Genomic DNA, 57,671 nt, shown 5'->3' with positions numbered 1-57,671 from the left:
TGGTGTTGCCCAAGGTCGACAGCAAAACCATGCAATCGGTCAAGGATATTACTCAAATTATCTATCAGATCGCCGTGGCTGCTAATGTAGCAATTAACTAAGCCGCTGATTGCGGCGTAAGACAGACTCGCCTCGGCGAGTCTGTTATACGGTAGAGCGACTTAATGAATAAACCGATTCTTAATCAAACTCCGCGTACATCCCTGCAGGTGTTGCGAGATGTTGTCTTTGGCCTGCTTATTCGTGAGCTTAAAACCCGCTTTGGCAGATACAGGCTGGGTTATGCCTGGGCTCTGCTGGATCCGCTGCTAATGATTGTTTTTTTTAGCCTGATTTTCGGCCTGCGTGGCCATAGTGGATTTGGTGGGGCACCGGCACCGTTATTTATCGCGACTGGATATCTGCCCTTTATTGTTTTTAAAAATGTGGTGAGTAAGTTGCAAACGGCAGTCAGTGGCAACATGGGGCTATTCTGTTATCGCCAGGTAACTCCCTTCACAACGTTTATTGCCAGGTTTATGCTGGAAACTATGGTCGGTATGATGGTTGGAGCAATTTTTATACTTGGGCTGCTTTGGTCTGGTTTTGATGCTATACCCGCCGATCCGCTACAGGTGCTGTTTATCTATATATTGCTGATGATGTTTTCCTTCTCTCTGGGAATCCTTTTCTGTGTCATAGGTCATTCATTTCAAGAAGCTAATAAATTCCTGCGTTTAGTAATGATGCCTTTGATGTTTATTTCTTGTGTTATGCATCCTCTAATTGCAATTCCAAGTCAGTATCAGCATTGGTTTTTATGGAATCCGCTGGTGCATGCCCTCGAGCTTATTCGCAGTGGCTGGATTGCCGGCTATAGCAGCCCATATGTTAGTTGGGAGTATCTGGCTGCGGTCACCCTGATACTGCTCACCTTTGCCATGAGTTGCTATCGGTTAAGCCACCGCCGCTTGATTGCCAGTTAAAGTGATCCACATGATTGTTCTTGATTCAGTTACCAAGTATTACCCGACCAAATTTGGTCGTAACTATGTGCTGCGCGATGTATCGCTCACCCTGCCTCGGGACCGCAATATCGGCATTCTGGGGGTCAACGGGGCGGGAAAGTCGACCCTGTTACGGCTGCTCGGGGGTATGGATATGCCCAACCGAGGCAAGGTGAGCCGGCATTGCCGGGTCTCCTGGCCTCTGGCTTTGAGTGGGGGCTTTCAGGGCAGCATGACGGGTCGTGAAAATACTCGTTTTGTTTGCCGCATTCACGGGGTGCGCGAAACCCAAGCCGTAGAGGAGTGGGTCAAGGAGTTCTCGGAAATAGGGCAACATTTTGAACTGCCGATCAAAACCTATTCCAGCGGAATGAAATCAAGGTTTAATTTTTCTGTTAGCATGGCCTTTGACTTCGATATCTATCTGACCGACGAGATCACCTCGGTGGGGGATGCCCGCTTTAAACAGAAGTGCATCGATGTCTTTAACCAGAAACGTGCAACGGCCAGTCTGATTATGGTGTCGCACGATATGAAAAACCTGCGTCAGCAGTGTGATATGGGGATATTATTGCGCAATGGCCAGCTTGAAGTGTTCGACAATATCGACGATGCGATCTGTATTTATCAAAATCTATAATAAGCACAATTAAACATGACACAACCTATCAGAATAGAAAAGCCATCACGCTTCGTGCGGAAGATTCGCAAGCTTGGCAAAGAGCCGAAGCGTTTCTTCATTGATTCCAGCGGTTATAAGATCGTCCACAGATCTTGGCAACAGAGTCTGAAACTGGGCAGTTTTTTGTGGGTTGTAGCCTGCTTTACCATGGCATCGATCTATTTTGGCGGGATTGCTTCAGACCGTTATGTCAGCCGTAGCGAAATCATTATCAAACAGGCCGACCAGATCAAAATGCTGCCCGATGCCCTGTCTATGCTGGGGCTGGGTGGTAGCAATCATCAGGACATATTACTGGTACAAGAGTACCTGCGCTCCTGGGATCTGCTGGCCAAGCTGGATCGCGAATTGGCGCTTAAAGCGCACTACCAAAGCCATGATGCCGACTTCTTCTCCCGTTTATCGGGGGAGGCGACCCGCGAAGAGTTTCTTGAATATTACCGTGATCACCTGAACTTGCGTCTTGATGAACTCTCCGGGGTATTAACTATCGAACTGCAGGCTTTTGAGCCCATATATGGCCAGCAGGTAGTGAGCATGATGCTGAAAGAGGCGGAAGGCTTTATCAACAAGCTGGGCCATCAGGTTGCCATGGATCAGCTCGCGTTTGTCGAGCAAGAGGTTAACCGTTCCCATCAACGCTTGCAGACAGAGAAAGCCAAGGTACTGGCGTTTCAAAATAGCCATCAGCTAATCAGCCCGGAATCGACTAGCACTGCACGCCTTGGTGTGGTCAGTGAAATTGAAGCCGAGCTGGTGCGCCAGCAGGCAGAACTGAAGCAATTGCGCAGTTATATGAAAGAGAGTGCACCAGGGGTGGTATCGGTGCAAAGTCGTGTTGATGCGTTGCGCAAGCAACTGAAACAGGAAAAGGCGAAATTGACTACCAATCATACCGGTGCTGGCAATCAGGTGGCACCTGAGGCGATGAACGGAATTACCGCCCAGTATATGGATCTGAAAACCCAGGCCACTTTGGCTGCCGATCTCTACAAAACAGGCCTGATCAGCCTAGAGCAAACTAGGGTAGAGGCATATCGTAAGCTCAAGCATCTACTGATCATCAGTCAGCCGACTTTGGCTGAAGATGCGGAATATCCTCGTCGCCTCTACAACTTGGCCACTGTAGGAGTTCTGCTCTGCCTATTTTATGGGCTTATCCTCATGGGGCTAGCAACTCTCCGTGAGCACCAAGACTAACTGAACGATGGCACAGAAAATAAAGCTCTTAGTTCAGATAATAAGAGCATTCCATTATGCATAAACGAGAACAGGTCAACTTTTGGTTCTGGTACGCATCGTCTTGCTAAAGAAAAAATGGGAAACCATGTAATGATATAGAGGGATTACGATATGTTTAGTAAGTATCGTAATAATTAAGTTTGATAGTAATTATCTATTGTTGAAATTTCAAAAACAAAATACACTTTTATATAAGATTTGAACATGAAATTAAAAGACAAAAAATATACACTTAAAAACAATTATTTACCAATAGCAAAATCCCTAATGTATAGGGCTAATCCATTAGCAAAAACGGCATGGGTTTTTAACGTTGCAAAATGGAAGAGACCTATATTAAAAAAGTATTTTCCACAATACAACTTGAGATATTTAGCGGTAAAAGATCATGTATATGATAAACATCATGCAATTAGCTTATCTCCAAGGCCTATTTTTCTTATTTGGGGAATGATACAACCTGATGACTTGAACGACTATGCAGAGGAATTTTCAATTCCTATATATAGAGTTGAGGACGGTTTCATTCGCTCAATCGGGCTTGGTTCCAATCATACACTTCCATATTCTCTATGCATAGATAATGAGTCAATTTATTTTAATTCACACAGCCCATCTAAACTAGAAAAAATACTATCAACCTATGATTTTAATTCTGATAAAGAATTCAATTCTAGAACTAGTTATTGTTTAGAGTTAATAAGAAATCATTCAATTTCAAAGTATAATGAAAAAAGATCTAATGTTGCTCCTATGCTTTACGGTCCTAAGACAACCAAGCGGATATTAGTGCTCGGTCAAGTGGAGGATGACCAATCCTTACTATATGGATGTGAAAGTATAAGAACAAATGCTGAACTTGTTAAAATAGCATACGATGAAAATCCAACATCTCAAATTATATTCAAAACTCATCCTGATGTTTTAAGTGGGAATCGGCATGATATATCTAGCATAAATGAAATAAAAAAATATGCTGAAATAATTCCATTGGATATCTCCCTAAAGGATGCCTTATACAAGGTAGATCATGTGTATACCCAAACATCTTTGGGTGGTTTTGAAGCATTAATATATGGAGTGAAGGTTACTACTGTTGGGGCTCCTTTTTATTCTGGGTGGGGTATAACAGATGATAGGTTTAAGGTAGAAAGGAGGGGTAGGGTTCTCTCTCTAGAGGAAATATTCTATGCTGCATATATTCTTTACCCTAAATACTATGACCCCGAAAATAAAAAACCTTCAACTTTAGAGACGGTTCTCCATCATTTCATAAATGAACTTAATGAATTAGATAGAAATAAATTATCCCCAGATAGGATCGTTACGTCATATAAGTTTATCAACTATAAAACCAGATCAACTATTCAGAGCAGATATATAACGCACACAAGGACAGATAATATATGTATTATTACTGATGATCCTCAAACCCTGCACTTTGCAAAAGAGTTAACTAAATTTAAAAATAAAGTATCTTTAATATATGCGCGAGATAGTCTCGTTAAAGTAGAAAATACACTAATAAATGAAGATGAACAGGAAAAATTAGAGATAACATCTATACATAAAAAATATGGTGTTACCCTGTCAAAAATTGAAGATAGATCGATAAAATTCACTGAGTTGCTATCTGAAAATTTTAAAAAAACAATATCTGTTTTTTGTGATCAAATTTGGTCAGATAAAATAATTGAAACAAACTCAAATGGGTTTGGTGACTTTTTATATTTCGAAGCATTGAGATATAATGCTATGAAGGAGGTATTATTAGAGTTTGATATGGTCTTGGTTGTTCAAAATGATCCTGCAACCATGAGTGATATCGCTCTTTCATTAGCGTATCACGCCAGAAATATAGACCGAGAAAGCTCAATATATTATGGAGCCAGAACTTACCTTGATGCGAAAGCATTTTCTGATATCATAAATGATTCGTTGTCCAAACCATATACGAATGACCTTTCTAGCGAGCTATCGAATGAAGATGCAAAAAAAGTTTTAAACTCAAGTCACTGGGACATACAACGCAATAAAACTTGTTTTAATATGGATGCTGTGGTTGTTTGTGGTAATCTACAAGTGGACAGTTACGCTTATCTACCAATGACTAAGAGAGTCATATCTTGTATAAGTAACAAAACCAATAAAAATATAATTTATTTTGGGGCATCTTTTCTACCTGCGGCAATCCAAGATGAATCCAAAACCGTAACTTATCTCGAAACGACACATCCTCACTTTGAAGTTTATGATGGTAATAGGAGTGTTTATAAGAATAGACACGCATGTTGCTTCCCTATAATCGAAGACATTTTCAAAACTAATATAAAAAATAGCCTGCTTATTAATCTAGGGAAATCATTGCCTAGTGAATTAATTAAAATAATATCGCCCCGTATAGATGTATATTTGAATTCCACCTTGAATAATTTTTTCCTGATATCTGAGCTCCAATCAATATTTAATTCAAATTCTATAGTCTCTTTTGTTACAACGATGGAGAGGAGCGTAATTTCAAGAATAATAGCGGCCCTAGCTTCCCAATATGGTGTTCTAAGTATAGGTCTTCAACCACAAATAATCTCTCATTCAGCAAGATACTCTTCTCACTCAGTAGATAAAATGGGCGTTATTGATAGTAATCAAATTGATATATATCGTCATTTCGGTGCATCCGAGGATAGTTTATTCAAAATTGGTTCTGAAAATATCACATCAAGGTTGAAGTTAATTAGAAAAGCGAAGGAAATTCAGTCCGAGTGTGAGTATGATATTTTTTTTGCAATGCAACATTCATGTTCTGAGACGATGATAGCAATATCTAACTCACTGAGAAGACATTTAAAAACGTATGGTGGAAGTTTGATAGTAAAACCGCATCCACATCAAGAACTGTCTATATTGAATAAGGTTAAATCTATTTTTTCAGATTGTGAAAATGTACTGATTCTTTCAAGGGATGCAGATACATACACGAACCTAGTAAGGGCTAAAATAGTTGTTGGTTATTTCAGTAGTGTTCTACTAGAAGCCTCATTATTTGGTATGAGTGTTATTGTTGCTGCATTCCATGGGATACATGAGTCTATTGATTTTTCAAAGTTAGGGCTAGCCATCAAAGTTGACAATGATAAGTCACTTTCGGATGAAATACTAAGTGATGATATCAGTACGCGGCTTGATTACTTGCGAACATCATATATTTCAAATAACAAACACTTTTTTACAAGTGAAAGTCAGCATGATTTAATTGACGAGTTTTTGATTGGTAATATCAAAAGCTAAATGTAGAGCGTTATAGCTCATCTTTATATTAGGTAAAAAAATGAGAGAAAATATTTTAAATATTATTGGCCGTAATAAAGACTTGTTTGTTGATGATATTGGTAAAAATGAACAAAAGCTGTCGGATGTCGTTAGCCAGTCCCGGTTCCTTGTCCTGGGGGGGGCCGGTTCCATTGGTCAGGCGGTGACCAAAGAGATCTTCAAGAGAAATCCACGCAAGTTGCATGTTGTCGATATCAGCGAGAACAATATGGTCGAGCTGGTGCGCGATATCCGCAGCTCGTTTGGTTATATCGATGGTGATTTCCAGACGTTCGCCCTGGATATTGGCTCCATTGAATATGACGCCTTTATCAAAGCTGACGGCGCCTATGATTACGTGCTCAACCTTTCTGCGCTCAAACATGTGCGCAGTGAGAAAGATCCTTTCACGTTGATGCGCATGATCGATGTCAACGTCTTCAACACGGACAAAACCATCCAGCACTCCATCGACATGGGAGTGAAAAAGTATTTCTGTGTTTCGACGGACAAGGCGGCCAATCCGGTCAACATGATGGGGGCGTCCAAGCGCATTATGGAGATGTTCCTGATGCGCCGCAGCGAACAGATTGCCATTTCAACCGCGCGCTTTGCCAATGTGGCCTTCTCAGATGGCTCCTTACTGCATGGCTTCAACCAGCGTTTGCAAAAACGTCAGCCCATCGTCGCCCCCAACGACATCAAACGCTACTTCGTGACCCCCCAGGAGTCCGGTGAGCTGTGCCTGATGTCCTGCATCTTCGGTGAGAACAGGGATATTTTCTTCCCCAAGCTCAGCGAATCCCTGCACCTGATTACCTTCGCCGAAATCGCGGTGAAGTATCTGGAGCAGCATGGTTACAAGCCGCATCTGTGCAAGGACGAGGATGAAGCCAGAGCCTTGATGGCGAGCTTGCCTGAGCAGGGGATGTGGCCCTGCCTCTTTACCGAGAGTGACACCACGGGTGAAAAAGACTTCGAAGAGTTCTTCACGGACAAGGAAGTGCTGGATATGGCCCGGTTCGAGAACCTGGGCATCATCAAGAATGAACCCTCATATCAGAATGATCAGCTCAACCATTTCGAGCAGACCATTGCAGCCATGAAAACAAAACGCGCCTGGGACAAGAAAGAGATCGTCGAGTTGTTCTTCGCCATGATCCCGGATTTTGGTCACAAAGAAACGGGCAAATATCTCGACGGCAAGATGTAAGGAATCGGTATGCATACTCAATTGATACGTTTTATTCGTGATACCTACAAAACCGATGACTTCATCCCTCTTCACGCCCCGACCTTTGCCGGCAATGAACGTCAATATGTGCTCGATACCCTCGAAAGCACCTTCGTTTCCAGTGTCGGAGCCTATGTTGAGCAGTTCGAGCAACAAATAGCCACCTTTACCGGTTCAGCCCGTGCCGTTGCCACCATGAATGGCACGGCGGCGCTGCATATCGCGCTCTACATGGCAGGTGTGCAGGCAGGCGATCTGGTGATCACCCAGCCCCTGACCTTTGTGGCGACCTGCAATGCCTTGTATCACATGGGCGCAGAACCCGTGTTCGTCGATGTATCACGCCAGAGCCTGGGTCTGTGCCCCGTTGCCCTGGCCAACTGGTTGGAAGAGCATGCGTCTCGCACCGAGACAGGCGCGGTCCACAAGACAAGCGGACGCCGCCTCAAAGCCGTCGTGCCCATGCACACCTTTGGTCATCCGGTTGAACTCGATGAGCTTCAGGCCGTGTGCGAGGCCTGGGGCATCGCCCTGGTGGAAGATGCTGCCGAGAGCCTGGGTTCCTACTACAAAGGCAAACACACGGGGACGCTGAGTGCGTTTTCCGCCCTGAGTTTCAATGGCAACAAGATCATCACCACGGGTGGTGGTGGCATGGTGCTCTGCCAGAATGCCGAACAGGGGGCGCGCACCAAGCACATTACCACCACCGCCAAGGTACCCCATCCGTTCGAGTTCTATCATGATGAACCCGGCTTTAACTACCGGATGCCCAATCTGAATGCGGCCCTCGGATGTGCCCAGATGGAAGCCCTGCCGCAATTCCTGGCGCAAAAGCGGGCGCTTGCCATGCACTATGCCGAGTTCTTCAAGGGACAGGCATGCCAGTTTGTGACCGAGCCTTCTTATGGACGCTCCAACTACTGGCTCAATGCGATTGTCTGTGAAGATAAGACCCAGCGGGATACGTTGCTGACCGAGCTGAACAAGGCTGGTGTCATGACCCGGCCTGTATGGAAGCTGATGCATCGCCTGCCCATGTTCTCTCATGCCTTGCGTGGGGAGCTTAGCAATGCCGAATGGTTGGAAGCCCATCTGATCAACCTGCCCAGCTCGCCTGTCGAGGTCTGAACATGGCCAACACCATTGCCGTCTTTACCGGTACTCGCGCCGAATACGGGTTGCTCTATTGGTTGATGAAAGACATTGCCGCGGATCCCGATCTGGAGCTCAAGCTGATCGTCTCGGGTACGCACTTGTCCCCCGAGTTCGGCCTGACCTATCAGCAGATAGAGCAGGATGGCTTCAAGATCGATGAGCGCATCGAGATGCTGCTCTCCTCCGATACCTCTGTGGGGGTGGTCAAAAGCATGGGCGTGGCCTTGCTCGGGCTGGCAGATGCATTGGCCCGGTTGCAACCGGATGTGCTGGTGATCCTGGGGGATCGCTTTGAAGCGCTGGCTGCTGCCCAGGCGGCCATGTTGCAGCGCATACCGGTAGCACACCTCCATGGTGGCGAGATCACCGAGGGGGCTTATGACGACGCCATTCGCCATGCCATTACCAAGTTGAGCTACCTGCACTTCACGGCCGCCGAGCCCTATCGGCAGCGCGTCATCCAACTGGGTGAAGCGCCGGAACGGGTGTTCAACGTAGGTGCAGTCGGTCTGGACCACATCATCAAGACACCGCTGCTGTCCATGGACGAGCTGCAATCCTCTCTTGGGTTTACGTTGGACTCACCGTTCTTCGTGGTGACCTATCACCCCGTGACTCTGGCCGATGAACCGGCCAGGGAGAGTTTCAGTGCCTTGCTGGCGGCGTTGGATAACTATCCCGACCATCAGGTTATCCTGACGTACCCGAATGCAGATGACGGTGGTCGAGCCATCATTCCACTGCTTGAGCAGTATGCGACAGCCAATCCTGCACGCGTGCTGGCCATCCCGTCTTTGGGTTACAGACGTTACCTGAGCGCGGTGAAACACTGTGCCGCCGTGATCGGCAACTCGTCGAGCGGCATCATTGAAGTGCCTTCTCTGGGTGTCCCGACCATCAATATCGGCCAACGCCAACAAGGGCGTCTGGCAGCGAAGAGTGTGCTCCATTGCGACGCGAAGGCTGAGGCCATTACGCAATGCATTGCCAAGGCCTTGCAGCCTATGGGCCCGGATGTTTATGTCAACCCTTATGGTGCAGGGGACGCCAGCGGCCAAATCGTGGCACGCCTGAAGCATTTTGCCATCCCCACCATCAAACAGTTCCATGATCTCGACAGGAGTCCGTCGCCATGATCCGCATCATCGCCGAAGCCGGCGTCAACCATAATGGCGACGAAGCACTCGCCGTGGCACTGATCGATGCTGCCCACCAGGCAGGCGTCGATGTCGTCAAGTTTCAGACCTTCAAGGCGGCCAATCTGGTGACCCGCCAGGCCAAGCAGGCCGCTTATCAAACCGCCAACACCGGTAAGGAAGAGAGCCAGTTTGCCATGCTCTCCCGCCTTGAGCTTTCGTTCGATGCCCATCTTCGTCTGATCGCCCATTGCGAATCTCTCGGCATCGAGTTTTTGTCTACCGCCTTCGATACCGAGAGCCTGGACTTCTTGGTGAACCGGTTGAAGTTGCAGACACTCAAGATCCCGTCCGGGGAGTTGACCAATGCTCCTTTCGTACTGGCCCATGCCCGCACCGGTTGCGAGTTGATCGTCTCGACCGGCATGGCCACGTTGGCAGAAGTGGAAGCTGCTCTGGGGGTGATAGCCTTCGGATTGACCGCGCCGCAGGATGCGCAGCCCGGTGAGGCCGCCTTCATGGCTGCCTATGCAAGCGAGGCCGGTCAGGCAGCTCTTGCCAACAAGGTGACCCTGTTGCATTGCACGACCGAGTACCCGGCGCCCATGGTGGATATCAACCTCAAAGCCATGGATACGTTGTCTCACGCATTCCGGTTGCCGGTCGGTTATTCGGATCACAGCCAGGGCATCACTATTCCCATTGCAGCGGTGGCCCGAGGGGCCTGCCTTATCGAGAAGCACTTCACTCTGGATCGCAACATGGAAGGGCCTGATCACAAGGCTTCTCTAGAACCCGATGAACTGGCCGCCATGGTGAAAGGGATCCGCGATGTGGAGCTGGCACTGGGGGATGGTATCAAGGGACCGCGCCCAAGCGAGATCAAGAACAAGGAGATCGCACGCAAGAGCCTAGTCGCTGCCTGCGACATTGAGGAGGGGGCCATTCTCTGTGCCGACAACCTCGCCATCAAGCGCCCGGGCGATGGGATGAGTCCCTATGCCTACTGGCAGCTCCTGGGGCAACCTGCGAAGCGTGCCTATCTGGCGGGTGAACCTATCCGTGAATAAACCAGTTATTGTTCTCGGAGCTGGCGGGCATGCCTCCGTGTTGGTCGACATGTTGCGCAGCCAGGGAATTGTTCCTCTTGCCCTGGTTGCGCCCACCGCAAGTGCACCTCGCGCCGTGTTTGCAGACATCTCTCTCTGGCACGACGAAGCAAAAATACTTGCCTATCGCCCACATGAGGTGGAACTGGTCAACGGAATCGGTTCCTTGCCGGGTAACTCGTTGCGTACCGAGCTGTTTGCCCGTTATCAGGGGCTGGGCTATCGGTTTGCCCGTGTTATCTCGCCACAAGCTACGGTGTCTGCCTACGCAGAGCTGGGAGAAGGTGTTCAAGTAATGGCGGGGGCGATCATTCAGGCTGGTGTCCGGATTGGAGCCAATAGCATCATCAATAGCGGTGCCATCGTGGAGCACGATTGCCACTTGGCTGGAGACAATCATGTGGCACCAGGCGCTGTGCTATCCGGCGGGGTGGTGACGGGTGAAAGAGTTCATATCGGTACGAGAGCCGCCGTGATCCAAGGTATATCGATTGGTGCCGATGCTGTGGTCGGTGCTGGAGCAACACTTACACGAGCTCTAGGTGTTAAACAAATCGCATACGTTGCTCGGAGCAGCGTGATGCCTATCAAGTAGTAAAGGATGGATTGGATGAGCAAAAATTGGGAAAAAACGGTGTTGTCGCGCAAACACTCGGTGCGCGATGCTCTGAGCGTGATCAATGAAGAGGCATTACGGGTCTGTCTGGTCGTGGATGAGGATCAGCATCTGCTGGGAGTTGTGACTGATGGTGACGTGCGTCGTGCCATCCTGAATAATGTCTCTTTGACGCAAAGCGTCACGGCCGTGATGAATCCCACCCCCATCACCATCTCAGCCAAACTGCCCCGTGCGCAGTTGCTGGGGATCATGCGTGAGCACAGCATTCTTTCACTGCCGGTGGTCGATAATACTGGCAAGCTGATTGGATTGGAAACTTGGGAGCGCGCGGAGCAAGCGCCGAGCTATGACAACCCCGTCTTCATCATGGCGGGTGGATTTGGTACACGTCTTCGCCCGCTGACCGACAGTTGCCCCAAGCCCATGCTCAAGGTAGGGGATAAGCCCATATTGGAGACCCTGCTGAACCAGTTCCTCAAGAACGGCTTTAAGAACATTTACATCTCGACCCACTATATGCCTGAGAGGATCACCAATTATTTTGGCGATGGCTCAGCCTGGGGGGCCAATATTTGCTACGTGCATGAAGAAACTCCCTTGGGAACAGGTGGTGCTTTGGGACTGCTGCCTGCTGACATCCCTGCTCTGCCACTGATCATGATCAATGGCGACGTGCTCACTACGGTGGATTTCAAGCGCCTGCTTGATTTCCATAACAAAAATCAGCCTGTAGCGACCATGTGTGTTCGTGAATATGACTATCAGGTTCCTTATGGAGTTATTAGTGGAGACGGATATCGCCTCCTCGAGATGCAGGAGAAACCCATTCAACGATATTTTGTCAATGCCGGTATTTATGTAGTCAGTCCAGAATTGTTCATGAATGTGCCAAGGCGAGAACGTATTGATATGCCTACCCTGCTTGAACAGCAAATCGCCAAGCAGGAAGAGGTATTAATGTTCCCAATACACGAATACTGGCTAGATATTGGTCGTATGGATGATTTCCGCAAGGCACAACTCGATATTAAGGAGTTGGTATCATGTCCCTGAGCATTGCAATTATACCTGCACGTGGGGGGAGCAAGCGACTTCCGAATAAGAATGTTTTGCCCTTGTCTGGTAAGCCTCTTATCGTCTGGACAATAGAGGCTGCTTTGGATAGCCAGCTATTCGACATGGTGTTAGTTAGTACCGATTCTCAGGTTATTGCCGATGTGTCAATGAGTGCTGGGGCGGCTATCCCATTTCTTCGGCCTGCCGAGTTAGCCAGTGATACAGCAACAACCAATGATGTGATCTGTCACATGGTTGAATGGGTTGAGACACATTACAGTCCAGTAACCAAAGTAACCCTTTTACAACCAACTTCGCCACTGCGTGATGTGGACAATATAAAAGAAGCCATGGCTCTGTATGATGAGAAAGAAGCATCTGCAGTTATCTCTGTATGTGAAGTTGATCACCCTATTCAATACTGCAATCGTCTTTCGAGCGATCTTAGTATGAATGGGTTTATTCCAGCCATCAAAAATATGCGGAGCCAAGAACTAGAAATCTATTACCGTCTGAATGGTGCTATTTATATTTTTGATCGTAGTTTTGTCGGTTCCTTGTCAGATATTTATTCAGATGGTTCATTTGCCTATATTATGGATAAAGATAAGTCAATAGATATTGATGGTGAGTTGGATTTTTTATTGGCAACCCTGATGTTTGATAAAAGAAATAAAATGTGAAATAGTCAGGAGGGCTGTGATGAACATATGGGCCACTTCTGTTGGATTGAAGAGAAAATCTGGCATTATTAATGTTTTGTTTAAAGGGACTGTATGTAGATATAAATATGATAGTGGTGTGAAACCTGATGATATATATATTGGTTGGGGCCAAAAAGCCAATACCAGGCAGATTAAGCAGAAGGCACAAGCGTTAGGATTGCCCTATTGGCAGCTGGAAGATGGCTTTATCGGTTATATCGGCCACCCCGCCAGGGGGGGCAAGGCGGTCTCATTGATCGCCGATCCGGTGGGGATCTATTACGATGCCCGCCAGCCCAGCCAGCTTGAACAATTGATTGCCACCCCGTGCGAACCACAGATGTTGGCACGGGCCGAGCGATTGATCGATGAGCTGGTACGCCTCGGGGTCACCAAATACAACTGTTATGCCACTGCCCCCGATCAGTCGATTGCCAGCGGCAGCGTGACCGCCCTCTCTGCCGTCGGGGACTATGGCGGCTTGCCATCAGGGCTTGCCACTCGTCTGCAGCAGAGCGCCAAACCCAGGGTCCTGCTGGTCGATCAGGTCTCGGGGGATCTCTCCATTCCGGGGGCGCTGGCCAGTGAAGCTGATTTTGTGGCGATGGTGGAGGCGGCGCGCCGCAATCATCCCGATGCGCGCCTGTTGCTGCGCACCCATCCCGATACTCGCCTTGGCAAGAAGCGCGGGGTTTTGGCCCGTCTGAACCTGGATGATGTGGAGATTGTGGCCGATCACTGCCATCCCCATGCGCTGCTCAATGTGGTGGATGCGGTCTATACGGTGTCATCCCAGCTTGGTTTTGAAGGCCTGTTGCTTGGCAAGCCGGTCTATTGCTTCGGTATGCCGTTTTATGCGGGTTGGGGGCTGACCCATGACAGCAAGCAGTGTGAACGGCGCAACGTAAAAGTGTCGCTCGCCCAGCTGGTCGCGGCAGCCTTGATCCGCTATCCCCGCTATCTCGACCCTGTGCTGGGCCAGCGTTGCGAGGTAGAGGAGGTGGTCGCCATTATTGCCAATCAGCGCCGCCCCGCGCCGCGCTGGCGCCGGCTCTATCTGGTCGGTTTCTCGCTGTGGAAGCGGGCATTTATGCAGGCGTTTTGCCAGCATTTGGCCGATGAGTTGCGCTTTGTGCGCAAGCCACCCAAGCGGTTGACCGGTGACGAGCAGATATTGGTGTGGGGTAGCCGCCACCCTGATCTCGCCTCTGCGATCCGGGTCGAGGATGGTTTTATTCGCTCGAGGGGGCTGGGCTCCAATCTCTGTCGTCCCTCCTCCTTGTCACTGGACCCGGTCGGGATCTATTTCGACAGTCGCACTCCCAGCGGGCTGGAACAGTTGCTCAACTATCAGGAGTTGACAGAGGTGGAGGTCAAACGCGGGGATGCGCTGCTCGCCTTGCTACGGGAACACAGGGTCAGCAAATACAATGTGGGCGAGCCGCAGCACTACACCAGGCCCGATGATGGTCGTGAGCTGGTGCTGGTGGTGGGTCAGGTGGATGGCGATGCCTCCATCCTGACCGGGAGCCCCCATATTCGCAGCAATGAGCAGTTGCTGTGGGCGGTGCGAGCGGCCAAACCCGATGCTCATATTCTCTACAAGCCACACCCTGATGTGGTGGCGGGCAATCGTGGTGGGGCGATTTCTGCGGCCTGTCTGGCGGAGTGTGTCGATAGCCAGGTGCTGGATATTGGGCTCACCAGCCTCTATCCCCATGTGGATGAGCTGCATACCATGACCTCGCTCAGTGGCTTCGAGGCGCTGGTGCAGGGGGTCAAGGTGACGACCTGGGGCCAACCCTTCTACAGTGGCTGGGGGTTGACCACGGATGCCAATCCGCCTGCTCGTCGTCAACGTAGTCTGCCGCTGGCGGCGCTGGTCTATCTGACGCTGGTTGCCTATCCGCTCTATCTCGATTGGCAGACCGGGCTCTGGATAAGTCCGGAGCAGTTGATCCACCAACTGGCGAAGCAGGGACACTCATCGGCCCAAAAAGCGAGCCGCTGGCAACGCTGGCAGCTCAAGCTCGGTTACTTGTTCCAGACGCTCATGCAGCGCCCCTCTCTCTCCCCGTTTTTGAGATAAGTCGTCAATGAAGATGTTGTTACTGCAAGGCCCGCTTGGCCCTTTCTTTCAGACCCTGAGTCGACAGTTGACCGAGGCGGGACATCAGGTAGTGAAGATCCATTTCAATGGCGGGGATGAGTGCTGGCCCTGTGCTGGAAAAAATCTGCGTTTTCGCGGGAAACCGGAAAGCTGGAACGCCTTTTTCCGCCGGGTGCTCAAGCAGCAGGGTATCGATACGGTGATCTGTTACGGGGACTGCCGTTATTACCATCTGGAGGCTGGCCGTATCTGCAAGTTGAAGCGAGTGCCATTCTGGGCGATGGAGGAGGGCTATCTCAGACCCGATTTCGTCACGCTGGAGCAGGGTGGGGTCAATGCCTTCAGCCCCTGGTATGAGCGGCGCGATCAACTTGCCCAACTGGATTGGCCTGTGCCTTATGACAGCTCGCTCAAGGTGGGCAAGACCTTTGCGGTGCGCGCCTGGTATGCCAGTCGCTACCACATCAACAAGTCGCTGTTCCGTTGGCGTTATCCCCACTTTGTGAATCACCGTCCCTGGAGTCTGGTGCAGGAGGCGATGGGGTGGGTCTGTGGCGCCATGGTGAAATACGGCAACTTGCGCCAGGATCGCGCCCTGCTCAAGGCGTTGCCGCAGTACGCAGGGCGGATCTTCTTTGTGCCACTGCAAGTGACCGAGGATTTTCAGATCCGTGAGCACTCTGACCTGAGTGGGGTAGAGGAGATGGTTGCGCAGGTGATCAACTCCTTTGCTGAGCATGCCAAACCCGAAGATGTGTTGCTGTTCAAGCACCACCCCATGGATCGGGGCTATGTCAGTTATCGTGCCCAGATAAACAGGCTCATCGCGGTGCTTGGCCTTGAGGGGAGGGTCTTTTACGGTTATGAACTGCCGCTGCCAACCCTGTATCCCTTGCTCAAAGGGGTGATCACCATCAACAGCACGGTCGGTCTCTCTGCTCTGCTCCATGATGTACCCACCTTCTGCATGGGGCGGGCACTCTATGATATTGACGGTCTGACCACCAAAGGTTCGCTGGCCTCCTTCTGGCACTCGCAGAGCCCTGTATGTGCCGAGACATTCAAACGGGTGCGCCACTCCTTGCTCCATCTGACCCAGCTCAATGCCAGTTTTTACCGTCATCTGAAAATGAGTGCGCTGGCGGTCATGGAAAAAATGAAGCTTTCAGCGCCGAATATGCGTGATGAGCTTGTATCGCCGGAACGCCGTATGAGGGTGAATAATACCATGTGCCTTACATTACCCTGGCTGGCCACTTTCGATGGTATTAGCGACCCGTTTACATCTATCGGTTCAACCGCTCTGATGTTACTCGTTTGATGTCTGCCTATTTTTGATTTAGTGTGTTAGTGAGAGGTAAATAAAACCAGGAAGGTTAACATGAACATTCACGGTTGCTTGTTATCCATTGGACTCTTGGGGTTGCCGACTTTTTCCATGGCAGCTGAACATGATCTTTCACTCATTATTCACGGGGCATCAATACACAGTGATTGTTCGCAGGGACCAGGAAAAAAAAGCAAAACCTGTGACTTTAATGGTTTTAACCCGGGATTGGGATTGGCGTGGGTGTTCTTGGGTGACAACGACACGGGAAAACTTGCGCTGCGCGGCGGGCTTTATCGGGATTCTCTAGAAAATACAGCTGGTTATGCGGGTTTCTCTTATCGGAAAGAGTGGTATCTCACCGAACATTTTTTTGCTGGGGTAGGGGCGCAGGCTGGTTATCTCAACGGTTCGGGTATTGATGGTTTTGCCGCTTTGCCGATAGTGATACTGGGTTACAAGTCAGTTGCATTGGAAGTCGGTTATGCACCCAAGGTTGATTGGGTACCTGGGGGAGACCATGTCGCGGTCACCACCTTCTCATTGCGATGGACGCTGTAATATTAGCGAAATATGATCGCCATTACGCATTGTACTTTGTCATTTTGCCACGTTTTTTAATACACATTTGTGGTGGATATAATCTGGCAAGCTGTGTGAAATATATTTCAGGCCAGATTTTGACTTGTGAGTCATAAAATGGTGCCCCATTTTATCTGAGCAACAATTATTGTGGATTTATTTCAAGATGAGCTAAGTGGCGTATTCATTTATCAATATTGATTGCATCTGGAACATTTAAAAATAAAAAGCCCTTCACCATGGTGAAGGGCTTTTTGCTCTCTGGCGTTATCCGTCCGGGTTGGCGTGCAGGCTTAGTAGCCCTGCTGGTGCACGTCCATCACGGCGCGGCCAGACGGGTCGGCCATCTCCTTGAACTTGGCATCCCACTCCAGCGCGGTGGGGGTGGAGCAGGCGACCGACTTGCCGTAGGGCACGGTGCGAGCGGCGGCCTCCAGCGGGAAGTGCTCGTCGAAGATGGCGCGGTAGAAGTAGGCCTCCTTGGTGAGCGGGGTGTTGATGGGGAAGCGGAAAGCGGCCGCTTCGAACATCTGATCTGTCACTTCGGTCTCGACCATCGCCTTCAGGCTGTCGATCCACGAATAACCTACGCCGTCGGAGAACTGTTCCTTCTGGCGCCATGCCACTTCGTGGGGCAGCAGATCTTCAAACGCTTCGCGCAGGATGTGCTTCTCGATCTTGCCTTTGCCACACATTTTGTCGGCAGGTTGCAGGCGCATCGCCACGTCCATGAACTCCTTGTCGAGGAAGGGCACGCGACCCTCGACACCCCAGGCGGCCATCGATTTGTTGGCGCGCAGGCAGTCATAGAGGTGCAAAGAGGCGAGCTTGCGCACGTTCTCTTCGTGGAACTCGCGGGCGTTGGGCGCCTTGTGGAAATAGAGGTAGCCACCAAACAGCTCGTCGGAACCTTCGCCGGAGAGCACCATCTTGATCCCCATCGCCTTGATGTAACGGGCCATCAGATACATGGGCGTGGAGGCGCGAATGGTGGTGACGTCATAGGTCTCGAGGTGATAGATAACATCGCGCAGGGCATCCAGACCCTCCTGCACGGTGAAGTGGATCTGGTGGTGGATGGTGCCGAGGTGATCAGCCACCTTGCGGGCGGCGGCGAGATCCGGCGACCCTTCCAGCCCCACGGCGAAGGAGTGCAGTTGCGGCCACCAGGCTTCGCTCTTGCCATCGTCCTCGATGCGGCGCGCCGCATAGAGCTTGGTGATGGCGGAGATGACGGAGGAGTCCAGCCCGCCGGAGAGCAGCACGCCATAAGGCACGTCACACATCAGCTGGCGTTTGACCGCAGCTTCCAGCGCGGCTTTCAGCTCGGCTTTGTCGCTGACGTTGTGCTCGACCGCGCTGTATTCCATCCAGTCGCGCTTGTACCACTGTTTGAGCTCGCCATCCTTGCTCCACAGGTAGTGTCCCGGCGGGAAGGTCTCGACGCTCTTGCAGACCGGTACCAGCGCCTTCATCTCGGAGGCGACATAGAAGTTGCCGTGCTCGTCGCGGCCGGTATAGAGGGGGATGATCCCCATGTGGTCGCGACCAATCAGGTAGGCATCTTGTTCAGCGTCATAAAGAATGAAGGCAAAGATGCCGTTGAGATCGTCGAGAAACGCCGGGCCCTTCTCCTTGTAGAGAGCCAGCAGCACTTCACAGTCGGATTTGGTCTGAAACTGGAAGTCGACCTTGAGGCTCTTCTCCAGCTCCTTGTGGTTGTAGATCTCGCCATTGACCGCCAGCACATGGGTGCGCTCGGGGTTGTAGAGCGGCTGGGCGCCATTGCCCGGGTCGACGATGGCCAGACGCTCGTGCACCAGAATGGCTTTGTCGGAGCTGTAGATGCCGGACCAGTCAGGCCCGCGGTGACGAAGTCGCTTGGACATCTCCAGCGCCGATTTGCGCAGGGCGACTGCATCGGACTTGATATCCAGAATGCCGAAAATTGAACACATTGGCGGTAATCCTCTTGATTTTTATATGAGCCCCCCACGTTTGGGCTCGAAATTCCATTTACATTCCTCGTCAGACACAATGCCTAGCGGAAAAACCTTTTGCAAGCGGGAAAACCGCAGAAAATCATGCCGTAAGCGTCAAGTGGATCAACAGGATAAGGGCTGCTGCAACGGGGCAGGGTGACGTGAACGTCAAGCCGAGGCGGGTTCGAAGATGACGTAGACCTTGCGACAGGGGGTAAGGGTCTCCCACTCACCGATAAAGCCGGCTGGAATGACAAATTGATCGCCGGGTTTGAGGACCAGCTGGCCGCCCAGACTGTCGTGGATCACCACATCCCCCTCCAGCAGCTGGCAATACTCGTGCTCGGTGTAGTGGATGGCCCAGCGGCCCGGCTCGCAAGACCAGAAGCCCACGTGAAACTGCTGGCTGGGGTCGGAGTAGTGGTTCCACACCGTCTGACTCGGGTTGCCCGCTTTAATGCGCTCGGGGGCAGGCATCAGCGGGGTGGGGGCCGCCTCGTGGCGGCCCGGCAAAATCCAGTCGTTGAGGGTCTTCATGGTGCCTCCTTGGCTTCGTCAGATAGGAAAGCGGGGCCATCCCGGCCCCGCGTTTGTTCGTTTTATTAAACGAGGTTATGCATAACTTAAACGATGCGTTCCTGCTTGCCAAGAGCCCTTGCCAAGGGCTGCTGGTCGACGACTCAAAGTGGCTGCAAGCGGCGGATCACATGGCGGGCAAAGCCGCTGCCCGCTTCGTTGTAGACGTTGAACACAGCATCCACCCCCTGCTCCTTGAGGGAGGCGATATCATCCTCGAAGCGGACGATGGCGGCGATCTTGCCGGCAAAGCCGTGGCTGCGCAGTTTCTCGATGGCGTAGAGATTCCCCGAGTGGTGGGGCATCGCCAGCAGTACCAGATTGACCTGATTGGAGAGCAGCACTTTGTCCCAGAAGTCGGTATCGGTGGCATCCCCCTCGATGACGTTCATCCCCTGGGCGCGCAGGGTCGGCAGCTTCTCGCTGTCGTTCTCCACCCCGAGGATGACGTTGCCGTACTTGTTCTCCAGCTCGAAGTAGGCCCCCTGACCGATCCGTCCCATACCGAGGATGATCACCTCCGCATCGCCAAGCTCGATGGGCCTGTCTTCCGGATGGAGGTTGCTCGCCTGCAGCCCCTTGAGCCAGTGACCGATACGGTGGTAGATCCGCTCGCTCTGGGCATTGAGCGGGGCGGAGATCATGAAGCTTGCCGCCAGCGCCAGCGAGACCGCCACCAGCCACTCGTAGGAGAGCCAGCCCGCCTTGGCGGCGATGGCCGCGACGATCAGGCCAAACTCCGAGAAGTTGGTGAGCGCCAGGGTGGAGAGCAGCGCGGTACGCACCCGCAGGTGAGCGCCGCTGTAGACCAGATAGTAGAGCGCGCTTTTGAGCGGCAGGGCCAGCACCAGTGCCAGCGCCAGCAACATGGTGTCGTGGGTCGGCAGACCGTTGAGTCCGATGGTGAGGAAGAAGCAGATAAGAAACAGGTCTTTGAGGTTGAAGAGCGCCTTGGCAAGGCCTGCTGCGGCAGGATGGGAGGCGAGCATCATGCCGATGATAAGGGCCCCCAGATCCGGCTTGAGGCCGACCACTTCAAACCCGGCTGCACCCACCACCAGTGCCAGAAAGACCCCGAACAGCACCTGCAACTCGCCGTGACCGGCCCGCTCCAAGAGCTTGAACAGCAGCGGGCGCAGCAGCGGCAGTCCCAGCACCCAGAGCGCCCAGATACTGGGCCACTTGCCGCTGGAGAAGGCCAGAAATGCCACCGCGAACACATCCTGCATCACCAGCACGCCGATGGCGATGCGGGCGTAGAGGGCATTCATGTCACTGCGATCTTCCAGCACCTTGACCGCAAAAACGGTGCTGGAGAAGGAGAGGGCAAAGCCCAGAAGTAGTGCCAGCTTCCAGTCCAGCGACAGGGCCAGTACCAGTCCTAGCCCCTTGCAGACCAGCAGTACCACGGTAAAGAGCAGGGTGGAGAGCAGCAGATGCAGGCTGGTGGTGCCCCACACATCGCGCCGCATCAGGGTCTTGATATTGAGCTTGAGCCCGATGGTGAACAGCAGCAGGGTGACGCCGAGATCGGCGATCTCGTTGAGGGCTGGGGTGTTGTGATAGCCCATGCCATTGAGGATAAAACCGGCGGCCAGAAAGCCGAGCAGAGGGGGCAGGCCAATCAGATTGACCAGCATGCCGCAGCCAAAGGCCACGGCGATCAGAATGGGTTCCATAACAGATCCTGCAAGGGCAGGAGAGACCCGCCCTGTTTAACGCTTGGGTGGTGATTAGACGATATCGATGTCGACCACGGAGTCGAAAATATGGTTCGGTCGAAACGGCATACGGTCGATATCCGCTACCTTGCTCACCCCGGAGAGCACCAGCACCGTCTCGAGACCGGCCTGAAAGCCCGCCAGAATGTCGGTGCGCAGGTTGTCGCCGATGATGATGGTGTCGTCTGAGTGGGCCTCCATCCGGTTGAGCGCCGCACGGATGATCCAGGCGCTTGGCTTGCCGACATAAAACGGCTTCTTGCCGGTCATCCGCTCGATGGGGGCGCACAGGGCGCCGCAGGCCGGGTGCATCATGGGGCCGTGGGTATCGGGGTTGGTGGCGATAAAGCGGGCCCCCTGATCGACGAACTTGGCCCCCTGTTGCATCATGGTCCAGTTGTAGTTGCGGGTCTCTCCCACCACCACGAAGTCGGGGTCTATGTCGGTGATGGTGAAACCGGCCTTGTAGAGCTCGTGGGTCAGCGCCCCTTCACCGATCACATAGGCCTTCTTGCCATCCTGACGCTTGAGGAAGTCGGCGGTGCCCATGGCGGAGGTATAGAAGCACTCCTCCGGCACTTCGATCCCGGCGGAGCGGAAGCGGTTTTGCAGATCTTTCTGGGTCTGGGCCGGGTAGTTGGTGAGGAACAAGAGCTTGCTGCCCTGCTCCAGCAGGCGATGGACGAAACGGTCGGCACCGGGGATGAGATCGTTGTTGTGCAGGATGACACCGTCGATATCGCAGATGACGTTCTTCTTCATGAAAACTCCTTGTCAGGGCGCAGGCGAGCCGCCAATCGTTAAGATGTTCAATCATTTATGATTTTTGTGACGCCATTATAAGTCTGTTTGATGACAAGTCTCCCCTGTCTCGCCACTTCGGTGCACAATAAAGCTGCCGTCGGGTCAGTCTGGTGGAGGGGCTGACGCCGGATCACTTTGCTGATGGAGCCGTTGCCATGGACACCCCGATTCCCAAGCCAGTCACCCCCGAACACCTCACCGCCGCGCAATTTATCGCCGGACTGCCGAAACTGGAGCTGCACCTGCATATCGAGGGCAGCCTCGAACCCGAGCTGATGTTTGAGCTGGGCCGCCGCAATAATGTGCCACTGCCCTGGCCCGATGTGGCCAGCGTGCGCGCCGCCTATGACTTTGACTGCCTGCAATCCTTTCTCGACCTCTACTATCGCGGCGCCAGCGTGTTGGTGACCGAGCAGGACTTCTTCGACCTCACCTGGGCCTATCTTGAGCGTTGCGCCGCCGACAAGGTGGTGCATGTGGAGATCTTCTTCGACCCGCAGACCCACACTGCCCGCGGTGTCCCTTTTGCTACTGTGCTGGGCGGCATCGAGCGGGCGCTGCAGATCGGAGAGCAGGAGTTTGGCATCAGCTGGCGCCTTATCATGAGCTTTTTGCGCCACCTCAGCGAAGAGGATGCCTTTGCGACGTTGGAAGAGGCTATGCCCTTCCTGTCACGCATTCATGGCATCGGCCTCGACTCGGGGGAGAAGGGCAATCCGCCCAGCAAATTTGCCCGTATTTTTGCCAAATGCCGCGAGCTGGGGCTGCCGGTGGTGGCCCACGCCGGTGAAGAGGGGCCTGCCGACTACATCTGGCAGGCGATCAACGAGCTGCAGGTATGCCGTATCGATCACGGGGTGCGCTCGGCCGATGATCCCGAGCTGCTGCGCTATCTGGCGGATACCCGGCTGCCGCTCACCGTCTGCCCTCTCTCCAACACCCGGCTCAAGGTGTTCGGCGATATGGCCCAGCACAATGTGTTGCGGCTGCTGGAGCAGGGGCTCTGCGTCACCATCAACTCGGACGATCCCGCCTACTTTGGCGGCTATATGAATGCCAACTTTGCGGCGCTGGCCGATGGCCTTGGCGCGACCATGAGTCAGCTCTGCCGCTTGTCGCTCAATGCCGTTGAGGCGAGCTGGCTGTCTCTGGCCGACAAGGCGCGGCTGACCCGGGAGATCCGCAGTTATGCCGAGACTCACGGGGTGATCCTGCACTGAGTCAGGCGCCAATGAAGTCGAGATGAGATGCACTAGATATAAAGAGAGGCCCGCCATCACTGGCGGGCCTCTTTCGTTTCAATGGTCGGTGTGGTTATTAGGGAAGGTCAGCGTTATGCCACACGCACCAGAAACTTCTCGCCCTGACCTTCGCGCTTGAAGCGCTCGAGCAGGGTCGGCAGCGCCTCAAAGTTGCCCACCACCAGCGGCGGCAGGGTCAGCTCGCCGCTCGCCATCTGCGCCATCATGGCGACACCTGCGGCCACCAGTCGGCTCCACTGCTTGTCGGTGCCAAAGGCGTGCTGGGCGCCCAGCGCAATCTCGTGCAATGAGTGGCAATGGCTAAAGGCGGGCAGCGGATTGTGCGGGATGCGCCCCAGCACAGTCACCATATGGCCGTAGTAGCCAAGGGCGGGCAGCAGGCTCTCTGCCTGTTGGCTCGAGACCAGATCGATGATCCCCTCGAACGGCTCGTTGCCGTTGGCGGCCTGCAAGGTGGCCAGCCAGTCTGGTTCCCGATAATCGGCCACCCCCTGCACGCCGATCTGTTTGAGCCACTGATGGTGGCGTGGGCTGGCGCTGGCAAAGACCCGCGCTCCTTGCTGGAGGGCAAGTTGCACCGCAAATCGGCCGACACTGCTGCCGGCACCTGTGATGAGCAGTGCTTCCCCGTGCAGGCGCGGCAGTTTGGCCAGTGCCTGCCAGGCGGTGAGACCGGGACAGGGCAGGGCGGCGGCGGCCTCGTCACTCAGGGCATCGGGCACCGGCAGCAGGGCACGGGCCGGTACCCTGGTGTGGCGGGCAAAGCTGCCGTGGTGGCGCAGGTCGGTGTGATAGGCGACCCGGGCACCGAGGCGCAGATGGCTGACGTTGGCGCCGAGGGCCATGATAGTGCCCATGCCATCAACGCCGGGCACCTGACCGTCCTGCCAGTGGGAGTGGCCATATTCGATCAGCTTCCAGTCCACCGGATTGAAGGCGATAACCCGGTTTGCCACCAGCACCTCGTCAGGGGCGAGCGGTGCCAGGGGCAGATCGGCGAGGGTCAGCTGGGTTGGTTCACCGGGGGCATGCCAGCACCAGGCTTGGGTGTGATTCATGGTGACTCCTTGTGAAAGCGAGGGGAGATAACAACGAGATTATTGCAACAGTGATTCGGTCAGTCATATCACTGTTGCTAATGCGCAACAATACGGCAGGCCCCAACCTGTGGGGCCTGCGTTACGTAGCCGGTTGGCCATCGACAATCAGCGGCTGGCGGTTGCGTCATCGGCCTGATAGACGGGGTAATCGGTCAGCCCCTTCTCGCCGCCGCCGAACAGGGTGGCCGGATCGTGGGGGGCCAGCGGGTAGCCGTGGCGCAGACGGTTCGGCAGATCCGGGTTGGCAACGAAGGGGCGACCAAAGCCAATCATGTCGGCCCAGCCCGCTTCGAGGGCGGCGCGAGCCCGCTTGCCATCATATTTGCCGGCATAGATCAGGGTGTTGGGGAAGGCATCCCGCAGACCCTGCTTGAAGTTCTCCGGCATCAGGGGGGCATCGTCCCAGTCCGCTTCGGCGATGTGCAGGTAGACCACGTTGAGCTGGCCCAGCAGGCGGGCGGCGGCCAGATAGGTCTCCTGCGGGTTGGCATCGACTGTGCCGTTGAGGGTGGTGAGTGGCGCAAGACGCACCCCGACCCGATCGGCGCCGATTTCGCTGCTGACTGCCTCGGTCACCTCTTTGAGGAAGCGCAGCCGGTTTTCCAGCGATCCGCCATAACTGTCGGTGCGGGCGTTGGATTCGGAGTCGAGGAACTGGTTGATCAGATAACCGTTGGCAGCGTGCAGCTCGATGCCGTCAAAACCGGCGCTGATGGCGTTGCGAGCCGCCTGACGGAACTGGCCCACCACCGCATCGATATCGGCTTGGGTCATGGCGCGCGGGGTGACGGTCTCGACAAAGCCCGGCACATCGCTGCCGTTATCGACGAACACCTTGACGCCCACTGCGGGCAGGGCTGAAGCGGAGATGGGCTGGGCACCGCCGATGTTGTCCGGATGGGTGACCCGGCCCACGTGCCAGAGCTGGGCGAAGATAGTGCCTCCCTTGGCGTGCACGGCATCGGTTACAAGCTTCCAGCCAGCGATCTGCTCTGCGCTGTAGATGCCCGGCGTCCAGGCATAGCCCTTGCCCATGGGGTCGATTTGGGTGCCTTCGCTGATGATCAGGCCCGCCTCGGCGCGCTGGGCGTAGTAGCTCGCCATCATGGCGTTGGCCACATCACCGGGCTGACTGGCACGGGAGCGGGTCATGGGGGGCATGACGATGCGGTTGGCAAGGTGCAGCTGGCCGAGGCGCAGCGGGCAGAACAGGTGATCGTGGCTCATCTTGAGTTCCTCATGGTGGAAGTGAGGCCACTTTATGCCGCCATCTTGTTGTGAAAAAGAGGGGTAATTGCACAAGAGAATTGTGCTTGATGCAGCAATCAGTGCAACCCGCCAGGAAAGGAGGCGTTGAGGCATAAAGTTGAAGCATAAAAAAGAGGACCGTCTGGCCCTCTTCTGTTTTCTGCCGGTGGCTGGCTCAAGCCGCGGCGGGCATCACTTTCACCCGCTCGATGCGCCGCTCGCTCACCTCGATCACCTCGAAGTTGAGCTGCTGCAGTTGCAACTGCTGACCCGGGGTGGGCAGGGTGCCGAAGTGGGAGAGCAGCATGCCGGCCAGGGTCACGTACTCGTCGCTTTCGCTCACCAGCCCCTCGTGCTCCAGCACCTGTTCCACATGGTGGATGTTGGTGCTGCCGTTGATCAGCCACCCTTCGCCATCGCGCACGATATCCGGGGTTTCGTCCTCGTCCGGCAACTCGCCGACGATGGCCTCCAGCAGATCGTGGGTGGTGACCAGCCCCTGGATCACGCCAAACTCGTCGGAGACCAGAATAAGGCTCCCCTTGGCTTTGCGCAGCTCCGCCAGCAGCTTAATCACGTTGATGGTCTGCGGCACGATAATGGGGTCGTTCTGCTTGGCCAGTTCGCTCAAGGATTGCCCTTCGTTCAAGGCAAACAGCAGGTCGCGCGCCTTGACCACCCCGATCACCTCGTCCAGATCCCCGTCACAGATAGGGAACAGGCTGTGGGGCTCGCGCTGCAGCAGGGCACGGATTTCGTCGCTGGAGTCGTTGATATCGATCCAGGCCATCTCGGAGCGCGGGGTCATGATGGTGCGAATGGAGCGCTCGGCCAGCGACAGCACGCCGGTCACCATATAGCGCTCCTCCTCGCCAAAGCTGAGCGGTTCGGCAGGTGCGGCATCCAGATCGTCATCCGGTCTGTCCTGATACGCCTTGCTCCCCATCAATTTGAAGATGGCGGCGGTGGTGCGCTCACGCAGGGGCAGCTTGGATTCGTGACGCATGGCGCTGCGCTGGGCCAGCTGGTTGAAAAACTCGATCAGCACCGAGAAGCCGATGGCTGCGTAGAGGTAGCCCTTCGGAATATGGAAGCCAAAGCCCTCCGCCACCAGGCTGAAACCGATCATCAGCAGGAAGCTCAGGCAGAGCACCACCACGGTGGGGTGGGCGTTGACGAAGCGGGTCAGCGGCTTGGAGGCGAGCACCATCACCACCATGGCGATGGTCACGGCGGCCATCATGACGCCAAGGTGTTCCACCATGCCGACGGCGGTGATGATGGAGTCGAGCGAGAAGACCGCATCGAGCACCAGAATTTGGGCGATCACCACGCCGAAGCTGGCGTAGGCGCCGACAGGGCCGTCATCCTGGGGTTTGGCTTCCAGCCGCTCATGCAGCTCGGAGGTAGCCTTGAACAGCAGGAACAGGCCGCCTCCCATCAGGATCAGGTCCCGACCGGAGAAGGGGTGATCCCACAGGTGCAAAATCGGGGTGGTCAGGGTGACCAGCCATGACATGACGCTCAAGAGCCCAAGTCGCATCAGCAGGGCCAGCGACAGGCCGATGATGCGTGCCTTGTCCCGTTGGGCGGGGGGCAGTTTTTTCACCAGGATGGCGATAAAGACCAGGTTGTCGATCCCCAGCACGATTTCCAGAATGATCAGGGTAAACAGACCGATCCAGATATGGGGATCCAGCAGCAATTCCATTGTATGACCTCAATAAAAACAGACAGAGCAGAGAGTGATCACGGCGCACGATGGCCGCAGTAACAGCAAGGCAAAGGTGTTATTCAGAGGCGCTGATGAAGCAGAAAAAGATAGGCTTTGACAGAGAGAGACGAAGGGCAACTTCGGGGATTGTCCATGATGGGCAATAAAACCTCGGGTGAAAAATGAGCCCTGATGATAGCGGCTGGCGCCGATTTGGCAAGAGCCGCGTCAGTGGGCGTAATCGGGGGTTGTGATGCGACAGGGGGAGGCGGCGGTGCCGCGCTCCCCCGTGCGGTCGTTACAACCAGCGCTTTTCGCGGGTGAAACAGACCGACAGCCAGGCATCCCCAAGGCTATCGCCGAGGCGGGACCAGAGCTCCTGGCGCAGGGCATCCTGCCGTTCGACCGGCCACTCCTGGCCCGGTGCCACCAGAATGTTCAATTCCAGATCGAAGCGGCGCCCGCTCTTGGCCAGATGGCTGTAGCACTCGACGCCATGGCGCTGGCGCAGCGCCTCGACTTCGCTCTCGACCAGTTGGGAGACATCCCCTCTGGGGGCAATTTTCAGCACTTCCCGCAGGTTGCGACCGAGCACCTTGATGGGAATGAGGGTGGCACAGAGGGCCAGCAGCGAGACCAGCACCGGGTCTATGTAGCGGTTGTATTGGCCGTAGCCGATGGCATCAAGGCCAATGGCGACCACGAAACCGATAAGCAGGGTGGCGCTGAGCAGGGTATCCACCAGCCACTCCTTGGAGTCGACCCGCACCAGCTCGGAGTCTACCTGTTCGGCAACCTGGGCTTCGATGCGATAGATGATGGCGCAGAAGAAGGTGGAGACGGCGGCATAGATAAGGGCGTGGCCGAGATCGATCTCTCGTCCGCCATCCAGCAGGGTGGTGATGCCGCTATAGAGAGCGCCAAGGCAGAGCAGCAGAATAATGGAGCCGTTGATAACGTTGGTGATGGGCTCGAAGTGGGCGTAGCCATACTGGAAGCGCGCATCGGAAGGACGGGTAACGAGATAGGCGGTAACAAGACCGAGGCCTGTCATGCCCATGCTGAACAGGGTGAAGATACCATCGAGCATGATGGCGTTGGAACCGACGAAGAGGCCGTAGCCGATGCCGAAGATGGCAAAGGTGATACAACCGAACAGCGACAGGGTAAGCGCCTGTTTTTCGGTGGTGACCAGCGTACTGATAACATGGCTGTGGTGAGCCATAAAAGTCCTCCTTTCAAATGGTGAATATTGCCAAGCGCAAGCGGTTTTCTAGCTGATATACTGCCCGCTCACATGTGAGCGGACTGGCCTGACTGCCATTGACAGGCGGCTGGCCAGTCGTTGTCGCCGGCGTGCCGGCATCAAGCAAATAAGGGAACAAGGATTCATGATCCCGAGACTCGATTACCAGGACAGTTTGTCACCCACAACCCTGTCGTTCCTAGAGTTGCTAGGGCGCAGCGCCTTTCGTGGTGATATCGAAAAGTCTTATGCAAGCCGATTAGCGATGGCGACGGATAACAGCGTCTATCAGGTAGTACCTCAGGCGGTTCTCTATCCGCGCAGTGCGGATGACATAGCAGTGATGCTCAAGCTGGCGGCTGAGCCGGCGTTCGCCTCCCTGAGTTTTTTCCCTCGCGGTGGCGGTACCGGCACCAATGGCCAGTCATTGGGCGGCGGCATTATCGTCGATCTCTCCCGTTATATGAACCAGATCATGGAAATTAATCTGGAAGAGGGGTGGGTGCGTGCCCAGGCCGGGGTGGTGAAAGACCAGCTCAACGCCTATCTCAAGCCCCATGGCTACTTCTTCTCGCCGGATCTTTCCACCTCCAACCGCGCCACCTTAGGGGGCATGATCAACACCGACGCCTCGGGGCAGGGGTCCCTCGTTTACGGTAAAACCTCGGATCACGTGCTGGGTCTCAAGGCGGTGCTGGAGAACGGTGACATCATGGCCACCGAGCCGCTGACCGGTGAGCGACTGGCCGACAAGCTGGCGCTGGAGAGTCGGGAAGGGGAGATCTATCGCACCCTCTATCGCATCGGCAAGGAGCGTCGCGCCGACATCGAGGCGACCTTCCCCAAGCTCAATCGCTTTCTGACCGGTTACGATCTCAAGCACCTCTATCAACCCGATACCGACACGCTGGATGTGAGTCGGGTGCTGTGCGGCTCGGAAGGATCCTTGGGCTTTATCACCGAGGCCAAACTAAATATCACCCCCATCCCGCGCTACCGTACGCTCGTGAACGTCAAGTACGACAGCTTTCCTTCGGCTCTGCGCAACGCCCCCTTTATGGTGCAGGCGCAAGCGCTGTCGGTGGAGACGGTGGACTCCCGGGTGCTTGGGCTGGCCCGTGCCGACATCATCTGGCATTCGGTGAAAGAACTTATTCAGGATGTGCCCGGCAAGGATCTGCAGGGGCTCAACATCGTCGAGTTTGCCGATACCGACGAGGCAGAACACAAGGCCAAGGTGGCGGAGCTCTGCCGCCGTATCGACGACCTGCTGGCCAAGGGGGAGGCGGGGATCATCGGCTATCAGGTGTGTGACCACCTGCCGAGCATCGAGACCATCTACACCATGCGCAAGAAGTCGGTGGGGCTGCTGGGCAACGCTGAAGGACGCAAGAAGCCGGTCGCCTTCACCGAAGATACCGCCGTGCCGCCAGAGTCACTGGCCGATTTCATCATGGAGTTTCGTGCCCTGCTCGACGCCCACGGCCTCGACTACGGCATGTTTGGCCACGTCGATGCCGGTGTGCTGCACGTGCGCCCGGCGCTCGATTTGTGCGATCCCGAGCAGGAGGTGCTGCTGCGCCGCATCTCCGATCAGGTGGTGGCGCTCACCGCCAAATATGGCGGCCTGATGTGGGGCGAGCACGGCAAGGGCTTTCGCTCCGAATACAGCCCCGCCTTCTTTGGCGAACTGTGGGAAGAGCTGCAGCGGGTCAAGGGGGTATTCGACCCGGGCAACCGCATCAACCCGGGCAAGATCTGTATCCCCTATGGTAGCGGCACCGAGCTGGTGTCGGTGGATGGCCCCAAACGCGGCAAGTATGATCGCCAGATCCCGCTCGCGGTGCGCACCAGCTACACCCGCGCCATGGATTGCAACGGCAACGGTCTCTGCTTCACCTTCGAGACCGACTCCCCCATGTGCCCCTCGGTCAAGATCAGCCGTGATCGTCGCCACTCCCCCAAGGGGCGGGCGGGCCTGATGCGTGAATGGTTGCGTCAGCTGGCAGAGCAGGGCTTCGACCCGTTGGCGGAAGAGGTGGCGCTGCAATCCGGTGGTGTGCGCTTTAAACAGCTGGTGGACAAGGTGCGCAACAGCTGGGCCAAACAGCGCGGCGAGTATGATTTCTCCCACGAGGTGATGGAGGCGATGGCTGGCTGTCTGGCCTGCAAGGCGTGCACCAGCCAGTGCCCGATCAAGGTGGATGTGCCAGATTTTCGCGCCCGCTTTATGCAGCTTTATCATGGCCGCTACCTGCGCGCCCCCAAGGATTACTTCGTCGGCACGGTGGAGAGCTATGCGCCGTTGCTTGCCAAGGCGCCGAAGCTGGTCAACTTTTTCCTCGAAAAAGAGTGGGCCCAGAAGGCGACCGAGAAGAGCATCGGCATGGTGGATGTGCCGCTGCTCTCAGTGCCGACCCTTGCCGAGAGCCTGCACGATAACCGTGCCCGCTATTTTGATCTGCCGGGACTGGAGCGGATGAGCGTCGAGCAGCGCAAGCAGGTGGTGCTCATCGTGCAGGATCCCTTCACCAGTTATTACGACGCCCCTGTGGTGCGCGACCTGGTGAAACTCGCCAGCAAGCTCGGCTTCCAGCCCTACTTGCTGCCCTTTAAACCCAACGGTAAACCCCAGCATATCAAGGGGTTCCTGCGCGCCTTTGCCCGTACAGCGGCCAACAGCGCCCAGTTCCTCAACAAGGTGGCGGCGCTTGGCATTCCCATGGTGGGGGTGGATCCGGCCATGGTGCTCTGCTATCGCGACGAGTATGCCAAGGCGCTGGGGTCGGCCCGCGGTGATTTTCAGGTGTTGTTGCCGCAGGAGTGGCTGCTCTCGCTGCCAGCAGATCAACTGCCTGCTCGCACTGACAAGACCAAGAGCGAGGAGGGGGGCGAGCCCTGGTATCTCTTTGCCCACTGCACCGAGAAGACCGCCAAGTCCTCCACTCACGGCGACTGGAGCACCCTGTTTGGCCGCTTCGGGGCCAGCTTGCAGCCAGTCTCTGTGGGTTGCTGCGGTATGGCGGGCACCTATGGTCACGACGTCAAACAGGTGGAGAACTCCAAGGGCATTTATGGGTTGAGCTGGGCTGACCCGCTAGCCCGTCTACCCAAAGCGCGCTGTCTGGCGACCGGCTATTCGTGCCGCAGTCAGGTCAAGCGGATGGAGGGGGAAAAGCTCAAACATCCATTGCAAGCCCTGCTGGAGCTGCTCTGATGCTGACGTTTCCCAAGCGGTTTCGGGTGCCGAAGGCCTATCGGCACCCGCGTTTCTTGCTATTACCCGCCACCCCCGCTCAGGCGGTGGTGGAGTTTGTCGCCATGTTGCGCGAGCGTGAGCAGCTCCATCAGCTGTTTCGCCCGAACGATATCTGGCCCTCCGCCAACTTCAGCCTGAGCCAGCACGAAGGGGATCTGGAGTGGCAGCAGTCGGAGTTTCTGGCCAAGCGCTCCTTTGCCTATGGCCTCTGGAGCCCGGATCGGGAGCCGCAATTTTGGGGCGGGGTTTATCTCTACCCCTCGGTGTTGCCTGAGGTAGCGGTGGAGCTCTTCTTCTGGAAGGTGGCCGAGGCGCCAATCACGGATGAGGAGCTGGAGATTCAGCTGCGCGACTGGCTCGCCAACGTTTGGCAGTGGCCAGACCCCCGCTTGCCGGGGCGAGAAGTGCCCTGGGCTGAGTGGCCCGGCGTTACCTACCCCTGGTGACATCCCGCTTAAGGGCATGATTGTGTAACACGCAGTTCCGAGTCGGGGCTGCGTTGTTAACATGTCACCCGGTAACCAACAACTCATATAACCGAACCATTTTGTCGATGGAGGGTGTTTCACTCATATCGGTACGCATTCATCGCTTACATAAGGAGTCTGCTCGCAATGAGTCACGATATTGCGCACATCTGGCGTAAACCCATGAGTCTGGAGGGCCTCAACGCCACCTCTCGCAACACCCTGATGGCCCACCTCGATATCATCTACACCGCTTTTGGCCCCGACTGGTTGGAAGCGACCATGCCGGTGGATCACCGCACCCACCAGCCCCTTGGCATGCTGCATGGTGGTGCGTCCGTGGTGCTGGCGGAGACGCTTGGGTCGCTGGCGGCCAATATGGCGGTGGGGCCAGATAGCTACTGTGTGGGGTTGGAGGTGAATGCCAACCATCTGCGAGCCAAGCGGGAAGGGGTGGTGACCGGGCGTTGCACGCCGCTCCATCTGGGAGCAACAACCCAGGTGTGGCAGATTGAAATTCGGGACGAACGTGAGCGTTTATTGTGCACCAGCCGACTGACCATGGCGGTGCTCAAACACAAGCGGGGCAAGGACTCCAGAGAGGAGTGATCTGCAATAACGCACTATGAGTGCAAAATAAGCAAGCCATACTCGCCAGATCCCTCTATAATTGCCAACGTCTTGAGAGGCTTATCACATTTTTCAAGACAGCAGAACAAAGTGGCGCTATAATCGCCGCCTTTTTGCTATTCCGCGGTGTTAGCCGCCTGCCTTAATCTGGAAGAATCTATGTCTGATACCGAACAACTGCCCCTTTTTAGTGAGCTTGGACTGGCCGCGCCTGTATTGAAAGCGCTGCAGGACGTGGGCTATGAGCGCCCGTCACCGATCCAGGCCGCAGCAATTCCCCACCTGATGGCGGGACACGATCTGCTGGGGCAGGCGCAAACCGGTACAGGGAAGACCGCTGCTTTTGCCTTGCCTCTGTTGTCTCGTCTGGAAGCTGGTAACCGCAACACCCAGATCCTGGTGCTGGCGCCTACCCGCGAACTGGCGCTGCAGGTGGCTGAAGCGTGCCAACGCTATGCACACCACATGCCTGATTTCCACGTGCTGCCGATCTACGGTGGTGCCTCCTACGAAACCCAGACCCGCGCCCTGCGTCGTGGTGCCCAGGTTGTCGTCGGTACTCCGGGCCGCGTGATGGATCTGATCCGTCGCAAGAACTTGGATCTCTCCGGCCTGAAAGCTCTGGTACTGGACGAAGCTGATGAAATGCTGCGTATGGGCTTCATCGACGACGTGGACTGGATCATGGAGCAGTGCCCGAGCTCTCGTCAGGTTGCTCTGTTCTCTGCCACCATGCCGGAGCAGATCCGTCGCGTGGCCCAGAAGCACCTGAAGCAGCCCAAAGAGATCAAGATCGCCTCCAAGACTGCTACCGCTACCACTATTCGCCAGCGTTACTGGCAGGTAACCGGTCTGCACAAGCTGGACGCCATGACCCGCCTGCTGGAAGTGGAATCCTACGAAGCCCTGCTGGTATTCGTACGTACCAAGAACGCTGCCGAAGAGCTGGCTGGCAAGCTGGCCGCACGTGGCCACGCCTGTGAAGCGCTGCACGGTGACATCCCGCAGAAGCTGCGTGAGCGTACCGTTGACAAGCTGCGTCAGGGCCAGCTGGACATCCTGATCGCCACCGACGTGGTTGCCCGTGGTCTGGACGTTGAGCGTATCACCCACGTAGTGAACTACGACATTCCGTACGACACCGAATCCTACGTTCACCGTATCGGCCGTACCGGTCGTGCCGGTCGCAAGGGCGAGGCCATCCTGTTCGTGGCTCCGCGCGAGCGCCGCATGCTGCGCGCCATCGAGCACGCAACCCGTCAGGCCATCGAGCCGATGAAGATGCCGAGCACCGAGGACATCAACCAGCACCGGCTGGCCAAGTTCAAGGAGCGCATCCGCGAAACCATGATGGGCGAAGAGCTCGAGATCTACCACAACCTGGTAAACGAGCTGATCGAAGAAGATTCTGCCGATCCGCTGGAGCTGGCTGCCGCACTGGCCAAGCTGGTACAGGGCGACCAACCGCTGCTGCTGGATGACTCCATCCCGGATCCGCTGTTCAACAACAGCAACGATCGTGGTGGCTTCGAGCGTCGTGACTTCAACGATCGCGGCGGTCGTGACTTCGGTGACCGTGGCGATCGTCCGGCCCGTCGCATGCCGTCCCTGGAGCCGCGTCCGCTGAAAGACAACCCGGACGTGGAGATGGAGCGCTACCGTGTCGACGTGGGTGCCCATCACGGCGTCAAGCCGGGCCAGATCGTGGGCGCCATCGCCAACGAAGCGAATATCGAGAGCCGCTTCATCGGCAACATCGACATCGCTGACGACTTCTCCACCGTTGACCTGCCCAAGGGCATTAGCGCCGATGTGCTGGAAGTGATCAAGAAAGCCCGTGTTTGCCAGCGTCCGCTGCAGATCACTCGCTACACCGAGGTGCCGGCCGGTGGCAACACCAGCAGCCGTCCGCCGCGCGGTGATCGTCCGTTCCGTGGCGACCGTCCTTTCAACAAGGATCGCCGTCCGCAGGGTGACCGTCCGTTCAACAAGGATCGCCGCGAAGGTGGTTTCAACAAAGATCGCAAATTCGGTGGCAAGCGCCGCGAAAGCTGATTGCTGATCCCGTTATGAAGAAGGCCGCTCATTGAGCGGCCTTTTTTTGTGCCAGCCTCTCGCGAGGCGGTAAGGTGCTGGTGCGCCGAGGATAACAGGAAAACTGTGCTCAGAGCCTTGTGGTGAGCGCTCAGGCTGCCATAAAGCTGTCATGCTGAGGAGATAGATGACGCCGACGTGGCATGCCTCACCATCGCCCTGAGGGTGGTTTGCTGGGTACCCGTCGCTGAGCGTTAGAAAAGGGGGGCATGCCGGCTAATGACACAACGGCGATGAGCAAGCCCATGCCCAACCAGCTGCTCCATGGGAAGTGCCGGGGAGGTGTTGCTCATACAGGCGATGGTCTGGCGAGAGTGCTCACCTGTTTTTGTCGTTGTTGCCGTTGTCGGCACCGATGTTTGTGTTTTCCGGAAAGCAAAAAACCGACCCTGAGGTCGGTTTTTTTAATTTGGCGGTGAGGGAGGGATTCGAACCCTCGATACGTTGCCGTATACACACTTTCCAGGCGTGCTCCTTCAGCCACTCGGACACCTCACCAATTTTTCGTTCGCTGCGCTGTTGCGCTGGAACGGGGCGTAATTTAGGGGAAAGGGCTGTGTGGGTCAACCTCTTTTCCCCTTATTTTTCATAATCTTTTCCGAATGCCTAACCCTTGTGCAGAATGCTGGTTTTTTAAACCGGATCAGGGCTTGTCGAGGATGATCAGGCTGTCCGGCAGCTCGTTTTGATCCCGGGTGGCCGGGAAGGCATCGGTCAGAATGGCGCTAACGCGCTCAACGCACTCCAGAAAACCTTGTTCGATCTCCTTGTTGCGCACTCGCGCCACGAAGTCGTCGATGATCTCCTGCCACTGGCCGTTGTCGATATGCTGGGCGATGCCGTCATCCACCAGTATTTCTACATAGTGCTCGGCGGCCGAGACGAAGATCAGCACCCCGAGCCGGTCGCGGGTGCGGTGCAGCCCCTGCTCGACAAATTGCAGGCGAGCCATCAGGGCCGCCCGGTGCTGGCGAACCTTCTTCGGGATGAGCCGCATTTTTATTGGGGTCCAGTGGAACAGCAGGCTCAGCAGCAGCCAGACCGACCACTGCACCAGCAGGATTTCGTACCAGCCGAGCCAGAAGCCGAGCTGGAACACCAGCAGCGGGGTGAGCATCGCCAGTAGCGCCGCCCAGAGGGTGGGAATGTAGCGATAGCCATCGCTGGCCGGGGCCAGCACGGTGACCAGTTCAGCATCAGTCTCTAGCTCCGCTTCGCGCACCTTGGCCTGAAGCGTGTGGAAGAACTGTTTAGAAATCATGATTTGTCTCTTTACTCCTGTTACCAGCCACCGGAGGCTCCGCCGCCGCCAAAGCTGCCGCCGCCACCGCTGAATCCGCCGCCGGAGCGACCACCAAAGGAGCCGGCACCCAATCCACCAGCCATGTAGGCCGACCGACGTCGTCCTCCTGGCCCACCGCCACCACCGCCGCGCAGGTTGTGGAGCACGATCATCGCAATCACCACCAGAATAAACAGCCAGGGGCCGCCACCGTTGTCACTCTTCGGCTGCTCGACCGGCTGATATTCCCCGGCGAGTGCCTTCATGATGCTCTGGCTGCCCGCCATGATCCCGGCCACCATATCGCCGCGCTTGAAGGCGGGCAGGATGCGGCCATGGATGATGTTGGCTGCGATGGCGTCGGGCAGGGCGCCTTCCAATCCATAGCCTACCTCGATCCGCACCTTGCGCTCATCCTGGGCGATCAGCAACAGCACGCCATTGTTTTTACCTTTCTGGCCGATCCCCCAGTGGCGACCGAGCTGGTAGCCGTACTCCTCGATAGTCTCCCCATCGAGGCTGTCGACGGAGACCACCACCAGCTGGATACCACTGCGCTTTTCAAAGGCGGCCAGCTGTTGGGTCAGTTGATGGGCCTGTTTGCGGGACATCAGACTGGCTTCATCCACCACCCGTCCGCTCAGCGTCGGGAAGTCCGGTGCCGCTTGCAGGGCAGTGGCCCAGAGCAGCAGACAGGGAAGAAACCAGCGCAGCATCATCTTCATTGGAAGCTGACCTTGGGCGCCTCATCGGCACCGGGTTTGGCACTGAAACTGGGTTTGGCCTCCAGATCCGAGTAGAGCAACTTGGACCAGATAACGCCGGGGAAAGTGCGGATCTCGGTATTGAACTGGCGCACCGCCTCGATATAGTCGCGGCGAGCCACCGAGATGCGGTTCTCGGTTCCTTCCAGTTGGGCCTGCAGGGCAAGGAACTGCTGATCCGCTTTCAGCTCGGGGTAGCGTTCTACCACCACCATCAGGCGGGAGAGGGCGCTGGAGAGCTGGTTCTGCGCCGCTTCAAACTCCTTGAGCTGGGCAGGATCGCTCACCTGCACGCTGCCGACCCGGGCACGGGCATCGGTGACCGCCTTTAGGGTCTCCTGCTCATGGCTGGCGTAGCCCTTGACGGTGGCGACCAGATTGGGAATGAGGTCGGCGCGGCGCTGATACTGGTTCTCCACCTGCCCCCAGCTTGCTTTAACCTGCTCATCCAGGGTCGGAATGTTGTTCATGCCGCAGCCGGTCAGGCCGAGCAGCAGGGTCAGGGTCAACAGGCTCTGCGTGGTTCTGCGCCAGAGTGATGTGGCCATCTTGTTGTTCTCCTTTGATATTTCAAGTCGATAGTGCGCCATGGATGGTGTACGACCAAGCGTGCATCACCATACCAGCTTGGGGTCAGTTGCCACAACGCGCAGGTAGTTCGGGTCGCTTGTTGATGCCGGAGACCTTGGGCAGCTGGGGCTTGTCTTTTAGCCAGGATGCCAGCTCTTCCCCGCAGCCATTGCCGGGCGGAATGGGAGCCTGGGGTTCACAATCGGGGCTGCCCACCGGGCAGCGCAGCCGCACGTGGAAGTGGCTGAAGTGGCCCACCCAGGGGCGTAGCTTGGCGACCCAGGGTTCGTTACCAGCTTGTTGGCAGACCGCGGATTTGATCACCGGATTGACGAAGATGCGGGCCACCTCGGGTTTGCTGGCCGCCAGCCGCAGCAGGGTGAGCTGCTGTGGGCCAAAGCGGCCCGGTAACATTTTGTAGCTGGGTTCGTCGATCAGTGCCCACTCCTTGGGGGCATCCTGCTCCCATTTGCTGATGGGGCGGTTGGCCATGCGAAACCAGATATCGGCATCAAGGCCAGTCTGGTGGCTGCGATGACCGGAGGTAAAGGGGCCGCCACGGGCCATCGCCAGATCGGCGATATAGAGATCCGGCAGCCCGGCCATGCGGGTCTGGTTGGCCAGCGCTTGCAGATAGTGGATGAGGTCGGGGTGGCCGTAGTAGCGCAGCCGTTTGGTGCGGATCACCTGATAACCCGGCCCTTCGAGGGGCAGGGATACGCCGTTTTTCAGGCAACCGGCGGCATAACCACCGATGGCTTCCGCTTGCAATACAGTCGCCAGCAACAGGGACGTCAGCATGTGCGTGCTCCTTGTCTTGCTTCGAGTCGGCTCAGCAATACGAACAGACTCAAACATATAAATAAATAGGCCGCGGCTACCAGCAGCCAGATCTCGTAGACCAGTCCGCTGGAGTTGGCCATCTCGGTACCGACGAAGGTGAGCTCCTGCACCGAGATAAGGGAAACAATGGCGGTATCCTTCACCAGCGCGATGAGCTGACCGGTGAGGGGGGGCAACATCAGCAGCATGCCCTGCGGCAGGATCACATGGCGCAGCCGCACCCAGGGGGAGAGTCCGAGGCTCTGCGCCGCCTCCCACTGGCCACGGGGGATGGCGGCAAGCCCGGCACGGACGATCTCGGCGACGAAGGCTGCGCTGATCATGCCAACGCAGAGGGTGCCTGAGATGAGGTTTTCCCAGCGGGCTGGTGGGCCAAACAGCGCCTCTTGCCACGGGGAGAGTGATACGGTGCCGAGCCAGCGGGAGAGGCCGCTCGCAGGCAGCAGCTGGTTGGCGATAAAGAAGTAGAAGATGAAGATAAAGACCAGCGGCGGCAGATTGCGGATCAGCTGGATAAACAGGGTCGCGGGCATCACCAGCCAGGGGCGGCGGCTGAAGGCGGCTACCCCCAGCGCAGTGCCGAGCAGTAGCGCCAGCACCATGCCGAGCAGGGCGATGCGCCAGGTGGTGAGCAGACCGCTGAAAAAGTAGGGCAACTCGCCGTGAGGGCCAGGGGTGAACAGCAGATCGAAGGCCTCATGCCAGCGCCACTGATAGGCTACCCCGATGTGCAAGCGGCTGGCCAGCCAGAGGCCAGCCAGCAGCAGGATCAGGGCGATCGCCCCATCCAGCCAGTTGATGTTCCGACATGCCCCACGGACGATGCGCCGGATGGTCTCTTTTAGAGCAATCAGCATCAGGGGTTGGCGACCTGCGCTTCCCAGGCCAGGGACTTGAACCAGTAGTCATGGCGCGCCTTGAGCCAGCCATCGGCCTGACGGGCGGCGATCCACTCGTTGAACTGCTCAGCCAGGGCATCATCCCCCTTGCGCAGGGCAAAGCCTTCACTCCCTTCTGCCAGCGGTTTGGCAAACGGCATAAAGAGGGCATCCGGGTGGCGCAGCGCCTCTTGCTCGGGTTTCGGGGAAGAGGAGAGGGCGCCGTGGGCGCGGCCGTTCAGCACCTCCTGAAATACCTGTGACTCGTCATCAAACTGGCGCAGGGTGGCCTTGGGGAAGTGTTCTTTTGCCACCTGTACCGGTGAGGCGCCACGACGTACCGCCAGGATCACCCCGCGCTGGTTGAAGTCCGCCACGGTTTTCTTCTCTTTGGCCATGGCGCTGGAGGCGGCCAGCTGCACCCCCGAGTGGGAGTAGGCCTGGGTGAAACGCACGCTCTTCTCCCGCTCGGGGGTGATGGTGAGGCCGCCGATGATGACGTCATACTTTTTCGCCAACAGGGAGGGGATGATGCCATCCCAGGCGGTAGGCACGAACTCTACCTGCCAGCCGTTATCTGTGGCGAGGCGACGGGCCACGTCAATCTCGAAACCGATCAGGGCCCCCTGCTTGTCGCGCATAGCCCATGGGGCGAAGGTGGACATGCCGACCCGCAGGGTACCGCTCTGCTCGATCTGCGCCTGGGTGTCGGAGGGGGCAGTTTGTGCCAGTGCCGGAGTGAGCAGGCTTGCCAGCAGCAGGGCTGCGCCCGACAGGGTGGTCTTGAATGACAGATTCATGGTTAGCGTCCTTGTTGATCCGGATTCAGGTTACGGGCCAGTGCCCGCGAACAGGCTGACAGCGTCAGGGTTAACAGCAAATAGAGGGCAGCTACGGTAAACCACACCTCAAAGGTCAGAAACGTATCGGCAACCAGAGTACGCCCTTCGTTGGTCAGATCGAAGATGGCGATCACACTCACCAGAGCCGAATGTTTGATAAGGGAGACCAGCTCGTTGGTCAGCGGCGGCAAGGTGATGCGCACCAGCTGGGGCAGGATCACCTTGCGCAGGGTGATGGCCCGTGACAAGCCAAGCGACTGGGCTGCCTCCCACTGTCCTTTGGGAATGGCCTGTACACCTGCACGCAGCACTTCGGCGGTGAAGGCCCCCTGATAGAGGGAGAGGCTCAACACGGCGCAGGCAAGGGGGGCCAATCCCAGCATGGGGCCCAGCAAGAAATAGAGAATATAGAGCTGCACCAACTGGGGCGTGGTGCGCACCAGCGCCAGATAGGTGATAGCGAGCCAGGGGCCGAGCCGGGAGGGAAGCAGCCGCAGGCTGACCACGCACACCCCGACCGCCATCGTGCCCAACAGACTGAGCAGCGCCACCTGCAAAGTGACCAGCAGGCCGTTTAGTAAGGGGCCGGCATAAAAGGTTCCCTCATCCCACTCGCCGAGAAAGGGCAACACTCGCGGCCACTGCCACTCATAGCCCATCTGGCGAGCGCCGCTATAGAGCGCCCAGCCGAGCAACACAGAGAGCATCACAGTGCCCGACAACCAGCCGAGCAGGCGGGGAAGATTGAGCCTAGCCATGATAGCTGAGCACCTGTTCGAGGAAGGCCCGGGTGCGCGGGTGCCGGGGGGCGTTGAACAGCTGGGCGGGCGGGGCCGACTCGATGATCTTGCCCTCGTCCATAAAGAGCACCCGATCCGCCACCTGACGGGCAAAGCCCATCTCGTGAGTGACGCAGATCAGGGTCATCCCCTCGTCAGCCAGCTCGCGGATCACATCGAGCACTTCGCGGATCATCTCGGGGTCGAGGGCGGAGGTGGGCTCGTCAAACAGCATTAGCTCGGGTTGCATGCAGAGGGAGCGGGCGATGGCGACCCGCTGCTGCTGGCCGCCGGAGAGCTGGTGGGGGTACTTGTCGGCCTGCGCCTGAATGCGCACCCGCTCGAGCAGCCCGAGCGCCCGGGCTTTGGCCTCCTGAGGGCGCAACCCCAGGGTATGCACCGGCGCCACCATCAGGTTTTCCAGCACCGTCATATGGGGGAAGAGGTTGAACTGCTGAAACACCATGCCAACCCGACCTTGCAGGCGGCGCAGGTAGGAAGGGGTCACCGGCTCGCCAAACAGGAACAGCTGGCCGTCGTCGATCCCCTCCAGCCCGTTGATGGTGCGGATCAGGGTCGATTTTCCCGAGCCTGACGGGCCACAGATGACCCACTTCTCTCCCCGTTCAATGGTGAGATCGATGTGATGAAGCGCCTGAAAATCGCCATAGAATTTGTCGACGCCACAAAAGCGCACACAGGATTGCGAGCTGGTCAAGAAGCGGGTTCCACTGAGAATCATTTACGCCATGGTATTGATTTTATAGGGGGATGACAAAGAAAACCCCCTTGTCAGCATCCTGATGGCTATTCACAATGGCGCCATTTCGTGATGACAGGAGCTTTTCATGCGTATTACATCCTTGCTTGCCGGTTCGCAGGTGCAGCTGTTGATGCCGCCAGCGGTTCGCTATCGCTGCGTCATTTTTCTGCTGTTGCTGGTGAGTTGGAGCGTGGTGGTGGCCTCCTTGTGGGATGGCTGGGGCGCCATGGCGCTGCTCAACTGGGTGGGTGTGGTCTTTGGTGGCATCACCGGGATCATGGTGTCGCTGCCCCGCAGCTGGCAGCCCTGGCGCCTGGCGGAGCTGGGGTGGGATGAACAGCATATCTATCTGCTCAATGGCAACAAGGATGAGGCGCTGGCACTGCCCCGCAGCACGCTGGTGGCGCTTGAACGGGAGCGGCGAGTGGGCCACGACGGCCAGTGGCTCGACTTCAGCCTCGATCTGCAACTGAGTGAAGAGGAGCTGGCGGCGGCCATGGCCTTACTGGATCTCAAGGCGGGGGAGCTCCATCTGGTGAGCCCGTCTGTCTATCGCTTCGGCTTTAAACGGGCCTGGCACGGTCGCCGGAGGCTGGCGCAACGGTTGTCAGATCTGCAATCGGCCTGAGTCGACTATTTTCTCGACAATTCCCGGCAAAGCTCAGATACTGCCAGTGACTCGAATTGATCTTGTCTGCACTGTTAACCCAAGAGATCAATCACTTGACGACAGTGTGGAGAAGGCCACGGCATGAAGCCATGGCAGGTCCGGCATAGGGGTTGTGCCCTTACCGTTATGCTGGGAATTGCATAGAGAAGGCACCTTGAATCGAGAGTGGATGGCATGAAGATTTACGTAGGAAATCTGTCGTACCGGATGACGGCCGACGAACTGAAAACCCTGTTCAGCCAGTTTGGACAGGTCGACAAGGTTGATATCATCATCGACCGCGATACCGGCCAGTCAAAGGGGTTTGGTTTTATTGAAATGCCGGTCAATGGTGATGCCGAAAAGGCCATCGCTGGTCTGCATGGCACAGAAGTCGGTGGCCGTACCATCACCGTCAACCAGGCCAAACCGAAGACAGATGCTCCCCGTGGTCGCCCGCAACAGCGCCACCGCTAAGGTACCTCGGCAATAAAAAAACGGCATGGGTTTCCCCCATGCCGTTTTTGTTTCTGAATGTTTTGCTGTGATCAGGGGACGTCGTAACCGAGTGCCGCCTTGCGGATGCGGAACCACTGCTGGCGGTTAAGCTCGATGGATTCGGCGGCCACGGCGGCGGCAATCCGCTCCCGCTTGCCGGAGCCAATCAATGGCAGCGGCTGGCTTGGCAGCATCATTACCCAAGCGTAGACCACCTGCTCGATAGTCTGGGCGCCCACTTCCTGACGGATCTGCTCCAGTTCGGCACGCAGCGGGGCATAGGCCTCATCGCTGAACAGTCGGCCGCCGCCGAGACATGACCAGGCCATCGGCTTGATGCCAAGCTGCTGGCACTGATCCAGGGTACCATCGAGGGTCCCTTCCTGATGAAGCGGCGAGATCTCCAGCTGGTTGGTGACTAGCGGGAAGGGGAGGCGCGATTGCAGTAGCTCGAACTGACGGGCGGTGAAGTTGGATACCCCGGCGTGCTTGATCTTACCCGCCTGTTTCAGGGTGATAAAGGCGTCGGCCACATCATCGGCGTTCATCAGGGGATCCGGGCGGTGGATCAGCAGCAGGTCCAGATGGTCGGTGCCGAGCTTGCGCAGCGAGGCCTCGGCGCTGGCGATGATATGGTCCTTGCCGGTGTTGTAGTGGTTGAGAGCATGCTCCGGCTTGGCGGTGAGGGCGATACAGCACTTGGTGACGATCTCCATCCGGCTGCGCAGGGAAGGCTCGAGGCGTAGGGCGTGACCAAAGGCCTCTTCGCACTGGTAGCCACCATAGATATCGGCGTGATCGATGGTGGTGACCCCCAGATCCAGATGATATTTCATCAGATCGAGCAGAGCGGCCGGAGAGAGCTGCCACTCCATCAGGCGCCAGTAACCCATGATGAGGCGAGAGAAGGTGGGGCCTTGCGGATGCAGGGCGACACGGGATACGGACATGGTTGACTCCTTTAAAAACGCGATGCGAAAACGATGTGCAACATGGATGACTGCGGGCATCTTGGCCCCATGTGGCTGGCAAAGCAATAATGGACAGTGGCATGATTCGAACTTTGGTTCTGACCGAAGAGAGTTGGGGAGATAATTGGATGGAAGGATTTGCCGAGCGCTTGCAGAGCCTGATCGGGGAGATGAGCGTGAGCGCCTTTGCCCGCAAGGTGGGGCTCAGTGAAGCGCTGATCCGCAAATATTTGAAGGGGGCCGAGCCTGGCCTGGCGCGGGCCAACCAGATCGCCATGGGGGCCAACTGCTCGCTGGAGTGGCTGGCGACCGGATGCGGTTATCTCTACCGTCAGGCGGAAGTGGTGGACAGGGAGGCGCTGGCTGCGGCGCAGCAACTGCTGGGCGAGCAGCAACCCGGGGTGGGGCTGCCCGATGAGGAGGCGCTGGTCACCCTGCTCGCCTACTACCAGTTTTTGCGCACCCACAAGAAAGCGGACGGTTTTCTCGACTTGGCGCTGGCGCGGGAGTTTGGCCGCCATCTGGGGGAAGCGTGATGAGGAGCATATTACCCTTTGGTCGTGTCACGGCCGGTTGATTATTCTGATACGCTCTAAGCAAGATAAGTCTCCATGGAATGGGCGATGAGCTACTTGATCCTCGGAAGTGGTGCGCTGGGCTCGGCGCTGGCAAGAGAGCTGATGGCAAGGGGGGAGTCATTCCTGCTGGCCGGGCGCAACTATCCCAAAGGGATCGAGATGGAGGACTTCTTCCCGCTGCCAGATGTCGATGCCATCTCGTTCGATGCCTTGTTTACCCTCTACGATTGCGATCCGCTTCCCACCGTGGTGATCAATACCATCGGCGTGTTGCACGATGTCAGCTTTATGCCGGAGCGGCGGGTCGAAGAGGTGCACCCCAAGTGGCTGTGCGACAGCCTGCTGGCCAATGCCTGGCCAACACTGGCGCTGGCTGCCCGTTTCAGCCGGTTGATGGGCAATGACCATCCGCTGTGGCTCTGCGCCATCTCCGATCTGGCGGGCTCCATCACCGCCAATCTGGAGGGGGGACGTTACAGCTACCGGATGAGCAAGGCGGCCCTCGACATGGGGGTGAAAACCCTGGCCCTTGAGTGGACGCAGCGTTTCCCGCAAGCAGGGGTGGTGGCCGTTGCGCCCGGCTTGATGGACTCCCCGATGAATACCCCCTTTCTGAGCGAGTTGCCCGCGGATCAATTGCTGGATCCTGCCGAGGTAGCGGTGAAACTGCTCAATCTCATCAAGGGGTTATCATTGGCCCAATCGGGCCAGCTACTGGATCTGAACGGTCAGCCGCTGCCCTGGTAAATCCCGCCTGCGGGTTCTACGGACGTCTATTGGCTTCACATTCTGCTCATGCGCCCCTTGCCAAGCGAGGGGCGCATGGCTAACGTCACTCTCCTGTTTCAGGAGGGATCTCATGCGCTATATCGATTTACGAAGTGACACCGTCACCCAGCCTACTGACGCCATGCGTCAAGCCATGCTCCACGCCGAAGTGGGTGACGATGTCTATGGTGAAGATCCGGGCGTCAACGCGCTGGAGGCCCATGGGGCCAGATTGCTGGGCAAACAGGCGGCGCTATTTGTGCCATCGGGCACCATGTCCAACCTGCTGGCGGTGATGAGCCACTGTCAGCGCGGTGAGGGGGCCATCCTCGGCAACGCCGCTCACATCTATCGCTATGAAGCGCAGGGGAGTGCCGTGCTGGGCTCCGTAGCCCTGCAACCCTTGCCGATGCAGCGCGATGGCACGCTGGCATTCGATGATATCAAGGCCGCGCTGGCCCCTGATGATGCCCACTTCGTCCAGACTCGCCTCATCTGTCTTGAGAACACCCACAATGGCAAGGTGCTGCCGCTCCCCTATCTGCAAGAGATGGGGGCATTTGTTGCTGAACGTGGCTTGAAGCTCCATCTCGATGGCGCACGGCTTTTTAACGCCGCCGTGGCCAGCGAGACCCCGGTCGAGGTGATCGCCGCGCCATTTGACAGCATCTCGATTTGTCTCTCCAAGGGGTTGGGCGCACCGGTGGGCTCGCTGCTGGTGGGCAGTCACGACTTCATCGCCCGTGCGCGCCGACTGCGCAAGATGCTGGGGGGCGGCATGCGCCAGGCGGGCATTCTGGCGCAAGCCGGTCTGTTTGCCCTCGAGCAGCATGTGACACGCCTGGCGGATGATCACCGCCGTGCCAAACGGCTGGCCGAAGGGTTGGCTGCACTGCCGGGCATCGAGCTCGACCTCTCGCTGGTGCAGAGCAACATGGTGTTCCTGCGGCTGCGTGAGGGGGAATCGGCCCCTCTGCTCGCTTTTATGAAGGAGCGGGGGATCCTCTTCTCCGGTTACGGCGAGCTGCGGCTGGTGACTCATCTGCAGATCAACGATGACGATATTGAAGAGGTGATCGACGCCTTCACCGAGTATCTCGGGGCGCGTTGAGACGGCTGGTCAGGTAGAGGTTATACCAAGACCTATTCATACCGAAATAACAGAGGGCGCCGCGGCGCCCTCTGTTATTTGCTGCAAGCTCAAGCCTGCCGCTGGCCGCTCATCAGCATGGCCTCATCGGTGGCATCGTAGATCATCACCGCGATGTGGGTCACCTGACCGCCGAAATCGGCCAGTGGTACCAGCGTCAGGTTCTGGAACATGTGGGGGGCCGAGCCGGTAATGGGGCGGTAGTTGGAGAAACGTAGCAGATAGGGCTTCTGCTCCCAGGTACTGAAGGCGCGGTTGTTGAGCTTGAAGACCATGTTGGCCTTGCGCTCGAACCAGGCTCTGTCCACATCGGGGAAGAGCTCGAACAGTACGCCATCGCGCACGTCACTGGCCAGTCGGCCGCTGTGGCTCTCCATAAAGCCGTTCCACACTTGTACCTTGTACTCCTTGTCGAGCACTACCAGGCCTACGTCCAGGTTCTGGACTATGTTCATCAGCCAATGAAATTCACGGATTTCCATAGTCACTCCTAGAGCATGTGCATGATTTTGTTGTTCATGGTGGCGATGGAATCTTCGGTAAACAGCAGCAGCAGATCACACTGCACCGCGTAATCCTGGATCCGGTAGTTGATCTCGATGGCGAGCGTGCGGCGCCAGCGACTCTTGTTGGTGTTGATCAGCTCGTTGATGGGTCTGTGCTGGCCGAGCACCACCGGGTGCCCCTGACTAAAGGGAGTGTCGAGCTGGTTGGCGTAGCCGCGCAGGAAGGCGCCGATCAGCACGTTGGCGGTATCCATCAACAGCTCCAGTTCGGCGGTGCGATCCAGCGTCCCCTGATGGTTCATCAGCTTGGCCAAATCTTTGAAGCTGGAGTCATGGAACAGGATCAGCGCTTCACCGGCGATCCCAGCTCCGATAAACCCCTGACAGACGGCGGAGAGGGTATCTGAATCCGCAGCGGCCGAGAGGGCCATATGCAACTCTGATACTTCCAGCACGTTGACGTTGGGGATGGGCAGTACCACGAAGGCGTTGAGCAGACGAGCCAGCAAGTCGGCGGCCTGACCCATGGAGACGTTGGCCAGCTCCTGATAGACATCGCGGATTTCGGGGGTGATCTTGGCGCCTGCATCGGCTACCACGCCGCTTGGCAAGGGCTCGGCTGCACTCGGCTGATTACCCGATGAAGCACTCCAGAAGCCATGTTGTTTGAGCAGGGCTAGCAGGGTATCTGGGGCGGCGGGCTTCTTGATGAAATCGAGCGCCCCCAGCCCCATGACCCGCTGATAGGCCTCAGGCTGGATATCTCCGGAGACCACGAAAACCTTGCTGCGTAGTCCTTCCCGTTTCAGGGTCTCCAGCACACCGTAACCGTCCATCTCAGGCATAGTGAGATCGAGAAAGATGAGATCCCCATGGCCCATCAGCACCTGTTCGATCCCTTCAAGGCCATTCGCCGCATAGTGCAAATCGACTTTCCAGTCAGCCGGTAGCGCTCGTGCCAGCTGTTTGCGGGCGAACCCGGAGTCATCACATATCAATACATTCATGGCGTTAGGCAGGCTCTGTTGGCAAGGATTGCTATAAGTGTGGCCCGCTAACAGTCAGATGCAATGTGGGAGGTTGTCACCCTGTGAAAATTGGTTATCCCATTGCCGGTTACGATAGCGTGCGGAGTATTTCTCAACAAATTCAGCGAACATCTTAACACGCAACGGGGCGAACTGGTGCTGGCAACACAACATGTAGAAGGGGCGATTGCCGGTCTGCCAGTCGGTCAGTACCGGTACCAGCTGCTCGTCATGGAGGAAGCTGCTCAGATAGTGCAGCGGGGCGTTGACTATCCCCAGATGACGCCGGGCTGCGCGCACGGCGGCCTGAGTCTGGTTGACGGTCAGTTTGGCGCTGCGTTTGATGCAGATGTTCTGGCCATCCTTGTCGGTCAGTTGCCAGTGCTGGTGTGGCCAGCAGTAGATGAGATCATGTTCTTCCAGCTGGCTGGGGTGGGAGGGGGTTCCCTTCTTGGTCAGATAGAGTGGCGAGGCAAACAGGCCGTACTCGATATGACCGAGACAGATCGCATTGGGCAGCGACTGGGGCAGCTCACCGTTGAAGAACACTAGATCCCGATCATTGTCGAACAGGTGCTGGTGATCATTGGTCTGGGTGATATCGAACTGTACCTCGGGATAGTGCAGCCCGAATTCGGCCAGCATATCGATGAGGATGGTGTTGGAGAGCGCGATCGGCGCGGCTATCCGGATAAGCCCGGTGATGTCTGCTTCTTTACCCCGGATCTCGCTGGTGGCCTGCTCGATTTGTGCAAGCGGTGTGCAGAGACGCTCGTAGTATCTGAGCCCTTCATCGGTAAGACGGAGTTTACGGGTAGAGCGATGTAGCAGGGAGCAACCCAGTTGCTCTTCCAGCTGGGAAATGCGTCGACTGATGGTGCCTGTTGGCATGCCCAGTGCGGCTGCAGCATGGGAGAATCCTCCCTCTTGCACCACCTTGACGAACAGGTAGAACTCTTCGATGTGCTTCATAAACGCTGTTCTGGGTGTAACAAGGGGGCAACCATAAAAAGAGCCTTATCGCTTGGCAAGGGTAATTCAGCGTTTAATTGATCTGGATTCGATTTCTACTGATACCAGTTTAAATTTTCAATTGTTCTCGAATGAGGATTATTTTCTGCGCCACAGTCATTGTTGCGAGATGTCACCCGTTAGCTCAAGAGAGAGAGGCGACATGGTATGACTACAATACGACCCATCCTCAGGAAAAAAGAGGATCGCGCTGGTCAAGAGCAGTTCTTTTTTTCGGCGATGTGAATGTGATGACAGTCGCATATTCATCATGCCGGTCTGGTGAAGGTAGATATTCGGTTTTGAGGTATTTAAGTTCCTTGTTAAGTCGCTATTTGGGGCCGGTTTTGCTCTTTTTTGTCTGTTTATTCAACGCGCTGGTTAATAAATGAAAGTTTTACGAGGGAAATGCCGGCACTTTTTTTAGTTGACTTTTTTGTCAGTAAATAAGTGTTTGTTGTGAATCGTAAAAATGTTTTTTGAAGTATCCAGAGTGCAATTCTTAGTGCTTGTTTTTGCTGGGAAAAAAAGTTAAAAACGAACGAGGGATTTGTTCTGATTGACAGGAGTATTGGCTGAGTCCTTTTTTCTGTGGCTGGATTGGCTCTCCTGTTGTTGATTTCTGAAATCAGTTATCTGCTTTTGGCCATCGCGAGAAATAGTGGCCGAGAGGTGTTTTCACCTTGCATTCTGCATACGGCGGTTTGCCCATTTGTTTTCCGGTTCACCAGTGACCATCCAGCATGAATGACTTTGACCAGATGAATACGCTTGACGAACGGTTACTGAAGACAATGGATGTTCTGCATACCCCTATCTGGGTGTATGACATCGAACATCACCATATTTTCTGGGCAAACCGCGCAGCACTTCCTCTCTGGGAGGCCACCTCCCTTGACGAGCTCTGTTCCAGGGATTTTTCGGCTGATATGGCCACAGCCATAGCGCTGTTGTTGCAACGCTACCTCGGTGATTTTCAGCAGGGGCGAAGTTACAACGAGTGGTGGACTATCTCCCCAAAGGGGGTCAAGAAGCAGATCTATCTACGCCTCTCCGGCATTCAGCTGGCTGGCCGTCTGATGATGATGACCGAGGCGGTGCTCGACTCCGATACCCTCTATCAGGAGTCCTCGCTGGCAACCGGTGATACCCTGGCCTGCCTGTTCGATAGCAATGGCGCGTTCGAAAGCGGCAACTATCACTTCGAGATGTGTTTCGGTCATCGGATCGCCATGCTCTCCCAGGTTTTTTCCGGTAGTGATGACAGTTTTTACCAGAAGCTCTCCCGACTCGATGAAGTAGTGACCGAAGGGGAGTGCCGAACCCTCAAGGGGATGCGTTGGTTCCAGTATCAGTTCCGCTATATCCAGCAAGGAGCACGGATCCTGCTCACCATGCGCGATATTACCGATCGCAAACTCGAGGAGCTGGAGCATCGCCACCTCGCCTGGCATGACTCCCTGACCGGCCTGCTCAACCGTTATGGCTTGATGAAATCCCTTGAGGCCTATTGCGGGCTGGGGGAGCGTTTCGCGCTGGTATTCATGGATCTGGACAACTTCAAGCTGGTCAACGACAACTACGGCCATAAGGCGGGAGACCGCCTGCTGGAGCGGGTTGCCGGTCGCCTCAAACAGATTTGCCCCCGCGATGTTGAGCTGGCCCGTCTTGGCGGGGACGAGTTTACCGCGTTGGTTCCCTTGGGAAACCAGAGTGAACGAGCCCAGGATGTGGCCGATCAGATGCTCTCCCAGATGACCAAGCCGCTGCAACTGAGCGGTCTGCCGGAGGTAACCATCGGCGGCAGTATCGGCATTGCCATCTATCCCGATGATGCGGACGATGGTGATAACCTCATCACCCGCGCCGATATGGCCATGTATCAGGCCAAGCAGATGGGGCGGCTGCGCTGGCAGCGTTTTACCCCCAGCATGCAGCAGACCCTGCAGCGCAAGCTCAATCTCAAGCAGTTTCTGGCCAAGGCTATCGGTCGTCAGGAGCTGAGCCTCTGTTACCAGCCACAGGTCGATGTCGCCAAACGGCGTCTGATCGGTTATGAGGCGCTGCTGCGCTGGTATAACCCGGTGCTTGGCCATGTCTCGCCAGTGGAGTTTATCCCCCTTGCCGAAGAGATGGGGCTGATCCGCGAGATCGGCAGCTGGGTGCTCTCTACCGCGCTTGCCCAAATGGCCAGTTGGAAGAAGCGCCTCCATCACCGGGTGCCAGTCTCCGTCAACCTCTCTGGTTTCCAGCTCTCGTCGGCACTGCCCGGGCAAGTGCGCCAGCAGCTGGAGCTGCACGGGGTGGATGCCTCCCTGTTGACGCTGGAACTGACCGAAACTGTGCTTATGCTGGATATGAAGGGGTGCCTCGATATTCTCGATGACTTGAGTGAACTGGGGATCAAGATTGCCATCGACGATTTTGGTACCGGCTACTCATCCCTTGCCTATCTCAATCGCCTGCCCATCGATACGATCAAGCTGGATCGCTCTTTCGTGGTCGGCCTCAACCTGCCGGTGATCCGGGCGACCGCCGCCATGGCCACCAATCTGGGTTTGGGGATCATGGCAGAAGGGGTGGAGGAGCCTCACGAGCTGGCCGCACTGCAGACCCAGGGGTGCCATGTGTTCCAGGGATATCTGTTCAGCAAGCCGCTGACGGTGGCACAAGTCGAGGCGAGCGGTTTCGTGGTGGAGTGTCAGGTTGGGCGTTATCCACTGTTAGATGCCGTAATGGCAGAGTAACAAGTGTGCGTTAGACCACAACTTGGGATTTTATTCCGTAATATTTAATCAAAATTAATCATTATTTTGCGATCGGTCATGAGACGGATTGGCTGGAGTTGCTAGCATGCGACCTCATTTCTAGGGAAAGGAGTATTGCAATAATGAGTCATGCTGCTGTCAATGACCGTCCGGCCAGCCCTCCCAAGGGTTGGCTGAACCGTTTCCTCAATGGCGTCGAGAAAGCCGGGAACAAATTACCCGACCCCGCCATGCTGTTCCTCTATGCCTTGCTGATCGTCTGGGTCGGCTCCTGGGTGTTGTCACAATTCCAGTTTGATCTGGTCAACCCCCGTACCGGGGAGGCGGTAGTGGTCAACAACCTGCTGACCGGTGCCGGTCTGGCCGAGTTTCTCTCCACTATGGTGACCACTTTCACCGGCTTTGCCCCGCTGGGCATCGTGCTGGTGGCTATGCTCGGGGTTGGGGTGGCCGAGCAGTCCGGTTTTATCAATACCGGTCTGAAAAAGTTGCTCAAAGTGACGCCTGCCCGTTTCCTCACCCCCATGCTGATCATGGTAGCGATCGTCAGCCACACCGCCGCAGATGCGGGTTATGTGCTGGTGATCCCCATCGGTGGCATCATCTTCCACGCTGCCGGACGCCATCCGCTGGCGGGGATCGCCGCTGCCTTTGCCGGTGTCTCCGGCGGTTTTGCCGCCAACTTCCTGCCCTCCGGCGGGGATGCGTTGCTGCAGGGCTTTACCCAGTCCGCCGCTCAGTTGCTCGATCCTGACTACATGGTCAACACCCTTTGCAACATCATCTTTACCGGAGCCTCTTCGCTGCTGATCATCTGCGTCGGCTGGTTCATTACCGAAAAGGTGGTTGAGCCGCGCCTCAAGCATGTGGCGCTCAACGAGGATCTGGAGAGTGCCGACGAGATGGGGCGCTACAGCGCGCAAGAGAGCCGAGCCTTCAACTGGGCCGGGTTTGCCATGCTGGCGGCTATCGTGCTGCTGGCGCTGGCGCTCTCCCCGAACGATTCCCCGCTGCGTGCTGCCGATGGCTCCCTGACTACCTTCGCTGCCCCCGTGATGAAGTCCATTGTACCGCTCATCTTCCTGCTCTTTATCCTGCCCGGGATTGTCTACGGCTTTGTCGCAGGCAGCTTCAAGAGCGGCAAGGATGTGATCGACGCCATGTCGGCCACCATGAACAAGATGGGCTCCTACATGGTGATGGCTTTCTTCTGCGCGCTCTTTATCAAGGCGTTTGGTGACTCCAATCTGGGCACCCTGCTGGCCCTCTCCGGTGCCGAAGTGCTCCATGCGCTGGCGCTGCCCGGTGAGGTGACTATCGTCGGGATGATCCTGCTCACCGCCACCGTCAATCTGGTAGTCGGCTCGGCCTCCGCCAAGTGGGCGCTGATCAGCCCGATCCTGGTACCCATGTTGATGGCGGTGGGGATCTCCCCCGAGCTTACCCAGGCGGCCTATCGGGTCGGGGATTCTGCTTCCAATATCATCACCCCGCTGATGGTCTTCTTCCCGCTGGTGGTTGTCTATTGCCAGCAGTATGTGAAAAGCACCGGGATCGGTACCCTAGTCTCCATGATGCTGCCCTACTCGCTGGCCTTCCTGGTGAGCTGGACGATTTTCCTGCTTCTCTACTGGGCGCTCGGCTTCCCGCTCGGGTTGCAAGCCCCTTACGTCTATCCGGCCCCTTAAGCTGGGTGTGCGAGGGAGCCTTGGGCTCCCTCGTTTTTTTCGCTATGGTGTTACCTCATTTTGGAGGTGCCATGAATCAGACCATCGATCTTATCCTTTCCCATCGCTCCATTCGTCAGTTCACTGCCGAGCCGATCGCCCCGCAGCAGCTGGATGCCATCCTCGCCGCCGCCCAGTCCGCCTCAACCTCGAGCTTTTTGCAGGTGACCAGTATTGTGCGAGTCTGCGAGCCCGAGGCGCGTCAGCAGTTGGCCATGCTGGCGGGCAATCAACCCTATGTGGTGCAGGCGGCCGAGTTTCTGGTGTTCTGCGTCGATTACCACCGCCACACCCAGATCGTGCCCGAGGCCCAGACCGGCTATGCGGAGCAGTTGTTGATCGGTGCCATTGACGGCGCCCTGATGGCGCAAAATGCTCTGCTGGCGGCGCAGTCGCTGGGGCTGGGCGGGGTCTATATCGGCGGCATTCGCAACCATCCTGCCGAGGTGAGCGAGCTACTGGGCTTGCCCCATCAGGTGATCCCGCTGTTTGGCCTCTGCCTTGGCCACCCTGCCCAGCAGCCGGAGCAGAAACCTCGCCTGCCCAGGGGATTGGTGGTGCATCAGGAGCGCTACCAGCACGAGCTGGATCGCGACCTGCTGGCCCGGTACGATCAGCAGATCGCGGACTACTATCAGGCCCGCAGCAGCAACAACAAACAGCAGACCTGGAGTAGCCAGATCCGCGCCATTCTGGGCAAGGAGTCCCGCCCTTTCATGCTGGGATTCCTGCAATCGCGGGGCTTTAACCTCAAGTAATGGCGCTGATGGGCGATACTATGGGAGTGATGACCACCATGGTCATTTTCCCGTGATCCTGAAATCTTTCCCTGAGACCGGGTATACAGCTTGGCGACAAATCGTGGGCAAGGGGGGATCTACAGGCTACCTTAAGTAGATAAGCTGTTGTAGGATCACGCAATTGGATTGGGACAGGGGTTTGGACATCCTATGATTTTAACTTTGGTATTGCTGTCTATCGGCGCGCTCCTGTTTTTGGTTATCGCCTATAACGTGGTACAGCAATATAAGCAGAAGGCGGAGGCTGAAAAGCGTCACGCCGTTGCCAGACACAAGACGGTAGCCGACGAGACCGAAGAGGTACTGCTGAACGTCAATCTGGTGCCTTTCTCCAAAAACATGGTGTTGCTGTTGCAGCACCGGATCCTTGATGCCTATCGCGCCATCGCCCAGGTGATGCCCAACAACCAGATCAAGCAGCGCATCGCCGATGTGCAGATCCAGATCAAGAACGTGCAGGAAAATTACAGTGCGCAGGATGAGGGGCACTTCAAAACCCCCGAGTCTGATCGTCAGGCGATCCAGATGTTGCAGCTGGTAAAAAAGCTACGTGCCGTACTGCGTGTCGAGCACAACAAGGGCAAAATTGATCCGCAGGGGTTTGCTCAGGAAGATCGTCGTCTCGAGCTGATGCAGCTCAAAATCAACATCTCGAATCTGGTCAAGCGGGCGATGGATGCCCGCATTCAGGGCCAATATGGTACTTGCCGCCAGCTCTATACCAAGGGGTTGTCGGCAATGGCCAGCATTGGCGACAAGGATCCCTATCTGTTGGCTCGTGAAGAGGATATGCGTCAGGGGCTCAAGGAGCTTGAAGAGCTGCAGCAGCAAAACAGCGCGCAGGATCTGCAAAACATCAAGGACAAGGAAGCCGACGAGCTCGATGTCCTGTTTCAACCCAAGAAGAAATGGTAAGCATGTCCCACCCACTCGATTCCACACTGGGGCCAATGGCCCCATTTGTTTCTCAGCTGTTGACCGAACTGGCCGCTGCTGGCGTCACATTTTCCCAGCCAACGGTCGATCACCTCTGTTATCGGGCGGCGACCTTGCAGGAGTACCGCGCGCTGTGTGCTGTATTGGCTGAAGCGGGCTCCTTGCTGGTGGAGGGGATGATCGGCGGTCGCCCGATTGCCACTTATCAGTTGCATCAGCCACTGCTGGCTGGTGAGGTGCAGGTACCCTGTATCGAGCTGGCGGCGCCGAAACCGGGGCGCATCCATCAGGCAGGACTGGAACATATCGAGCTGGTGGTTACTTCACTGCAGGATCTGGTAGCGCGCTATCCCGAGCAGCCATTCAAAACCGGCAATATGCAGGATACCCGCAACCCCGATATCGGCCTGATGTTGCCCTCCGGTCAGATCAAGTTTCACTTACGCTCGCTGGCTGAGGTGATCGCCGAAGAGGTGGCGACCGGTGCTGTGGTCGCGGTGCCTGCGGATTATTTCGATCAGGAGTGATCCTGCGCTCAATGCGGTGCGAGCCTGACAGGCTCTTGAATAACGCAGCAAAAGGGGTCACCGGTGTGACCCCTTTTGCTATCTGGCGGTGCTGGGTTGCGAGAGCGCTATCTGCTCGTGGGTGACCCTGTTTGCGCTGAGCCTGTTACCCGTGTCGGTGGGGTTGCTGGGCGGGCAGTGGCGATTGGCTTCGCTGCTTGAGACGGCCGAGCCAGAGGCTCAAGCCGGCCGTCAAGATGAGGACCAGTTCAATACCCATGACCAGACCGCCCAGCTCGCCCTGCTCCCAGAAGGGGTGTAGGTAAAGTCCCCCCAGACTGGCTCCCAGATAGTAGGCTACCAGATAGAGAGAGGAGGCGAGGGCGCGGTTGTGTTCGACATGATGACCAACCCAGGCACTAGCGCAGGCGTGTGCCAGGAAAAAGCCGAAGCTGGAGATCAGCAAGCCACTCAGGATCCCGAGCAGGCTAGCTTGCAGTAGCCATAGACTGCCGAGGGCCATCAGGGCGATCCCGACCAGCAGCATGCGTTGTGCCCCCCAGCGGTTGGCAAAGCGGCCGCTCAGTGAGGAGGCCACCGTCCCCGAGAGATAGGTGAGAAACAGCATGCCGAGCCACTGGGTGGGCAAGGAGAATGGGGGCTTTGCCAGCAGGAAGGTGAGATAACTGAACTGGTTCAGAAACACCATAAAGTTGAGTCCCCCGATAAGGTAAGCCCCTACCAGCAAGGGATTGGTCAGGTGCTGCTGCAAGGCGCGAGCAAATTGGCCGCGAACGGGGGCGCTCGCCACAAAGCGGGTCTGATGGGGCAGCAGCCAGAAGACCAGCGGCAGCAGTGACAGGCTGATCACACCGATCCCCAGAAAGGTATGTTGCCAGTCGCCAAACCAGCCCGCCAGCAGGCCGCCGACCACCCGACCGGCAATGCCACCGAGGGAGTTGGCGGCAATATAGACCCCCACCGCCGAGAGCAGCGCCCGTTTACTGAACTCTTCCCCCATATAGGCAATCGCAGTGGCTGGTAACCCGGCCAGCAGCGCGCCCTGCAGGATGCGTAGCAACAGCAGTGAACCAAACTGCTCAACCAGGGGGATCAACAGTGAGAGCAGGATCGCCAGGGTGAGTGTACCCAGCATGACCTGCCGACGGCCATGGCGATCCGCCAGTCTGGCGCAGATCAGCAAGGAGGCGGCAAGGCCTGCTGTGCATCCTGCCAGGGTCCAGCTGGCCGAGAGGGAGTTGACCGAGAAGACCTCGGCAATCAGGGGTAACAGGGGGTGGGTCTGGTAGAGGTTCAGAAACACCAGAAAAGAGCCCAGGCTGAGGGCCAGGGTTGCACGTATCCACTCGCGACTTCCGACTTCAATCATTGCGTATTGTCCTGACTACTTTTGGTCAGGGTAGAGTCCTTGCAGTTATAAATATAATATATTTAAGTTATCCATCTCATAAGATGAATTGATACATGGATCTGAAACAGCTCACCTATCTGCTGGCGGTCAGGGATGCCAGCTCATTTACCAAGGCAGCCAACAGTCTGCATGTGGCACAGCCGGCCATCAGCATGGCCATCGCCAAGCTGGAGCAGCAGCTCGAATTGCGGCTGTTTGATCGACAGGACCGGGCGGTACGGCTCACCCCGGAGGGAGAGGTGCTCTGTCGCCATGCCGAGCGCTT

52 protein-coding genes and 1 tRNA gene (2 of these 53 cut by a window edge) are annotated in these 57,671 nt (G+C 56.4%); 31 read left to right on the top strand and 22 right to left on the bottom strand.

The features are described from left to right. The 15 genes from G5253_RS09660 to G5253_RS09590 all read left to right on the top strand — a co-directional run. Window positions 1-101: the 3' portion of a polysaccharide biosynthesis/export family protein gene (locus tag G5253_RS09660; protein WP_421203219.1), read on the top strand. It extends 1,708 nt beyond the left edge of the window; 101 of the gene's 1,809 nt are visible here — the last part of the coding sequence; its start codon lies off the left edge, out of view; it ends in the stop codon at window positions 99-101. Window positions 102-164: 63 nt separating this feature from the next. Continuing rightward, window positions 165-965, top strand: coding sequence for an ABC transporter permease (locus G5253_RS09655; protein WP_421203218.1), 801 nt, complete (start codon window positions 165-167; stop codon window positions 963-965). A 10-nt stretch (window positions 966-975) separates the two neighbouring features. Then, window positions 976-1,626, top strand: coding sequence for an ABC transporter ATP-binding protein (locus G5253_RS09650; RefSeq protein WP_421203216.1), 651 nt, complete (start codon window positions 976-978; stop codon window positions 1,624-1,626). A gap of 15 nt (window positions 1,627-1,641) precedes the next feature. Then, a complete protein-coding gene (locus G5253_RS09645) occupies window positions 1,642-2,868 on the top strand; it encodes a sugar transporter (RefSeq protein ID WP_421203215.1) in 1,227 nt (408 codons plus the stop codon). A gap of 246 nt (window positions 2,869-3,114) precedes the next feature. Beyond that, window positions 3,115-6,198: a hypothetical protein gene (locus tag G5253_RS09640; protein WP_421203213.1), complete on the top strand. Its 3,084-nt coding sequence runs from the start codon at window positions 3,115-3,117 to the stop codon at window positions 6,196-6,198. A gap of 40 nt (window positions 6,199-6,238) precedes the next feature. Then, window positions 6,239-7,432: a UDP-N-acetylglucosamine 4,6-dehydratase gene (locus G5253_RS09635; protein WP_421203211.1), complete on the top strand. Its 1,194-nt coding sequence runs from the start codon at window positions 6,239-6,241 to the stop codon at window positions 7,430-7,432. A 9-nt stretch (window positions 7,433-7,441) separates the two neighbouring features. Next, complete coding sequence (locus tag G5253_RS09630; RefSeq protein WP_421203209.1) at window positions 7,442-8,584, top strand: LegC family aminotransferase; 1,143 nt, start codon at window positions 7,442-7,444, stop codon at window positions 8,582-8,584. A gap of 2 nt (window positions 8,585-8,586) precedes the next feature. Further along, entirely contained in the window at window positions 8,587-9,747 is a 1,161-nt protein-coding gene (gene neuC, locus G5253_RS09625; RefSeq protein WP_319907198.1) for a UDP-N-acetylglucosamine 2-epimerase, read from the top strand. Then, window positions 9,744-10,817, top strand: a complete 1,074-nt coding sequence (gene neuB, locus G5253_RS09620) for an N-acetylneuraminate synthase (protein ID WP_421203206.1) — start codon at window positions 9,744-9,746, stop codon at window positions 10,815-10,817. Before neuC ends, neuB begins: the two co-directional genes overlap by 4 nt. Further along, the gene (locus tag G5253_RS09615) at window positions 10,810-11,451 is read left to right on the top strand and encodes an acetyltransferase (protein ID WP_421203205.1); all 642 of its coding nucleotides are present in this window, start codon (window positions 10,810-10,812) and stop codon (window positions 11,449-11,451) included. The genes neuB and G5253_RS09615 overlap by 8 nt, the downstream gene beginning before the upstream one ends. 15 nt (window positions 11,452-11,466) lie before the next feature. Next, the gene (locus G5253_RS09610; protein ID WP_421203203.1) at window positions 11,467-12,528 is read left to right on the top strand and encodes a nucleotidyltransferase family protein; all 1,062 of its coding nucleotides are present in this window, start codon (window positions 11,467-11,469) and stop codon (window positions 12,526-12,528) included. Continuing rightward, entirely contained in the window at window positions 12,519-13,214 is a 696-nt protein-coding gene (locus tag G5253_RS09605) for a cytidylyltransferase domain-containing protein (RefSeq protein ID WP_421203201.1), read from the top strand. Before G5253_RS09610 ends, G5253_RS09605 begins: the two co-directional genes overlap by 10 nt. A 76-nt stretch (window positions 13,215-13,290) precedes the next feature. Further along, window positions 13,291-15,324, top strand: coding sequence for a capsular polysaccharide biosynthesis protein (locus G5253_RS09600; RefSeq protein WP_421203199.1), 2,034 nt, complete (start codon window positions 13,291-13,293; stop codon window positions 15,322-15,324). 7 nt (window positions 15,325-15,331) lie between these two features. Beyond that, window positions 15,332-16,666, top strand: coding sequence for a capsule biosynthesis protein (locus G5253_RS09595; protein WP_421203197.1), 1,335 nt, complete (start codon window positions 15,332-15,334; stop codon window positions 16,664-16,666). Window positions 16,667-16,726: 60 nt separating this feature from the next. Beyond that, window positions 16,727-17,233, top strand: coding sequence for a hypothetical protein (locus tag G5253_RS09590; RefSeq protein WP_421203195.1), 507 nt, complete (start codon window positions 16,727-16,729; stop codon window positions 17,231-17,233). Between the two features lie 314 nt (window positions 17,234-17,547). Here G5253_RS09590 and asnB read toward each other — a convergent pair whose 3' ends face one another. From asnB to G5253_RS09570, 4 genes are all read right to left on the bottom strand, one after another. Then, entirely contained in the window at window positions 17,548-19,212 is a 1,665-nt protein-coding gene (gene asnB / locus G5253_RS09585; RefSeq protein WP_421203194.1) for an asparagine synthase B, read from the bottom strand. Between the two features lie 192 nt (window positions 19,213-19,404). Further along, window positions 19,405-19,773 carry a cupin domain-containing protein gene (locus tag G5253_RS09580; RefSeq protein ID WP_182939436.1) on the bottom strand — a complete coding sequence of 123 codons (369 nt, stop codon included), beginning with the start codon at window positions 19,771-19,773 and terminating at the stop codon, window positions 19,405-19,407. Window positions 19,774-19,916: 143 nt separating this feature from the next. Then, complete coding sequence (locus G5253_RS09575; protein WP_041209381.1) at window positions 19,917-21,491, bottom strand: cation:proton antiporter family protein; 1,575 nt, start codon at window positions 21,489-21,491, stop codon at window positions 19,917-19,919. Window positions 21,492-21,545: 54 nt separating this feature from the next. Next, a complete protein-coding gene (locus G5253_RS09570) occupies window positions 21,546-22,295 on the bottom strand; it encodes an HAD-IIA family hydrolase (RefSeq protein ID WP_005337281.1) in 750 nt (249 codons plus the stop codon). Window positions 22,296-22,492: 197 nt separating this feature from the next. On the opposite strand from G5253_RS09570, the gene G5253_RS09565 reads away from it, so the two are divergent. Continuing rightward, on the top strand, window positions 22,493-23,557 hold the full coding sequence (locus G5253_RS09565) for an adenosine deaminase (protein WP_266135628.1): 1,065 nt from the start codon (window positions 22,493-22,495) through the stop codon (window positions 23,555-23,557). Window positions 23,558-23,670: 113 nt separating this feature from the next. Here G5253_RS09565 and G5253_RS09560 read toward each other — a convergent pair whose 3' ends face one another. The 4 genes from G5253_RS09560 to G5253_RS09545 form a co-directional block, all read right to left on the bottom strand. Next, window positions 23,671-24,657, bottom strand: a complete 987-nt coding sequence (locus G5253_RS09560) for a zinc-binding dehydrogenase (protein WP_266135627.1) — start codon at window positions 24,655-24,657, stop codon at window positions 23,671-23,673. A gap of 147 nt (window positions 24,658-24,804) precedes the next feature. Beyond that, window positions 24,805-25,926, bottom strand: a complete 1,122-nt coding sequence (locus G5253_RS09555) for an alkene reductase (protein ID WP_266135626.1) — start codon at window positions 25,924-25,926, stop codon at window positions 24,805-24,807. Window positions 25,927-26,122: 196 nt separating this feature from the next. Then, window positions 26,123-27,658 carry a TerC family protein gene (locus G5253_RS09550; RefSeq protein WP_266135625.1) on the bottom strand — a complete coding sequence of 512 codons (1,536 nt, stop codon included), beginning with the start codon at window positions 27,656-27,658 and terminating at the stop codon, window positions 26,123-26,125. A gap of 301 nt (window positions 27,659-27,959) precedes the next feature. Next, window positions 27,960-28,886, bottom strand: a complete 927-nt coding sequence (locus G5253_RS09545; protein WP_266135624.1) for a cation diffusion facilitator family transporter — start codon at window positions 28,884-28,886, stop codon at window positions 27,960-27,962. A gap of 166 nt (window positions 28,887-29,052) precedes the next feature. On the opposite strand from G5253_RS09545, the gene G5253_RS09540 reads away from it, so the two are divergent. From G5253_RS09540 to G5253_RS09525, 4 genes are all read left to right on the top strand, one after another. Next, window positions 29,053-32,124, top strand: a complete 3,072-nt coding sequence (locus G5253_RS09540; RefSeq protein ID WP_421203191.1) for an FAD-binding and (Fe-S)-binding domain-containing protein — start codon at window positions 29,053-29,055, stop codon at window positions 32,122-32,124. Beyond that, window positions 32,124-32,612: a hypothetical protein gene (locus G5253_RS09535; RefSeq protein WP_227342545.1), complete on the top strand. Its 489-nt coding sequence runs from the start codon at window positions 32,124-32,126 to the stop codon at window positions 32,610-32,612. The genes G5253_RS09540 and G5253_RS09535 overlap by 1 nt, the downstream gene beginning before the upstream one ends. Window positions 32,613-32,780: 168 nt before the next feature. After that, the gene (locus G5253_RS09530; protein ID WP_265062624.1) at window positions 32,781-33,242 is read left to right on the top strand and encodes a hotdog fold thioesterase; all 462 of its coding nucleotides are present in this window, start codon (window positions 32,781-32,783) and stop codon (window positions 33,240-33,242) included. Between the two features lie 180 nt (window positions 33,243-33,422). Then, on the top strand, window positions 33,423-35,318 hold the full coding sequence (locus tag G5253_RS09525) for a DEAD/DEAH box helicase (RefSeq protein ID WP_199258754.1): 1,896 nt from the start codon (window positions 33,423-33,425) through the stop codon (window positions 35,316-35,318). Window positions 35,319-35,767: 449 nt separating this feature from the next. On the opposite strand, the gene G5253_RS09520 is transcribed toward G5253_RS09525, so the two are convergent. The 9 genes from G5253_RS09520 to G5253_RS09480 form a co-directional block, all read right to left on the bottom strand. Continuing rightward, window positions 35,768-35,855 (bottom strand) — tRNA-Ser (locus G5253_RS09520). Window positions 35,856-36,000: 145 nt separating this feature from the next. Beyond that, window positions 36,001-36,618, bottom strand: a complete 618-nt coding sequence (locus tag G5253_RS09515) for a TPM domain-containing protein (RefSeq protein ID WP_005337196.1) — start codon at window positions 36,616-36,618, stop codon at window positions 36,001-36,003. 20 nt (window positions 36,619-36,638) lie between these two features. Beyond that, complete coding sequence (locus tag G5253_RS09510; protein WP_005337195.1) at window positions 36,639-37,364, bottom strand: TPM domain-containing protein; 726 nt, start codon at window positions 37,362-37,364, stop codon at window positions 36,639-36,641. Continuing rightward, window positions 37,361-37,951 carry a LemA family protein gene (locus tag G5253_RS09505; RefSeq protein ID WP_005346564.1) on the bottom strand — a complete coding sequence of 197 codons (591 nt, stop codon included), beginning with the start codon at window positions 37,949-37,951 and terminating at the stop codon, window positions 37,361-37,363. The genes G5253_RS09510 and G5253_RS09505 overlap by 4 nt, the downstream gene beginning before the upstream one ends. A gap of 85 nt (window positions 37,952-38,036) precedes the next feature. Beyond that, a complete protein-coding gene (gene mepA, locus G5253_RS09500) occupies window positions 38,037-38,774 on the bottom strand; it encodes a penicillin-insensitive murein endopeptidase (protein ID WP_005359850.1) in 738 nt (245 codons plus the stop codon). Next, window positions 38,768-39,673: an amino acid ABC transporter permease gene (locus G5253_RS09495; protein WP_158110721.1), complete on the bottom strand. Its 906-nt coding sequence runs from the start codon at window positions 39,671-39,673 to the stop codon at window positions 38,768-38,770. Before G5253_RS09495 ends, mepA begins: the two co-directional genes overlap by 7 nt. Then, entirely contained in the window at window positions 39,673-40,494 is an 822-nt protein-coding gene (locus G5253_RS09490) for a transporter substrate-binding domain-containing protein (protein WP_159157069.1), read from the bottom strand. Before G5253_RS09490 ends, G5253_RS09495 begins: the two co-directional genes overlap by 1 nt. A 2-nt stretch (window positions 40,495-40,496) precedes the next feature. Then, the gene (locus tag G5253_RS09485) at window positions 40,497-41,294 is read right to left on the bottom strand and encodes an amino acid ABC transporter permease (protein ID WP_159157068.1); all 798 of its coding nucleotides are present in this window, start codon (window positions 41,292-41,294) and stop codon (window positions 40,497-40,499) included. After that, window positions 41,287-42,057 carry an amino acid ABC transporter ATP-binding protein gene (locus G5253_RS09480; protein ID WP_266135538.1) on the bottom strand — a complete coding sequence of 257 codons (771 nt, stop codon included), beginning with the start codon at window positions 42,055-42,057 and terminating at the stop codon, window positions 41,287-41,289. The genes G5253_RS09485 and G5253_RS09480 overlap by 8 nt, the downstream gene beginning before the upstream one ends. 106 nt (window positions 42,058-42,163) lie before the next feature. On the opposite strand from G5253_RS09480, the gene G5253_RS09475 reads away from it, so the two are divergent. Both G5253_RS09475 and G5253_RS09470 read left to right on the top strand, forming a co-directional pair. Next, window positions 42,164-42,706, top strand: coding sequence for a hypothetical protein (locus G5253_RS09475; protein ID WP_227342565.1), 543 nt, complete (start codon window positions 42,164-42,166; stop codon window positions 42,704-42,706). Window positions 42,707-42,922: 216 nt separating this feature from the next. Beyond that, window positions 42,923-43,204 (top strand): RNA recognition motif domain-containing protein, encoded by a 282-nt coding sequence (locus tag G5253_RS09470; protein ID WP_005337180.1) that lies wholly within the window; start codon window positions 42,923-42,925, stop codon window positions 43,202-43,204. A gap of 71 nt (window positions 43,205-43,275) precedes the next feature. On the opposite strand, the gene G5253_RS09465 is transcribed toward G5253_RS09470, so the two are convergent. Then, window positions 43,276-44,175 (bottom strand): aldo/keto reductase, encoded by a 900-nt coding sequence (locus G5253_RS09465; RefSeq protein ID WP_266135537.1) that lies wholly within the window; start codon window positions 44,173-44,175, stop codon window positions 43,276-43,278. Between the two features lie 149 nt (window positions 44,176-44,324). On the opposite strand from G5253_RS09465, the gene G5253_RS09460 reads away from it, so the two are divergent. The 3 genes from G5253_RS09460 to ltaE all read left to right on the top strand — a co-directional run bounded on the left by G5253_RS09460 (window position 44,325) and on the right by ltaE (window position 46,653). Further along, entirely contained in the window at window positions 44,325-44,732 is a 408-nt protein-coding gene (locus G5253_RS09460) for a helix-turn-helix domain-containing protein (RefSeq protein WP_033137628.1), read from the top strand. An 87-nt stretch (window positions 44,733-44,819) separates the two neighbouring features. Continuing rightward, entirely contained in the window at window positions 44,820-45,521 is a 702-nt protein-coding gene (locus G5253_RS09455; protein WP_266135536.1) for a short-chain dehydrogenase, read from the top strand. Between the two features lie 112 nt (window positions 45,522-45,633). Next, a complete protein-coding gene (gene ltaE / locus G5253_RS09450) occupies window positions 45,634-46,653 on the top strand; it encodes a low-specificity L-threonine aldolase (RefSeq protein WP_266135535.1) in 1,020 nt (339 codons plus the stop codon). 89 nt (window positions 46,654-46,742) lie between these two features. Here ltaE and G5253_RS09445 read toward each other — a convergent pair whose 3' ends face one another. From G5253_RS09445 to G5253_RS09435, 3 genes are read right to left on the bottom strand one after another with little or no spacing between them, the layout of a single operon-like run. Continuing rightward, entirely contained in the window at window positions 46,743-47,174 is a 432-nt protein-coding gene (locus tag G5253_RS09445; RefSeq protein ID WP_005337175.1) for a PAS domain-containing protein, read from the bottom strand. Window positions 47,175-47,182: 8 nt separating this feature from the next. After that, window positions 47,183-48,205 carry a response regulator gene (locus tag G5253_RS09440; protein ID WP_266135534.1) on the bottom strand — a complete coding sequence of 341 codons (1,023 nt, stop codon included), beginning with the start codon at window positions 48,203-48,205 and terminating at the stop codon, window positions 47,183-47,185. 54 nt (window positions 48,206-48,259) lie between these two features. After that, a complete protein-coding gene (locus tag G5253_RS09435) occupies window positions 48,260-49,198 on the bottom strand; it encodes a LysR family transcriptional regulator (protein ID WP_216978986.1) in 939 nt (312 codons plus the stop codon). An 833-nt stretch (window positions 49,199-50,031) separates the two neighbouring features. Between G5253_RS09435 and G5253_RS09430 the strand changes: the two genes are divergently transcribed. From G5253_RS09430 to G5253_RS09410, 5 genes are all read left to right on the top strand, one after another. Next, window positions 50,032-51,984 carry a putative bifunctional diguanylate cyclase/phosphodiesterase gene (locus G5253_RS09430; RefSeq protein ID WP_266135540.1) on the top strand — a complete coding sequence of 651 codons (1,953 nt, stop codon included), beginning with the start codon at window positions 50,032-50,034 and terminating at the stop codon, window positions 51,982-51,984. Window positions 51,985-52,127: 143 nt separating this feature from the next. Beyond that, complete coding sequence (locus tag G5253_RS09425) at window positions 52,128-53,693, top strand: AbgT family transporter (protein WP_266135533.1); 1,566 nt, start codon at window positions 52,128-52,130, stop codon at window positions 53,691-53,693. A gap of 71 nt (window positions 53,694-53,764) precedes the next feature. Then, complete coding sequence (nfsA, locus tag G5253_RS09420) at window positions 53,765-54,490, top strand: oxygen-insensitive NADPH nitroreductase (protein WP_266135532.1); 726 nt, start codon at window positions 53,765-53,767, stop codon at window positions 54,488-54,490. A gap of 192 nt (window positions 54,491-54,682) precedes the next feature. Next, window positions 54,683-55,447: a DNA repair protein gene (locus G5253_RS09415; protein ID WP_216953387.1), complete on the top strand. Its 765-nt coding sequence runs from the start codon at window positions 54,683-54,685 to the stop codon at window positions 55,445-55,447. After that, entirely contained in the window at window positions 55,441-55,995 is a 555-nt protein-coding gene (locus G5253_RS09410; RefSeq protein WP_031227877.1) for a VOC family protein, read from the top strand. Before G5253_RS09415 ends, G5253_RS09410 begins: the two co-directional genes overlap by 7 nt. A 145-nt stretch (window positions 55,996-56,140) precedes the next feature. On the opposite strand, the gene G5253_RS09405 is transcribed toward G5253_RS09410, so the two are convergent. Next, window positions 56,141-57,364 carry an MFS transporter gene (locus G5253_RS09405; protein ID WP_021231402.1) on the bottom strand — a complete coding sequence of 408 codons (1,224 nt, stop codon included), beginning with the start codon at window positions 57,362-57,364 and terminating at the stop codon, window positions 56,141-56,143. A 95-nt stretch (window positions 57,365-57,459) separates the two neighbouring features. Between G5253_RS09405 and G5253_RS09400 the strand changes: the two genes are divergently transcribed. Then, window positions 57,460-57,671: the 5' portion of a LysR family transcriptional regulator gene (locus G5253_RS09400; RefSeq protein WP_266135531.1), read on the top strand. It continues 664 nt past the right edge of the window; only the first 212 of its 876 coding nucleotides appear in the window; the start codon lies at window positions 57,460-57,462; its stop codon lies off the right edge, out of view.

Source organism: Aeromonas sp. 602658 (assembly GCF_049173005.1).
In the GTDB taxonomy this organism is placed as follows: Bacteria; Pseudomonadota; Gammaproteobacteria; order Enterobacterales; family Aeromonadaceae; genus Aeromonas; species Aeromonas veronii_A.
Note: the sequence above shows the minus strand (reverse complement) of the source record. Positions and strands in the feature narration are given on the sequence as shown.

Coding starts and splice junctions, on each gene's coding strand:
- G5253_RS09460 (WP_033137628.1), top strand. CDS start 44,325: ATGGAAGGATTTGCCGAGCGCTTGCAGAGCCTGATCGGGGAGATGAGC.
- G5253_RS09410 (WP_031227877.1), top strand. CDS start 55,441: ATGGTAAGCATGTCCCACCCACTCGATTCCACACTGGGGCCAATGGCC.
- ltaE (WP_266135535.1), top strand. CDS start 45,634: ATGCGCTATATCGATTTACGAAGTGACACCGTCACCCAGCCTACTGAC.
- G5253_RS09465 (WP_266135537.1), bottom strand. CDS start 44,175: ATGTCCGTATCCCGTGTCGCCCTGCATCCGCAAGGCCCCACCTTCTCT.
- G5253_RS09645 (WP_421203215.1), top strand. CDS start 1,642: ATGACACAACCTATCAGAATAGAAAAGCCATCACGCTTCGTGCGGAAG.
- G5253_RS09565 (WP_266135628.1), top strand. CDS start 22,493: ATGGACACCCCGATTCCCAAGCCAGTCACCCCCGAACACCTCACCGCC.
- G5253_RS09495 (WP_158110721.1), bottom strand. CDS start 39,673: ATGCTGATTGCTCTAAAAGAGACCATCCGGCGCATCGTCCGTGGGGCA.
- G5253_RS09480 (WP_266135538.1), bottom strand. CDS start 42,057: ATGATTCTCAGTGGAACCCGCTTCTTGACCAGCTCGCAATCCTGTGTG.
- G5253_RS09445 (WP_005337175.1), bottom strand. CDS start 47,174: ATGGAAATCCGTGAATTTCATTGGCTGATGAACATAGTCCAGAACCTG.
- G5253_RS09505 (WP_005346564.1), bottom strand. CDS start 37,951: ATGGCCACATCACTCTGGCGCAGAACCACGCAGAGCCTGTTGACCCTG.
- G5253_RS09575 (WP_041209381.1), bottom strand. CDS start 21,491: ATGGAACCCATTCTGATCGCCGTGGCCTTTGGCTGCGGCATGCTGGTC.
- G5253_RS09550 (WP_266135625.1), bottom strand. CDS start 27,658: ATGGAATTGCTGCTGGATCCCCATATCTGGATCGGTCTGTTTACCCTG.
- G5253_RS09530 (WP_265062624.1), top strand. CDS start 32,781: ATGAGTCACGATATTGCGCACATCTGGCGTAAACCCATGAGTCTGGAG.
- G5253_RS09605 (WP_421203201.1), top strand. CDS start 12,519: ATGTCCCTGAGCATTGCAATTATACCTGCACGTGGGGGGAGCAAGCGA.
- G5253_RS09560 (WP_266135627.1), bottom strand. CDS start 24,657: ATGAATCACACCCAAGCCTGGTGCTGGCATGCCCCCGGTGAACCAACC.
- G5253_RS09630 (WP_421203209.1), top strand. CDS start 7,442: ATGCATACTCAATTGATACGTTTTATTCGTGATACCTACAAAACCGAT.
- G5253_RS09515 (WP_005337196.1), bottom strand. CDS start 36,618: ATGATTTCTAAACAGTTCTTCCACACGCTTCAGGCCAAGGTGCGCGAA.
- G5253_RS09545 (WP_266135624.1), bottom strand. CDS start 28,886: ATGGCTCACCACAGCCATGTTATCAGTACGCTGGTCACCACCGAAAAA.
- G5253_RS09540 (WP_421203191.1), top strand. CDS start 29,053: ATGATCCCGAGACTCGATTACCAGGACAGTTTGTCACCCACAACCCTG.
- G5253_RS09590 (WP_421203195.1), top strand. CDS start 16,727: ATGAACATTCACGGTTGCTTGTTATCCATTGGACTCTTGGGGTTGCCG.
- G5253_RS09650 (WP_421203216.1), top strand. CDS start 976: ATGATTGTTCTTGATTCAGTTACCAAGTATTACCCGACCAAATTTGGT.
- asnB (WP_421203194.1), bottom strand. CDS start 19,212: ATGTGTTCAATTTTCGGCATTCTGGATATCAAGTCCGATGCAGTCGCC.
- G5253_RS09510 (WP_005337195.1), bottom strand. CDS start 37,364: ATGAAGATGATGCTGCGCTGGTTTCTTCCCTGTCTGCTGCTCTGGGCC.
- G5253_RS09435 (WP_216978986.1), bottom strand. CDS start 49,198: ATGAAGCACATCGAAGAGTTCTACCTGTTCGTCAAGGTGGTGCAAGAG.
- G5253_RS09455 (WP_266135536.1), top strand. CDS start 44,820: ATGAGCTACTTGATCCTCGGAAGTGGTGCGCTGGGCTCGGCGCTGGCA.
- mepA (WP_005359850.1), bottom strand. CDS start 38,774: ATGCTGACGTCCCTGTTGCTGGCGACTGTATTGCAAGCGGAAGCCATC.
- G5253_RS09570 (WP_005337281.1), bottom strand. CDS start 22,295: ATGAAGAAGAACGTCATCTGCGATATCGACGGTGTCATCCTGCACAAC.
- G5253_RS09610 (WP_421203203.1), top strand. CDS start 11,467: ATGAGCAAAAATTGGGAAAAAACGGTGTTGTCGCGCAAACACTCGGTG.
- G5253_RS09490 (WP_159157069.1), bottom strand. CDS start 40,494: ATGAATCTGTCATTCAAGACCACCCTGTCGGGCGCAGCCCTGCTGCTG.
- G5253_RS09535 (WP_227342545.1), top strand. CDS start 32,124: ATGCTGACGTTTCCCAAGCGGTTTCGGGTGCCGAAGGCCTATCGGCAC.
- G5253_RS09425 (WP_266135533.1), top strand. CDS start 52,128: ATGAGTCATGCTGCTGTCAATGACCGTCCGGCCAGCCCTCCCAAGGGT.
- G5253_RS09405 (WP_021231402.1), bottom strand. CDS start 57,364: ATGATTGAAGTCGGAAGTCGCGAGTGGATACGTGCAACCCTGGCCCTC.
- G5253_RS09555 (WP_266135626.1), bottom strand. CDS start 25,926: ATGAGCCACGATCACCTGTTCTGCCCGCTGCGCCTCGGCCAGCTGCAC.
- G5253_RS09440 (WP_266135534.1), bottom strand. CDS start 48,205: ATGAATGTATTGATATGTGATGACTCCGGGTTCGCCCGCAAACAGCTG.
- G5253_RS09580 (WP_182939436.1), bottom strand. CDS start 19,773: ATGAAGACCCTCAACGACTGGATTTTGCCGGGCCGCCACGAGGCGGCC.
- G5253_RS09430 (WP_266135540.1), top strand. CDS start 50,032: ATGGATGTTCTGCATACCCCTATCTGGGTGTATGACATCGAACATCAC.
- neuC (WP_319907198.1), top strand. CDS start 8,587: ATGGCCAACACCATTGCCGTCTTTACCGGTACTCGCGCCGAATACGGG.
- G5253_RS09485 (WP_159157068.1), bottom strand. CDS start 41,294: ATGGCTAGGCTCAATCTTCCCCGCCTGCTCGGCTGGTTGTCGGGCACT.
- neuB (WP_421203206.1), top strand. CDS start 9,744: ATGATCCGCATCATCGCCGAAGCCGGCGTCAACCATAATGGCGACGAA.
- G5253_RS09635 (WP_421203211.1), top strand. CDS start 6,239: ATGAGAGAAAATATTTTAAATATTATTGGCCGTAATAAAGACTTGTTT.
- G5253_RS09640 (WP_421203213.1), top strand. CDS start 3,115: ATGAAATTAAAAGACAAAAAATATACACTTAAAAACAATTATTTACCA.
- nfsA (WP_266135532.1), top strand. CDS start 53,765: ATGAATCAGACCATCGATCTTATCCTTTCCCATCGCTCCATTCGTCAG.
- G5253_RS09595 (WP_421203197.1), top strand. CDS start 15,332: ATGAAGATGTTGTTACTGCAAGGCCCGCTTGGCCCTTTCTTTCAGACC.
- G5253_RS09475 (WP_227342565.1), top strand. CDS start 42,164: ATGCGTATTACATCCTTGCTTGCCGGTTCGCAGGTGCAGCTGTTGATG.
- G5253_RS09525 (WP_199258754.1), top strand. CDS start 33,423: ATGTCTGATACCGAACAACTGCCCCTTTTTAGTGAGCTTGGACTGGCC.
- G5253_RS09655 (WP_421203218.1), top strand. CDS start 165: ATGAATAAACCGATTCTTAATCAAACTCCGCGTACATCCCTGCAGGTG.
- G5253_RS09415 (WP_216953387.1), top strand. CDS start 54,683: ATGATTTTAACTTTGGTATTGCTGTCTATCGGCGCGCTCCTGTTTTTG.
- G5253_RS09470 (WP_005337180.1), top strand. CDS start 42,923: ATGAAGATTTACGTAGGAAATCTGTCGTACCGGATGACGGCCGACGAA.